The following is a 55,605-nucleotide window of genomic DNA, read 5'->3' as shown; positions in this document are numbered from 1 at the left end:
CTTCGCTTACTGGTCGGCTGCGGGGACAAGCAACACCACGACGACCGCCGCTGCCGCTGCGGAGAACTTCACAGTCACCAGCTCGGTTGCAGGCGCCGCACTCTCACCGGGCAGCGCAGCCCAGACCGTCACCTTTACCGTCACCAACGACAGCGACGGCGGCCAGCGGCTTGCCAACGTTGCAGTCAGCGTCGCCAATGTGACCGGCGGCGCCTGGACGGCTGTTGCAGGCTGCTCCGCCGCCGACTTCACCGTCGGATCCCCCTTGGTTGACGGGGAACCGTTCGCTGCCACCGAGATCGCTGCCGGGGACAGCGTTACCGGCACCGTCACGCTTCAGATGAACAACCGGGTCGGAGTGGACCAGAACGGTTGCAAGAACGCTGCAGTGCCCCTGCACGTCGCAGCCAGCTGAAGAGAGTCAGGCCTGACGGTCCTGGTCCACACGGTCAGTCACATAGCCCGATGGTGACCTGACCAGTTCGCCCGTATTTGAGGCACACCCCGGAAGGTCCACATGTTCCGCAACACCAGCTCCCGCCAAGGTCCCCCCGGGCCTGGGCGGGGGCTGGCGTTGTTTGGCCGCATGTTGCGCCGCGGAGCTTTAGCTGTCATCGCCCTGGTGCTCTCCGTGCTTTTCGGGGCGGTCGCCGCTTTTGCCTATTGGCCGGCGTCGGGAACTGGAAGCACGACGGCGGCAGTCGCCACACTGGCGCCCCCCACCGGCGTTTCCGTCCCGGCGATCAGTACCTCCGACGTTTCGGTCAGCTGGACAGCTCCTACAGGCGGGTTGGCGCCCACCGGTTACTACGTCACCCGCATCACGAGCGGCACGCCCGCACCGGCCTGCAGCTCGAGCCCTTCGGCGCTCATTGCGACGACGTCGTGCACAGACATTTCAGTGCCCACAGGTCCGCATGCTTATGTGGTCACCGCCGTTCACTATTCGTGGACGGCAGTGAGCACACCCAGCAACAATGTCAGCGTCATCAGCGCGAGCAACCTCACTTTCGAGTCACAGCCCGCCGGAAATGTCACTGCAGGCTCGTCGATTGCCACGCTCCGCGTTGCAGCCCGGACCCTGTCGGGACTTGTCCCCGTGCCGGATGTCCCCGTGACCATCAGCATCGGGTCAAACCCCGGCGGCGGCACGCTCTCCGGCACACAATTGGCCACCACAGATGCCACCGGCGTGGCCACTTTCAGTAACCTTTCCATCGATAAGGCGGGCACGGGGTACACCCTGGTCGCCTCCAGCCCGGCATACTCCGGCGCTGTCAGCACGAGCTTCAGTGTCACCGCTGGAACGGCCACGCAACTGGTGGTTACTTCCCCGGCCTCGGTGATCGGCGTCGCCTCGGCGACAGCAAACATTGGGGCCTTCACCGTGGAACGCCGCGACACTTACGGCAACCCGGCAACGGGGACGGCCGCCAATGTCACGTTGGCCAGTGGCACGCCCGGAACCGGCCTTTTTGCAACATCAGCCAACGGCACCACGGGCGTGACTTCGGTAAGCATCCCTCCCGGACTGGCTTCGACGACGTTCTACTACGGCAACACCAAGTCCGGGTCCACGCCATTCACGGCTTCAGGCATCGGTCAGCCGGTATCCGTGGCGGTCGAAATCACTGCCGCAGCAGCGAGCAAGCTGAAACTCAACATCTCGATCACGCCGGTCCCCAAGAACACGCCGTTCAACGCAGCGGTCGCGGTTGTGGACCCCTTCGATAACCAAACCCAGAGCACGGCCACAGTCACACTCACGTCTACCGGCCAGGGATGCCCGATCACAATCCCGGCCCCCAACCCTAAGGCCACCACTGCCGGCACAGCCTCCTTCACCGGCTTGATTGTCAACGGTAAGAGATCGGGCTGCCAACTGACGGCCACCAGCAGCGGGCTTACCACTGTGGCAAGCGCTCTCTTCGACGTGGACTAAACGCCCCGCTCGCCAGACCAGGGCGCCCGAAAAACCCTTGGTGGAGCAGATCTGGATTGCTACCAACGTTTCCTCCAGAGAACGTTTGTGTATGAGTACTTGGACCACATGGTGCAGTACTGGACTTAGTAATTCCGCCGATGCTTCAGCTGCGGCAGCACAACGGCGAACAGACCATCCGGCGCAAATCCCAGAACGCCGGCGGCCAGGACACCCACACTTAAGGCCACCAGGGCATCATGACAGATAGACGGAACTAATATTGTCTTGCAATACAGTGATTATTGCAAGACAATATAGCGATGGGCATTGTCTGGGCGGCGAGTGCAGATAAACATGGCATCGACCACGAAGATGCCTTGTATGCCATCCTGAATCAGACCTACCAAATACAGCATTTCGATGAACCTCGGGTCGATTCGGGTACCCGGCCCGACCTGTTTATTGGGCCCACTCGGGACAGGAGCGGGCTCCTTGAAGTCATGGTGGTGATCACGCCTCCGAACCACATCCTTGTCTTCCACGTGATGGAAGCACGCAGGAAAATCCTGGACATCGCAGAAAGGCAGGCTGGCAAGTGAACGAAACAAAAAAAGCCCAGGCACCCAAGGAACTCGATACCGAGGAGCAGGCCCGCTACGCAGAGCTGGCAACCTGGGCGGAGACCGCAGACATCGGGCCTGAAGCCCGCATCAGCAAGGCCGATGGTCCGGAGGCGGGCCGTTCCCTCCTCGAAGCCGCGCTTGGCTCCACTGAAGCAGTCCGGCGCGCCGTCGGCAAACCCTCACTTAGCGCCAAAGGAACTTCGCCGTCCCGTTCCCTCAGGCTGCCAGTGGATTTGGATGCAAAGCTGGTGGAGCAAGCTCAAAAGGAACACCGGAACCCGTCAGCCATCATTCGGGATGCCCTGGCCGAATATCTCGCCAAAGCATCCTGAGCAAAAGTCAGTAATTCCGCCGGTGCCTCAGCCGCGGAAGCACCACCGCAAAGACACCAGCCGCCGCGAACCCCAGGAAGCCTGTCGCCGAGACGCCCGCGCCCAGAGTAAAAAGCGCCGTCACGCCGGAGAGCAGCACGGGCCCGCCGGTGGATCCTGCGTCGGCGATAAACCGCCACAATCCCAGGAACTGGCCGCGTCCGCGGTCGGGCGAGAAGTCGGCACCGAGCGTCATGATCAGGCCCGAGCTGATGCCGTTCCCGAAGCCAATAAGCAGCGACGCCAGCAGCAGCCCGCCAAAGGACGCAGACAAAGGGATGAGCAGCATCGCGATGCCCATGATGATGGTGGACGGGATGGCCACGAACAGCCTGCCGCGGCGGTCCATCACCTTGCCGGCGGGGTAGAACACCAGCATGTCGATCGCCCCGGACAGTCCGTAAATCACGGAAGCCTGGGCAGGATCCATGCCCAGATGGTCCGCCCACAGCGGGATGACCACCTGGCGGGACGCGCGCAGCGCGCTGAGCAGCAGGACCCCCACCCCCAGCGTCAGGAACACGCGGGCATGCGAAACCGCCACATTCCGCAGCGTCGGCTCCGGACCCTTGTGGCCGCCGTCGGGCGCTGGCGGGACCACCAGGTCCGGGATGGTGACCGCCAAAACGGCGGCCGCCGCCATGCCCACCACACCCACCCAGTACGCTCCGGCGATCCCGGCGAACTGCATCACGCCGGCACCAATGAACGGCCCCACAAAGACGCCGATCCTGCTGACCCCGCCCAGCGTCGACAGCGCCCGCGCCCGGAACTGCACGGGCACGGCCTCGGTGAGGTACTTCTGCCGCGCCAGGCTGAAGACACTCGCGGCCATCCCGACGACGGCCATAGCCACCGCGAGCAGCCACAGTCCGTTGGGAATCATGGAAGACATGGCGGCGGCCGCGAGCGCCAGGGCGCCCACTGCAGCAGCGCCGACGATGGACCAGCGTTCGCCGAACTTGAGCGTGATGAGGGACGCGGGAAGGTTGAAAAACCACGAGCCGAGTCCGATCAGCGTGACGATCAGCGCGGAGGCCGCCACTGAGGCGCCGAGGTCGCGGGCGGAGAGGACCACTACCGGAAGGACCGCGCCTTCGCCGATGCAGAACAGCAGTGCCGGCCCGAACGCGGGTATGGCGATGCTTCGGAAGTTGAACGGCTGTGGGGTTCCGGGCGAAGTCATCAGATTTATCTTATGCCGCCGGAAATTCGCCAGCTTTCAGGGGGTCACAAGCGGCCCCGCGAGGACTAACGTTTGCCTTGTGGGGCGCTTTCGCCTGCCCCTCACAGCCAAGGAGGTCTCATGGGTGAAGTGTGGATCCGCACCATCAACAACGGATTGGTCCGGGCCGACAAAGTCACGGAAATCGCGTCCACCCGGGGGTCCCTGCATGAGGACCAGGGTTTTGCGCTGAAGGTCATCGTGGATGGCAAGGCCCACGTCGTCATTGACGACGGCGATCTGCCGGGCAGGCTTCCCGAACGGCTGGAGCACGCGCAGCATCTGGAGGATGCGCTGCTGTTCGCCCTCGACGAGGCCCGCGAAGCCGACGCATCCATGGTGGTCTTCTTCGAGCCGGAGAGCGACCGCTGGGCACTCGCCGCGGCGGCGGAGCTGGCCGGCGGGCTTCCCGCCGTCGGATAGCGACGTGGGACAACGCCCGACGGCGGCCCTCCACAAGGCGCGAACGGACAGTTAAGCCCCTTCTCCACGCGCCCCGCCTTCAAGCGCGAACGGACAGTTCAGGCCCTTCGAAACAGGGCCTCAAGTGTCCGTTCGCGCTAAATGGAGCGCAGGTCAGGCAGCGTGGCTGAAGTCGGCCGCATGGGCGGTGGCACGGCGCGGCGCGAGGATGCTCAGCGTGCAGTGGGTCTGCTGCGGGTCAATCCTGGTGGGCAGGTGATGCGTCTCGGAGCAGACCTGAAGCTGACGCAGCGCTTCGGGATCCACGCGGGCGTTCCGGACGTCCAATTCCAGGTCCAGGTTGTGCTTCAAGGCGTTGGCGCGTTTCACCACCACGTAGAGGGCCTGGATGCTGTGGACGGTGACGTGGCCCTTGGCGAGGACCTGGGCCTTCGCGTGGTCGAGGTCTACACGGACGAGAATGCTGAGCTTTTCGGACAAGATGATCATGCCTTCCTTGCGTGGCTGCGACGCTGCAGCCGGGGAGGCCGCGACGCTGCGGCCAATGGCCGCGCCTCTGCAGCCTCATCCAGAGTAGGCAACGAATGTGATGTGCGCAACATTTGAGCTCAGATATGTCGCGGACACCGCAGCGCGCACCGCGGCACCTGTGTCCCGCCTCGGTCTTGCTGGCAAAAATCTCAATGGACGTGGGAACCCATGAGTCTTCGTCCCGCGTCTCACTGTTCGACTTCATCTAGTTCGACGACCCGTCGAATCGCGCCCTTGGAAGCGAAGGTCGCTGATCACGGTTTTGTTTTCCGAAACGTCGTTCTGAGCCAGGGCCACCCGGGGGGCCATTGAAAAGTGACATTTTGAGTGCGCTTGTACCAGAGAACGACATTCTTGAAGTGGACTATCCCTGTCACGGCCTCGAAGATAATGTGATTCTCGCCCTCCGTCAGGTAATGACCAAGGAACGCCTCCTGAATGCAGCGGTCATCGCCGTCGGAAAGCGCCCTGTCATATATCTGCCGACCATTAACGGTGATCCTGAGCTGTGCACCTTCTGTCTTTTCCGCCACAAAGGAAAGCACAGGAATGTGAATCGACAGGCTCGGTGGAAGCACAAAGTGTTCATCGTGCGTAGTGCCATGTGAGGGCCCGATTTTTTCCCTCGACATCTTAAGTACCTGGTAGTCGGGCGCATCCTCAATTACATAGCCAGCCATGGCGTCATGGTATCGAAGCCAGCCTGCTGACGGAATAGGTACGCATTTGTCGCCGTTCATGTCGGCGCCCGCCGCGGCACAAGCCCGGAGATGTTTGAACTTACTGACACCGCGGCTGGAATTAGTTGTCATACCGCCATAGCCTGAGGGTGTCATGCTTGGGGGCCAGCGAGACGCTCCGGATGGATTCGCTGGACGGACCGGGCAGCAGACACGAGTCGGCCTCACAGCAAGGGTCTCAGCCATGAAAACTCCTTCCTCGCGAACACTTAAAATTGCCTGCTCGCCGCAGGGCCGCTAGCGATCCTGGTGGCCAGCAGCATGGTCTGGCAAGGATCGCAGGCCGCTTTCACCGCCTCCACCCGCAACGCCGGCAGCTCCTGGAGCACCGGCAACGTGACCCTGCCGCCACAACCCGCGCGAACCGGCAGTTAATGACCTCAAATCCCGGATTTGGCGTCATCAGCTGCCAGTTCGCGCCTCAGTGGAGGGGCTTAACTGTCCGTTCGCGCTTAGTGGAGGGCCGCCCTGTTCAGGACCTTCCGGATCGATGCACGCAGGAGGCCGAATCCGGAGACGGTCGCGATCACGGCGATCTTCCGGCTAACGCCCTCTGGGTCTAAGCCACCGGTCAGGGCGTCGAGTTTCTGGATCTCGCGTTCGGTACGCCGTGCCCGCCTGCGCCGCCGCACTCTTCGGTAATTGCCTCGTTCCATGGTCCGAGACTAGGGATGGGCAGCGGTCGGGCATACGAGTACTGGCTACCGGTCTTCAGTGCCGCCACTACCGGCCGTAGGATCTGGAGCATGCATATTGCCGTTCCAGGAGGTACCGGGACCGTTGGCCAGCATGTCGTCTCTCTTGCCAGGGACCGCGGACATCTTGTGACAAGCCTGACCCGATCAGAAGGCGTGGACCTGTTCACCGGCCGCGGGCTGCACGACGCCCTGCAGGGTGTGGACACCGTTATTGATGTCTCCGGAATCCGGACGATTTCCACCAGGAAGGCCGTGGACTTTTTCACCGCCGCCACCCGGAACCTCCTCGCTGCCGAGAAAGAGGCCCAGACGAGGCACCATATTGCGCTCTCGATCGTGGGCATCGATAAGGCTGCGTCGGGGCTGTACGCCGGGAAGCTCGCGCAGGAGGATGCCGTCCGGCACGGAGGCGTGCCGTGGACCATCCTGCGGTCCACTCAGTTCCACGAGTTTGTCCCCATGGCCATCAGCGCCGCGTCAATTGGCCCGGTGGTCCTGGTTCCTCAGATGATAACTCAGCCGGTCGCGGCGCGGGAAGTGGCTGCGGCGTTGGTGGACGCAGCCGAGCAGGGACCCCGCGGACGGGTTGCTGATCTTGGCGGGCCGCGTCGGGAGCAGCTCGCAGACCTGGTCCGCGAATACCTGCGGACATCCGGGCAGCGGAAGCTGGTGGTGAAGGTACCGGCACCCGGCGCCATGGGTCAGGCCATGCGCCGCGGTGACCTGGTCCCGGCGGCAGGCTCCGCCGTCGGGCTCCAGACGTTTCACGAGTGGCTGGAAACCAGTCCTCGGATCCACTAGTGGCGCTGCCTGTGGCGCATGACTGCCGCCGCGAGCCCCATGGTGCCCATAAGGGACCCGAGGATGATTGCCAGGCCTGTGACGTATTCAAGAATGGTCATCGTTGACGCACCTTTCATATGGCTGATGCGCCGACGCTAACCGGCCATGCTCAGGATCAGCCCAAGATGGCACGGTGCGTTCACTCAAGATTGTTGCCCACCCAAAACTAGGAGGCGGGGGGAAGGGGGAAGCTACCGGTACCCGTCCACGATCGACGCCGCGATTTCCTTGTACGCCCGCCGCGTCTCCGGCTTCAGCACGTCCAGGGTGACCAGGTCGCCGTCGGCCACACCGCGGTCGTGCGGGACGGCAATGAGCTGGCGGCAGATCCCGGCGAGGTGTTCCTCGATGGCGTCCTTGTCCACCCGGGAGGAGACCTCCTCCTTGTCCGTGATGACCACCACGGCGTTCCGGGCCAGGTCCTCGTACCCGTGGCTCGCCAGCCAGTGCAGGGTGCTGCGGGCACGCTTGGCCCCGCTGACCGCATACCCGGCGGCGATAATCAGGTTGTCCGCCGACTGCAGGATCCCGCTCATCGCGTTGTGCGTCACGCCGGTGCCGCAGTCGGTCAGGGCCACGGAGTAGTAGTTGGAGATGAGCTTGCGGATCCGCAGGTACTCGGCGGCCGTGAGCGAGTCGGAGACCTCCGGGTCCTGCTCCCCCGCGATCAGGTGCAGCCGGCCGGCGTGGTGCATGTACCGGGCCAGCGCGGTGAGCGAGTCAACGCCCTCGATGTTCGCCAGCAGGTCCGTGATGGTGCGCGGGCTGGCCTGCTGGTAGATGCCCTCGCCGAGGGCGCGCTCCACGAGGTCGCCGGAGTCCGGGTTGGCGTCGATGGCGCAGGGCGGGTCGCCGCGGAATTCGGCCAGCGTAAGGCCCACGCCCACCGTGGTGGAGGTTTTGCCGATGCCGCCCTTGAGGCTCAGCACCGCGGTGTTGTAGCTGCCCTGCAGCTGGCGGGAGATGCGGCGGCCCAGCTCGTCTTCCTCGCGCTGCTTGGCGCTGGGGCCCATGTTCCAGGCCCCGCCCGTGAGCGAGTAGAGGGCGCCGCGGACGCCGCCCACCGGCCGGGGCTTCTGCTCCTTGACGAACAGGCCCGGGGAGCTGATGAAGTCGGGCATGGGGCTGTCGGCGATGATGTCCGCGGTGGTGGGGCGGATGCGCCGGAACGCCGGCGCCGGCTCGGGTGCTTCCTCAGGAAGGTACGACGGCGGCGGCGCGGCTTCGTCGCCGTCGTACGCCAATGCGGGGGTGCCATAGTCCGGCTCGGCCGGCTGCCCGTCCTGCGGCGCCGCCTGCGGCAGCGGGGTCACCGGCGGCCTGGCCGGCCGACGGGTGGGCGCCGGGACAGAGCTGATGGGAGCAGAGACGGGGGCAGAGGGGGAGGGACCGGCTTGGTCGGCGGCGGCCGCCGCCTCCGCCCAGGAACTGCGGCGCGGTACCGGGGTGCCGGCGTCGGGCGTGCTCGAAAGATCTGGCGTTACGGCTGGCATGGTTCCTGTCTGGGCATCCGACAGCGCGCCGTCGGCGCGACGGAGGTCACGGCGTCGCCGGGGCGGTTGCGGTAGCCCTGCATCTTCTGCGATGGGGCGTGCGTTCTGATCCGCCGGATCGGGCATGTCTGTCTCCCCAGGACTTTCGGCACAAGGTTCTGCGGCACTTTACGGACTGATTCAATCTGTAAGTCTAGGCGCTGGGGCGGAATTACGAGGTCAGCCGCGGGTGAGCGCGGCAATCACCACGGCGCCGGTGAGGACCAGAAGCACGGCCAGAATGGCGTAGGCCTGCCATTTGGGGCGGCCCTTATGCGGGTTGATATCGATATAGGGCATGGCTAGCTGCGGATACTCCTCGTGGCGGTCACCCGCACTGCGCGTCGCTTCCGGCGCAGCACATGGTACATCGCAGAGAAGGGAATCAGCAGTGTGCCCAACAGTGCGCACAGCGCCAGGACATAGTCAACGAGAGCCACAACGGTCTCCGAACGTTAGAGTGATCCCCCATGCGATCAGAGGTCACGCTATCGGTCCGTCACGGGATTGACAAATCGCGTCATTGGCGCGGCGCGGCGCAGCAGCCGCTTACCGGTTGAGCGCGATCACCACCACCGCTGCCGTGGCCACTGCCAGGGCGGCCAGCGCAACGTAGGAAACCGCCTGAAGTCGGCGACGGCGGAGCTCACTCCGTGTGTCGCGCGCGTACTGTGTGCCCCCATAATTCCCCATACGCCCGAGGCTATAAACACAACCTCAAGGTTTGCTCAAGTGACGCTGAATATGACAGCTTCGGCGAGAGCCCCTTCGATGGCGTGCGTTCAATGGATGCTCTTGTTCAATCATATTGAACAAAGTAGGATATTGAACATGGCCAAGAGTGTTGTTTTCTCTGAGTTTCAACAGTTGTGCCGCCAGCGCGGGTGGGTCCTTGCTGCCATTTCCGAACCCCAACGCCAGGGACCCGCGTTGTCGACCTACAGCGCCAGGCTGGTTCTAGGTGCCGCCGACGTGGAGTTGAATATTGCAGAAGTCGACGCCCCCAAATTGGCGATTGCGGATGGACTTTCAATCCTGCAGAACTTCAAGTCCGACTTTCTCCTAACGCGCGCGCTGACCACCAAAACGTCGGACCGCCTCAGGGAGCTCGGCGTCAATCATGGAGACCTGTCGGGGCGGCTTTCGATCCATGCCCCAAACGTGGTGATCGAACTCGAGAAACGCCCGGGGAGCGACCCGGCCATTACCAAAACCACCAATCAACGGCAGCACGGCTCCGCGGGTAATGGCGTGATACTGGCACCGATGGACATCTTGTCACCTAAGTCGTCCCAGCTGGTCTTCGTCCTCCTGGCCTGGCCCGAACTTCTCCACGCACCCATGCGGAAGATCGCCGAGGCGGCCGGGGTCTCGGTGGGGCTGGTTCCGCGAACGCTGCAGCATTTGGTGAGGGAAGGCGCTCTTGACAGCCAACGCCAATGGACAGCCCGGGGTCGTCGTCAGATCGCCAGGGCATGGCTGGCTTCCTTTCCGTCCAGGCTACGTCCATCGCTTTACCTGGACTTCCTGGAGGGTCCACCCTCCGCAGCTCTTCAGATCCACAATGCGGTTGCCAGCGGCGGCATGGCGGTCCCCCACCTAATCAGCCCGTCGATTTCCACATTTTACGTGCCCGAGATCCTGCCAGACCTGATCCGCGACAACCGGCTGCGGCGGGGTCCGCAGCCCAATGTCCGAATTCTGCGGCGATTCTGGGACGACAAAGTGGCCTGGGCGGAAGACTCTCCCAGGTTGGCACCCCCTTTGCTGATTTACGCGGATCTCCTTGCCTCGGACGATCCCAGAGAACAGGAGGTGGCCATTGTTTACCTACAAAAGGAACCTGAACTTCAGTGGCTCTGATCAGGTCATGTTTGAGCCCCTCATTTCCGTTATCGATTCACTCCTGACGGAAACGGAAATCACACCGGATCAATTCATGATCGTGGGAGCGGAGGCCAGGAACCTTCTCCACCGAAGTTTTGACCAGCCCGTGAGCAGCCTCACCACAACCCACGACGTTGACATTGCCCTCGCCATGCCTTCATGGGATGGTTTCGACCAGTTGATCCCGGTGTACGAACGCATAGCCAGCACGAAGACCGCCATCCGGTTCAACATTGCACACATGCCGGTTGACGTAATCCCCTTCGGAGCATTGGAGACGCCTCAAGGTGTGGTCAAGGTGCCCGACGACGGTCACCTCATCAACGTACTCGGATATACAAATGCTTTCGCCGCGGCCGACCCCTTCATCCTGCCCCACGTAGGGAGGCTCCAGGTTGTCTCACCATGGCACTACGTCATCCTGAAATTGGAGGCCCTCGCCGACAGGTCACAGAATTTCAACTACAAGGATGCACAGGACATAGGGACCGCACTGTATTGGCTTGAATCGAGCGAGGGCGAGGCAGACTGGCTATACGATGAGCATCTCGATACCTTGATCGCCAATGATCTGGCAGTGGACAACACCCTGGCGCAGATACTTGGTCAACACTTGGGTGAGCTTCTGGACGCTCACGAACACCAACTGCTGCTGGCGAAGGTCCGTGGCATCGACGCCAGAGACTTCACCGGCGAATTGCGCCGCGGGCTGTTCCGCACAGCCACCCCAGCGAAGAACTCTGCCGCGCGAAATCGCTTCGAAGGTCTACTGAGGGGTCTCGCGCAGCCGCGGGTTTAGTCCAGGTCAGCGTCTGAGCCGACCGATGCGGTTGACTGTCCAGATGGAATCCCACGGGTTTGCCGATCTCGCCCAAAAGGACGTAACGCCCGACGCCGGGACGGTCGCCGCGGTGCGTCCCGCCGGTCCTGCGGACCTGGAGGCGATCGCCGCAATCGAGCACGCCAGCGGCCGCGGTCCGCTGAGCCCTTCGGCGATGGCTGCCGCTGTGGCGGACCCGGACAGGCATTTTGTGGTGGCCACCGTTGACGGCGTCGTCATCGGTTGGGGAAAAACGCACCGCTGGGACCACGACGACGGGCCGGCACCTTTCGGGCACTACCTCGGCGGGGTGACGGTCCTGCCGGCGTGGCGCAGGCGCGGCGTGGGCGCGGCGCTGACGGAGGCTCGGTTGCAGTGGATCTGGGCCCTGGCGCCGGAGGCCTGGTACGTGGTCAATGCGGACAACCTTGTGTCCATCGAGCTGCACGGCCGCTGGAACTTCACCGAGGTGGCGCGCGGGCCACGGTTCCACACCACCACATTCACGGGCGGGCTGGGTCTCCTGATGTGTGCCGCGGCGCCCGGAACGTGGCCACCCCCAACGGGGTGATCGGTGTCGGTTCCAGCCTTGCCTCGCTCTGGGTGATCGGCACGATGATCCCCACGCTCGCCGTCGGGGTCCGCCGCCTCCGTGATGCCGGCCGCCGGTGGACGGAGCTCTTCTGGCTGCTCATCCCGATCGCTGGCCTGATCGTTATGGCCATTCGTATGTCGGAGCCGTCCAAGGCGTAGCTCCGCGGAAGCCCTCAGAAGTTCAGAACAACAACAGGCTCGTAGTGCTCCACCGTCGGAAACGGCGAGTAGAAATGATGCAGGAGCGCACGCCATTCCTGATACTCAGCCGATCCCCGGAAACCCTCGGTATGGTCCTCCAGCCGCGCCCATTCCACCAGCAGCAGGTACGTGGGTGGGCTCTCGATGCTGCGGGACAGCGTGAGGCCCTGGAATCCGGGCATGGAGCCAATGATCGACTTCGCCTCGCCAAAAGCATTCTCGAAGTCCTCCTCCAGGCCGGTCCGGACGGCGAGCAGCGCATGTTCGGTGATCACCCAACAATCATGCCTGAGGTCTCGCCGGCGGGATGATCCTCGCCTCGCTGGTCAACAGCGCGGCGTCCGCGGTCCTGGGGCTGATCCAGCTGTGTCTTAGCAGTGGGCGCGGTTATGGCCGGGCGCAGGCTCAGCCAATAACGGTCGACGGCGGGCCAAGACTCGTCGCGCGACGCGGGAGCGGGAGCGCCAACACCGTCCCCCATATCACCATGGCGACACCCCACATCGGTCCTTCCATGGCCCCGTCGCGGTGCGGGAAGGCGAGCATTGCTGCGCCGATGTAGGTGGCTGACAGGCTCGTGGTCACCCTCATCAGCGGGCGCCCTGCAGCCCAGAAGCTCATCACCAGCGCACTCAGGCACAAGGTGATACCGGCTGATCCTTGCACAGGCCAGTGTTCGACATTCCAGGTCTGGTGTTCGGCGTCCTGCCGGAGCCGGGACTTTTCGAAGGCATGCAGGACGTAGAACAGCCAGAGCGGAACGCCAGCGAGGCCTATCAGCAGGTACTGCCAGCTCAGGTTCCACACCCTCGGCAGGGCCGGCGAGTCGTTCTGGACAAGCCAGACGAGAACAGCGACAGCGCCAGCCAGAAGTGCTGCGACCCAGACGGGGCTGCCGTCCTGGCCGAAGACCGCCCCCAGCACCAGAGCCGCGACGGCGATCGCCAACAGGACGATCCCGGGCCAAGGCTGGCGGGGGTTCAGGGCAATGCTGGAAAATGAGCCAGCGACGACGAACGTCAACAGGCTGCCCCAGCTCGCCTCCAGCGACACGGCCCAGACGTACTGCTGATCCACCCAGCCCGGCAGAACCATGAGGTCGGCAAGGCCGAACAGTCCGATGGTGGCCACGGCCACCATCACCCATGCCAGGACGCGCGCAGCGCGGAGGCGCGTTGGAAAGGACGCTGCTGTGCCCGTATCCCGCCTTATTTGTGTCACACGCCCAATATCGACCCGAAAGACCGCCCGGGTCAACGGACGGAAACCACAAACCTAGTGCAGCGGCCGCGTCTCCTGCAGGCGCTTGATGAACCAGCGTGACTGCTCCGGGCCGTACGGCAGCACGGGGATGGCCTTGGTGGCGTCGGCGGGGGTTTCGCGGATGGACTGCTGGGCCTGGCGGACCGCGGTGGTCATGGTGTTGGCCATGGTCTTGACGAACTGGTCGCTGCAGGGCTGGCCGTGGCCGGGGATCAGGAACTCGTAGCGGTGGCGCAGGGCGGAGATGTGGCGCAGGGCGTCGGCCCATTCCTCCGGGTAGGAGTCCTCGAAGGAGGGGTGCGCGCCCTGCTCCACGAGGTCGCCCACAAAGAGGGTGGTTGGAGTGCCCACCAGGAGGTCGCCGTCGGTGTGGCCGCGGCCCAGGTAGAAGAGGGTCACGGTGATTCCGCCGAGGTCCACCAGCACCGGCTGGTCCCTGACGATGGCGTTGGGCACCACCAGTTCCACATTCTCGCCCTCGCCCGTGGACATCTCCGGCTCCAGGGTTCCCACGAACCGGCGCTGCAGGTCCCCGTGGTCGTCGATCTCCTGGGCGCAGTTTTCGTGCGCCCAGAACTCGGTGGCGCCGTCGGATGCGAAGACAGCGTTGCCGAAGAAGTGATCGTAGTGCGCGTGCGTGTTGACCACCACCAGGGGCAAGTCTGTCTTCTCCCGCACCGCCTCCAGGATTTCGCGCCCCTGCCGCGGCCCGCAGCCGGTATCGACCACCATGGCCCGCTCGGAGCCCACAATCAGGCCGGTGTTCAGCAGTGATCCTTCGGTGACCAGCACGTAGTTGTCCGCGCCGACGTCGAGCCATTCTGACATTGTTTCTCCGTACCTCCGGAAAGCGACTGCGTTCTTCTTGGCCCCGATTCTACCCGCGGGCCCTTGGAGTTTCCGGGATGCGGGACACGGTCCGGGCCGCATGTGGAGATCCACATTCCTGGCCGGGATTTCCCCTTAAATCCATCGAACTGCGTAACATCTCGCTATGCAGACAAAACAACACGCGTGCTTCTGTGATCACTGCGGCAGGATCACGAACCACGTGACCCACTATGTAAAGGCCGACGGCGGTGGCCAGCTGATCGCGACGGTGCGGTGCGCTGAGCATGCGGAGGAAGCCGTCTGACGGCAAGGTGCACACTCCAGTTCACCGGCACTGAGTTTGTCCGCGTCGCCTCCCTACTGCGCCCGGCGCCTGAAATGCCCTTCGACAAACCGCCCTCTTCTGGTGTGCGGATTTACCCAGACTTCACCGGGCAGCCCTGCCGGGCCGCCTGCAGCAAGGTCGATGGTGGTTGGGCTGCTGTCGTGCAGGTCCGTGGCGCGAGCCCGGTGCTCTCCCTCGAAGGCATTCGCCATGAAGTCCAGCGCGTCGGGGCTGACACCGCATGCAAGGGCGTCTTCGCGCCAGTGCGAGACGGCCTCATCCACGATCCGGATTCGCTGGACCGCTTCATGCCGGGTCAGCCTGAAGTCGGCGGCATGTTTGATGAGCAGCCTGATGTCCCGGTCCCCGGCATCATCCTCCGGTGTGAGCGGAGTGTAGGAGCCGCCGGCCCTTGAAGGGTTCACGTCGAACGATGGTGCGAGGCGCCAGCCATTTCCGATATGGAGCAGGCCGTGGTTGCGCATGTGATCGTCTATGTTGTTGACCATCACGGTGAATGCTGCCCGCGAAAAGAGCTCAGCAGCATCGGCGGAAGGGCTCGCAGAGATCGAAGCGACCCTCTTGGCGAGCGTGGCGTAGTCGGGGTGCTCGTGCTGGGCCAGCGCGAAGGCACTGCGAAAGCTCATGTAGGGGATGCGCTGTCCGGCCTGCCGGTCGAACCTCCTGGTGAGAAACACAGAGCGGCCCTCGGTGAGGGGGGCTGCCGAGGACTCCTGGACCTGGATCCCTGCGCGGCGTTGCAGCCTGATTGCGGTGAGCTCCCAGGCAGAAACATCAGTGACATCGGACGTGCGGGGGAACTTGGCCAGGTGCATCTCGCCGCCTTGGTCGCGGACCCATGCTTTTGGCCGGGCGCCTCCGGGCGAGGAACCGACCCCGATCAGTTCGCTGACGTCGTCGTCGATCTCGCCGTTCTCGGCAAACCGCTGAGCTGCATGGACCAGCTTGGGGAGCTCGTGGATGCCGGCCCGTCGGTGCTCGTCAGCGAGGAAGGTTCCATCCTTGCGGAAGCGCAGTGCGCCTTGGCGGGTTTCGTCGTCAACGGCGAGCAGGAGCTCAATCTCCGACGGCGAAGCGAACCGAATGCCACCGTCGCGTGCTTTCTTCCGCAGCCGCGCGTCGATGAGACTGCGGCCCCAGCTATCAGGGGCGGCGTCGTCAAAGGCAAGGAAAGTGGTTCTGTGCGCGGCGGGCGTGTGCGGCCCGCGCTGCAGCGGCAGATCCGGCGAGATGGCGAAGGCATCGGCGCTGGAAAGCCAGCCGTCGAGGTAGGTGAAGGTCATCGACGGCTTCTGAAAACCAGGGCGCACGTCCACGGAGAAGTCACCCACATGGATATCATCCACCCACACTTCGTGGCTCACTGGCTCCTCCTGGCCCGTTGGCGGCCAAGGAGGTGCGCGCGCATGCGCCCCAGATCGGTACTCAGAGGATCGGCCACCTCAGTGAGCCGCTCGGTCAGGTTGAGCACATCCATCAGGGCAAGGACACTTCCCAGCCTGACGCCCGTATCGCCCCGTTCAATGCGGCGCAATGTGGGCATGGAGAGATTCGCCCGTTCCGCGGCCAGCTCCTGGCTGAGGCCAAGCAGGATTCTCCATTGCTTCAGGTGCTCGCCCAGCAGCTCCGCAGTTTCACTAACCAAGAGACGCTCCTTTCCACCTCCAATAGTACTCGAATGTGGTGTTAACTAGGGTAAAGGAACGTACAAGTTCAGTTATCTACAGCTCGGCCTGCACGGATCCCGCAGGCCGGGGTCTTTGGTCTACAGGTCCGTGATTCTCAGGGCCATCAGGCAGGTTGCCTGCCCGTCCAGGGTGTCCAGGGGCAGCCGCAGCAGCTCCGAGAGAAGCCGGAGGCGCTTGCTCAGGGTGTTGCGGTGGATATAGAGGTCTCGGGATGTGTCGGACGGCTGCGCGTTATGTTCCAGGTAGGTTCTCAGGGTCTGCAGGAGCGCGCTGTTGTGGTCGCGGTCGTATGCGACCACTGGAGCCAGCAGCTTGTGGGCGGCCGCACGGGCGCCGCCGCCGGCGGTGGCGGCGATCAGGGACTGGATATCGAGCGGTGCCGGGATTACCGGCCCCGAAACGTGTAGGACCTTGTGCCGGGCGTCCGCGACGCCCAGCCGCAATTCGTCCACGCTCTCCGCCGGCCCCCTGATGACGATCGGCACACTCGCGGCCATCTGGCGGCAGGATTCCAGCAGCTGCTCCGTGATCGACTCCGGGGGCTCCCCCGTGACGGTACTGGACTGGGCAAAGGCGAAGAGGTTGCCTTGCGAGGAGTGGATCTGGACTCGGCGGAACAGTTCCTGGACCGCCAGGCGAATCTTCCATGGGTGGGTTGAATCGTCAGGATCCGGGCGGGCCACCACCAGGTACGTCGCCGCCTGGGGATCGAGCCCCGCCGCCCGGAAGGTTCGGGTGAGTTCGTCGGTGGCGACTCCCTCCCAATCGCCGAACTGTTGCAGCAGTGCCGCCATTCTTCCCGCTTTTTGCCCCGGGGCCTTGAGCACGTTGTTGAGTTGGACGGCGAGGATGGATGAGGCTGGACCGAGCAGCGTCGCCAGGGGCTCGCGGGAGAGCCCTCCGCGGGCCACCAGGTGAAAAATCTCCGTCCCACCCATCGGCAGTTCGAAGGACGAAGCCTCGGTTCCGGCAGCGGCCCGGCTCAGGTCCTCATGTGTCCAGCCCGATCCCTTCGGCCAAAAGGCCATCACGTCACCGATGGCATCGAAGACCGCGACCTGGCCTTTGGCGGCGCCGGCAATCTCGGCCAGCAACCCGCGCAGGGCGCCCCCGGTTCCGGCGATTCTTGCGCAGCGGTCGGCCAGTGCCCACGACTGTTTGGTCAGTGCGAAGCGTTCGGCTTCCAGGACGCTGGTGACGAAGCGCTGGACCTGGAGTGCAGGCACAACGTGCGGGACCTCCAGGAGTGGGACGTTGTGCTTCGTGGCCGCCCTGATCAGGCCCGGCGGGATCAGCCGGTGGGCGGCGCCGGTGCCGAACGCGATGGCGGCCACCGGAACGTCCGCGAGCCGCTCGGCGTAGGCATCCCAGATCTGGTCGTCCGAAAAGTTGAATCCGATGCCATTGGTGATCACGAGGCAGCCGGCGCCGAGAAAGGGCGTTGGGTCCAGGAACTCTGCCTGGGCGCAGAAGCTGATGGACCGTGCCAGTCGTTGCCGCGAAGAGGGCGTGTACAAACGCAACTGCAAAGTATCCTCGGCCAGCAAATCGGCGACTTTCATGCTCTCCCTCTTGACGGTCAGGTCAGAACCAAAATCCCCCATGTGCAACTACGACAATTAGACACCATTTGAGTGGGCAAATGCCCACTGGGATGCGAACCGGAGCCTCAGTAGGGTTTCACACATGCAACAAGAGAATGTGAACGGCATCACAGCCGGAATTGAAATCAACTCGGACATGGGCGAGGCCTTGGGGCTGCACACCTTCGGGAACGATCTGGAGCTGATGCAGATCATCGACGTCGCAAACGTTGCGTGCGGATTCCACTCCGGAGACCCGGACACCATGGACGCCACAGTGCAAGCCGCCAAGGAACACGGGGTGAAGGTCGGCGCCCATCCGGGGCTGCCGGACATCGTTGGCTTTGGCCGTAGGGAAATGAAACTGACTCCGGCGGAAGTCGAGTCACTTATTCTCTACCAGGTGGGCGCCCTGACCGGCTTCCTGCACAAAGCGGGAATGGAACTGAACCACATCAAACCGCACGGATCCCTCTACGGGATGCTGGCCCGTGACCCCGAGCTCATGCGGGGTGCAGCCCGTGTCGCCAGGCTCTACCAGGTGCCCGTCTACGGGCTGGCTGGAACCGCCCATCAGAGTGTTTGCCAGGAGATGGACGTCCCCTTCGTTGGTGAACTGTACGTGGACCTGAACTACGGCCCCGCGGGGGAACTCCTGATCCAGCGCCGCCCCGAACCCACCGACCCCGCCGCGGCCGCGGAACGCGTTCGCAGGGTGCTCCGCGACGGCGTTGTCGAAGCCTCCGACGGCTCCCTGCTCACCATTGATTTCGAGAGTATTTGCGTGCACTCCGATGCCCCGAATTCGCCGGCTGTAGCCACGGCCGTCCGGCAGGCCGCCGCCGGATCCTAACCGGGTCCCGCGGCACATACGAACCACTCTGAAAGGTCCCCCGTGCCCCACAACATCGTTTCCCCGCTCCCCGGCCTGTTCTACCGGAAGCCCGGCCCAGGCAAGGACGCCTACGTTACCGAAGGCGACCGCGTCGAATCCGGCCAGACCATCGGCGTCATCGAGATCATGAAGCAGTTCAGTGAAATCCGCTCCGACGTGGGCGGGACCCTGACCAGCTTCGAGGTCGAAGATTTCGGTGCCGTCAATCCCGGCGACGTCATCGCCGTCATCGAGGTGGGACCATGAAAAAACTCCTGATTGCCAATCGCGGCGAAATCGCCGTCCGCATCATCCGCACGGCACGCGAACTGGGCATCGGCACCGTCGTCGTCGCAAGCGAACCCGACGCCCATTCCTTCGCTGCAGAACTCGCCGACGAATGCGCCGTCGTCGGCCCGGCGCCGGCGAGCCGCAGCTACCTCGACCACGAAGCAGTGCTCAAGGCGGCCCTGGACCACGGCTGCGACGCCGTCCACCCCGGCTATGGTTTCCTCTCCGAGAATGCGGACTTCGCCCGGGCGGTGCGCGACGCCGGGCTGATCTGGGTGGGTCCGGACCCGGAATCGATCGAACTCATGGGTGACAAGGCCCGTGCCCGGCAGGCGGCCATGGATGCCGGCGTCCCGACACTTCGCGGTAGCGACGGCGCAGTCCCCGAGGGCGCAGACATTGTGGCGATCGCCCGGGACATCGGCTATCCGCTGGTGGTCAAGGCCGCCGCCGGCGGTGGCGGGCGCGGCATCCGCCTCGTTGTCTCCGAAGAGGATCTGCTCGCCACGGTCGAGGTGGCCCAGGCCGAGGCGGCCGCCGCGTTCGGCAGCTCCGCGGTTTACCTGGAACGCTTTGTTGAACGTGCCCGGCACGTTGAGGTCCAGGTTCTGGGCGACGGCCGCAACGTCATCCATCTGGGCGACCGGGACTGCTCCATGCAACGCAGGCAGCAGAAAATCATGGAGGAGGCGCCGGCCCCGGACCTCCCCGAGGAAGTGCGCCGGCAGATGCTGGAGTCCTCCGTGCACCTTGCCCAGAAGTGCGCATACTCCGGGCTTGGCACCGTCGAATTCCTCTACGACCCGCGCAACCACGAGGTTGCGTTTATCGAGATGAACACCCGTCTACAGGTGGAGCATCCCGTGACCGAAATGATCACGGGCCTGGACCTGGTCCGGGAACAGCTGCTGGTGGCCGACGGCGCGGAACTGAGGCTGCAGCAGGAAGACATCGTCTTCCTGGGTCATGCCTTCGAGTACCGCATCAACGCCGAGGACCCGGCCAACGGCTTCATGCCGAGCCCCGGGGTGATCAAGCGCCTCGACTGGCCCGGCGGCCCGGGCATCCGCGTTGACTCCGGCTTTGTCAGCGGCTCCACCGTGGCGCCCTTCTACGACTCGCTGCTGGCCAAGCTGATCGTCTGGGACGAGACCCGCGACCAGGCCATCGTCCGTTCGGGGCGGGCCCTCGATGAGATCAGGGTCGAGGGCGTCACCACAACGATTCCGTTGCTCAAGGTCCTGAGCCAGCGGCCCGAGCTGCGCGCCGTCGAACACCATTCCAAGTTCATCGAAACCGCGCCCGAACTGCTTGGACTTCCAGCATGAGTGCGCACAGCGCCGAGAGCGAGCGGCTGAAGGGAACGGCCCGCTACACCTGGGGCGGCGATGAATTTCTGTTCATCGAGATCGACGAATCGATGAGCCTGGCCGCGAACTTCAAGGCCAACTCCATGGCCGGCTCGCTCTCGGCCCGGGCGCTGCCCGGAATCTCCGACGTCTGCCCGGCCAACGCCTCCCTGCTCATCCGGTTCGATCCGGACGTTCTTGACCCGGCGGAACTCGAAGCCGTGGCCCGGGCCATCGAAACGGAGGTCGACGCCGCAGAACACCAGACGTTGGACACCCGCATCGTGGAGATTCCCGTCTGGTACGACGATCCTTTCACCCGCGAGACGGGGGCACGGTTCCGCAGCGGACACCAGAAGCCCGATGGCACCGATCTCGACTTTGCCGCCGAGAGCAATGGGCTGGCATCCGCGGCGGAATTCATCAGCCGCCATCACGGCAGCCCCTGGCTGGTGTCCATGGTCGGCTTCGTGGCGGGCCTGCCCTTCATGTTCCAAATGGTTCCCCGGGAGGAGCAGCTGGAAGTCCCCAAGTACCTGAGCCCACGGACGGACACACCACCCCTGACGGTGGGACACGGCGGCTGTTTCGCGTGCATCTACTCGGTCCGGGGAGCGGGCGGCTACCAGATGTTCGGAGTCGCCGCCGCGCCCATCTTCGACCCCGCGCAGCGGCTTGAGGACTTCAAGGACTTCATGATCTTCTTCAAACCCGGCGACATAGTCACGTTCCGGCCCGTTGACCAGGACGAATATGAGCGGATCCAACGGCAGGTCGAGGATGGCACCTTCGTCTACCGGCAGGCCCCCGTGACCTTTGACCTGGCCGAAGCGCTCGAAGATCCGCACCGGTACAACCAAGAGATTCTGGAGCACCTCAATGTCGTTTGAAATTTTGGAACCCGGACTCTCCACCACGGTCCAGGACAGTGGCCGGCTTGGTTACTACAACGTCGGCATTCCCCAGGGCGGTTCGATGGACCAGTGGTCGGCCGAGCTGGCCAATGCCGTGGTGGGCAACACTGCCGCGGAGGCGGTCCTCGAATGCACCTACCTCGGGCCCCGCTTCCGGGCCACGGAGGCCGCCGTCATCGCCGTCAGCGGTGCACCTGTGGATGTCAAGGTCAACGGCGAGAACAGGGAACAATGGACCAGGCTCGAGCTGGCCGCGGGAGACGAGGTTTCGTTCGGCTTCCTACAGAGTGGGACCCGGTTCTACATCGCCGTGCGCGGGGGCATCGATGTCCCGCTCGTGCTGGGAAGCCGCTCGACGTACTCCCTGGGGTCGCTGGGCGGGTTCAAGGGCCGCAAGCTTGAGGCCGGCGACATCGTTCCCGTGGGTCAGGCACCGGCCACCGCCACCGCGGGGCTGGACGGCATCGACACAGCGATGCAGCCGGTCTTCACCCGCGACCAGGACATCCGTGTGGTCTGTGGCCTCTACGACCACCGGCTCACCGAGGTCGGGCTCGACACGCTGCTCTCCTCCACGTGGACCCTCACACCGGTGGCCGATAGGACGGGCCTGCGCTATGCGGGACCCGCCATCGAATGGAAACCGCGCCAACAACCCTTCGGCGCGGGGTCCGACCCCTCCAACATCGTCGATGCAGGGTACGCAGTGGGCTCCATCCAGATTCCCGGCGGCAAGGAACCCATTGCCCTGCACCGGGACGCAGTCTCCGGTGGCGGCTACGCCATGGTTGCAACAGTCATCAGCGCTGACATGGATCTGCTGGCGCGTAATGCGCCCGGAACAAAAACCCGATTCCTGGCGGTAACCATGGACGAAGCACTCAGCGCGCGAGCCGAGCTCAAGGCCGTCCGCAGCCGGCTCTGGGGTAAATAGGGCAATTTGCCGGCGGCGCCCGCCGCTGGTTCTGTTTGTTAGTTTTTTTGAAATCACCTAAGGGGTGTTCCTTTGTCGTACTCAAATTACGTCCTACCCGCTACTAAACGGGCCGGGAAATGGTCGCTGACCATGGCCTGGTGGGCGCTGTTCTCCGCCATGTTCTGGATCTATATTGCCGTCGCCTCTGCCGGCGCCGTCGGCGTCGTCAACACCGTGATCGGCATGGTGCTGACCGTCGCAACCTACGGCGTCATCAACCTGGTGCTCTCCCGGTACGCCGCAAGAACCGGGCTCACCGTGAGCCTGTTCTCCCGCACACTCTTCGGGCTGGTCGGTTCCGCACTTGCCTCGCTGATCTTCGCGGCCACGGCCATCTATTACGCCGTTTTTGAAGGGTCGATCATTGCGGTGGCCTTCCACGAGTTCTTCGGCGGGAGCATGGTGGTGTGGTATGCCGTCGTCGTCCTCTACGCCGTTCCCCTGGCCATGGGCGGTGTGCAGAACTGGCTGGACAAGCTCAACGGTTTCCTGCTCCCGTTCTACATTGCGGGCCTCGTGGCCGTGGTGGTTGCCGCCACGCTTATCAGAGGAGTGCCGACGGACTGGATCGGCCAGGCGGCCGCCGCGTCAACACTGCCCGGCTGGCTGACCTCGTATCTGATCTATATGGGCGTGTACATCATGATGATGTACACCTTCGACTACGCGCGCCTCGGCCGGGCCGAGGACAAGAAATTCCTCGGGACGGTGACCTTTGGCTGGGTCTTTTACGCCTTCACCTTCGGCCTGAACGGACTGATCGGCATTTACATCATGAGTGCGTGGGGACTGGAAGCCTCCGAAACGGGGGTGGTTCAGGCATTCATCTCCTCACTGGGTTTCGTCGGCGTGCTGGTCATCCTCATCTCCCAGACACGTATAAATACAGCCAACTACTTCCTGGCGTCTGAAAACCTGTCCGCGTTTGCCAGCAGAGTGTTCCGGCTCAATCTGCCCCGTTACATCTGGGTCATTGTCTGCGGCGCCTTGGCGTTCCTGCTCATGCTCACCGATGTCCTCAGCTACCTGCTCAAGGCGCTGGCCTGGCAGGGCGTCTTCGTCACCGCCTGGGTTGCCATCGCGCTGGTCTACATCGCACTGAACTGGAAGAAGCCTCAACTCGTCCCGGACATCCGGCCGGCAAAGTTGAAGGCAGTCAGCCCTGGGGCCATTGCCTGGGTGCTGGCATCGGCCATCGGCATTGCCCTCACGGAACAGACGGCCGTCCCCGTCATCTCCCAGCTGACACCCCTGATCACCATGGTCCTCGCGGCCGCCCTGTACTACGGCGCCTACAAGCTCTCCCCGCCGCAGTTCATTGACGCCTCGGAGACCCTCGATGCCAAAGAAGAGGAATTGGATCCAGCCATCACTGATTAGGCACCCGCGTTAGCCACCGGCGCGATCTCAGATATCAGCCAGCACCGACGCCGGGTTCTCGATCGCGTCGGCCACGAACCGCAGGAATCCGGCTGCTGTGCCGCCGTCGCACACGCGGTGATCGAACGTGAGCGTCAGTTCGGTGACCTTGCGGACCGCGAGTTCCCCGTCCACCACCCACGCCTTGTCGATGATGCGGCCCACCCCGAGGATGGCCACCTCGGGGTGGTTGATGATGGCCGCGGAACCGTCCACCCCGAAGACGCCGTAGTTGTTCAGGGTGAAAGTGCCGCTGCCCAGTTGCTCCGGCGTCGCCTTGCCCTCGCGTACGACGGCGGTGAGCCGGCGGATCTCCACGTCCAGTTCGCGGGCACTGAGTTTGTTCGCGTTGCGGATCGAGGGGACCATCAGTCCGCGGTCCGTCTGGGCCGCGAATTAGTTAGAACGACTTTCAGCTCGCTGCCGCGAAGTGCGGGACAACGTTCGCCATCGAAGCCTTCGCTGCGGAAGGCTGAGCAATAGCAACGCAGAAAACGGTCGGAAGGCTACCCCAAATCCGAAAGACGCAACCTTGCCGTCGCTGGTCGCGGCGTTTCAGTGTCCCTTCGAAGGAAGATTGCCCTAGGCCGCGAGCTACAAGGCCACCAGGGGAGGCTACTTCCAGCGGACTGACTGGCAGGGCCCGACGCGGGATGCCCGATGCCTTCCTGAGGCCCAAGCGTCCGACCGGGTTTTCCCGTCCGAGGGCACAATCTGCCACGATTGATGACCTGATTATCGATGCCGATTTAGCTTCCGCAGCGGACGGCGTTTCCGCTGCGAAACCCTCCCGCACCCTGCCAAACCCGCTGGCTCGCTGGCGCTTCAAGGAAGCTACGGCGCCATACGTCGATGACTCGGGTAACTACTCGCTAGGGCAGGGGCCGGGCGCTACGGTCACGTCGGTCGCGTCGGGACCGTGGGGCGGCGGGATCAGCCTGGACGGCGTCACCGATTACCTGACGATTGCTGCGGCGAACACTCGCGACCTGAACGCGGCCCGGTTCGGCAACCAGGTCTCAGTGGTGGCTTGGATCAAGCGGGGCAACACTGAGGGCGGTTTCATCGGTGGTATGTGGCAGGAGGACGACGGTGACCCCCGCCGCCAATACGGTCTGTTCATGTCCCTGCCCACCTACGGCGGCGAACATCAGGTCTGCGGGCATATCTCCAAGTACGGCGGAGCATCCCCCGGCATCCCCTACAGCCGCGACTATTCGTCCTCCGCCCGCAAGGTCGGCACCGGAAAATACCGAATGGTGGCGTTCACTTACGACGGCGCGCAGATGATCTCCTACCTGGACGCCGCGGCTGACGAGCGGCCCAGCTACACCGAAACGGGTGCACCTTACGGCGACGGCCGGACCTACGCCAAGAATCCGTACCTGCTCCCTGACGGCCTGAACCGATCCTCGACCATTGCGGACTTCACCGTGGGCGCGGTCAAGCTGACCTCTGGAATGGGTAACCATAACCATTTCAATGGGGAGATCGGCGGGCTCGCCGTCTACGACGTGGCGCTGACGCAGAAGGAACTCTTGCGGCTGCACCTGTCCGCACTTACCCCCGGCGCGCCGGTCATTGACCTGGACTTCAACAACTATGGCGACGCTTCGGGCGGGTCCGTCGGCTGGCACTCGGTGAACGGTAACGCGGCGATTGACACCACTCCTGACACGGGGGCGGCGAACTTCAAGGTCACCGATCTGTCGGGGAACAAGTTCACCTACCGCAACAGCAGCAACCCCCTCGCCGCGCAGCCCGGTTTCGGGTACTTCCCCTATGTCAAGGGGATCGGCGCGAAGCAGCTCCAGACGATCAAGTTCACGCTGAACAACTCGCTCGAAGTCGACAAGGTACGGCTTGCCGTCCGCATCGACGGCATCTGGTAGGCCACTAGCGCCGAGTATGGCGTGACCGGCGACGGACGCACCGGCTCTAACTGGGGCACCGCCGAAACCAAGAGCATCTCCTACGCACCCACGGCGGCGCTCTGGCGCAACCTTACGGTCACCCCTGGAACCACCCTGGCTCTCGGGGCGGTTCGCACCACGGACATTCCTGACGGCGAACTGACCGGCTTCGGCTTCTACAACACAGCCTCAACCGGGTTCGTCCGCATCAGGGACGCCCATGTGATCTGCTTCTAGGCCAGTAGGACTTCGTCGGTTGCGCGGCGCGGGGAACGTGCCACCCGGTGCCCCTCGCGCCCGTAACCGACAGCCATCAGCATGATTACCAGCTCGTGCTCGGGGATACCCATCTTCCGGCGCAGCGCGTCCATCACACTGTTCGGCTGGCACATGTTCAACATGCACCCGTCAACACCGAGCCCATGCAAAGCAAGCATCAGGCTCATGGAGAACAGCCCGCCCTCGATCCATGGCTGGTTACGCTCACCGACACCAGCGAACAGCCGAGAGTCCACGGTGACCAGTGCCATAACCGGCACGCCGCCGAGGCCAGAGTTGCCATTCTGGAAGTCACGCACAGCAGACTTGTCCGCAGCCTCAGTGTAGAAGCGAACCTGCCACGCCTGGCGGTTGCAAACCGACGGGGTATTGATAGCGAGCCTGACAGCCTCAGCAAGAACTTCGGGTGCAACAGGGCGGTCGGCGTAGTCACGGACACTGCGGCGCGAAGTGAAGAACTGCTCAGGGCTCTCAATGCCACGCGACACCTCAGGCCGCACCGGGCTCAGGGCATCATCGATCACACCGGACTCGTTCCAGTCCAGCAAGGCCGTGCGTGCGGAATGCGCGTGCTCAAGGAATCCGCCAGCAACACCCTGCGATTCGGCGGCAGGGATCAGCAGGTCAAGACGCTCCATGACAGAGTTGCCGAACGGGCGGCGCGGGTCGCGCAAAGACATGCCCTTCTCGACGCCGTGGTAATCCTTCGTCATATGCGCTTCAAGGTGCCGTCCAGTCAGATCAGCAGTGACCCCGCCGTCATCCGGCGCCGAATACTGCACGTACCGCTGACTATCCAGCAGGGCTTCTCGACGCTGCTCTGCACGGTTACGCATGTTCCTTAGCTGCCGAAACAGCGGCGCCGGCACAATGCGTTTCATCGCCTGCTTAGTACGAACGATTTTGCTGGCCCTAAGTTCCCCCGGTGTATTCCTCATGCGCTGAGTATAAGGGCCAAATAAGACTCGGTTTAGTTCACTATCTGTCGCAGCCGTAACACTGCCTGTTACGCTTGCTTCATGACGACAGAAGGAGCTCCAGTGAAGACCCGTTCATATGCCGTGGTGGAAACCTACGAGTCCGTTGGCATGTTCCACGTTGAAGCGAACCAGTAAGAGTGAAGCGCTGGCCAAGGTGAGTGATCACCTGACGACCATGGGAGGGCGCCCAGACGTCCACCCTCTCGGCGGCACCGAAGGAGACATGACCGGTCGGAAGGCCTACACCAAAGCTGGCTACTCCAAGATGCAGGGTGAGATTCAGTGAAGGAACTCAAGCTCATCATCTACCCGCCGGTTCCACCCAACCCGCGGCCAGCTGGACCTCTCACGCGGATGTCCCCAGAGTTCGACGCTTGCATGGCGTGGGACGGTATGCGCGACGTGGAGCGGAGGCTGATGCGGCAGAAGCGACTGACTCAGCACGAACTGGCGGCGGAGTGCTGGCAATTCATGGCCATGCACCGATCAGGCCAGGGCCTTGCCGAGAGGTACGCCGCGCTCGAACGGTTCGCCACCCTGCCGGACTACGACCGGTAGCCTCGGAGGCATGACACCGCAGATCAAGGGACATGTTCCGGAGCCGGAGGGCCAGCGCATATTGGATGCACTGGCCCTCCGCTCTGAGGCGCAGCAGCAGGTAGAGCTGGCCGTGGCTGACGCACTGAAAGCCGGCGGCAGCGTCCGGGAAGTATCGGCGTTCTCGGGCCTGTCCGGGACGACCGTGCAGAAGTACGGGCGGGCGCACGGCTGGCCCACCAGTGAGCAGCGTGCGGGCTGGGAAGCGGCGCAGGCAAGCCAGGACGAATGGGCGGCACGCCTCGCCGCAGCAACCGCCGTCCTGGCGAGCATGGAGCAAGCCGTGGCAGACAGTGCCACGCCCCCAACGCCGGAGCCGTAGCGGCACAAAACACCCCTGACCGACCGGTTATGTTCCCCAGCTTGCCGCTACATGTCCGCCAGAAACGACCCCGGATTTTCCATCGCGTCGGCCACGAACCGCAGGAACCCTGCCGCGGCGCCGCCATCGCACACCCGATGATCGAACGTGAGCGTCAGCTCGGTGACCTTGCGGACCGCGAGTTCCCCGTCCACCACCCACGGCTTGTCAATGATGCGCCCGACGCCCAGGATCGCCACCTCGGGGTGGTTGATGATGGCTGCGGAACCGTCCACCCCGAAAACGCCGTAGTTGTTCAGCGTGAAAGTACCGCTGCCCAGTTGCTCCGGCGTCGCCCTGCCCTCGCGTACGACGGCGGTGAGCCGGCGGATCTCCACGTCCAGTTCGCGGGCACTGAGTTTGTCCGCGTTGCGGATCGAGGGGACCATCAGCCCCCGGTCCGTCTGGGCCGCGAAGCCCAGGTTGATGCCGGCGAAGCCAACGATCTCCTGGGAGCCGTCGACAGCAGTTTCGATGCGGGTGTTGAGGTCCGGGAACCGTTTTAACCCAGCAGTGACAAAACGCGCGATGAACGCGAGCAGCCCCGGAGTGTTGTGTGGATCAGACTTCTTGAGGCCTGCCCGGAGTTCCACCAGCGCCGTCGCGTCGACGTCCACCCAGACGGTGGCCTCGGGGATCTCCCCACGGCTGCGGGACATGTTGGCGGCCACGGCCTTGCGGACACCCTTGACGGGCGTCCGGGCGGAAATGCCCAGACCTGTGCGTGTGTCGACAGCCCCCTGGGTTTCGACAGGCTCAACCACCGGGCGTTCTGTGGTTGAGCCTGTCGAAACCTCCACCGGGCTCGCCTCAACCGCCGGATGGATTATGGCTTCAACATCCCGGCGCATAATGAGCCCGCTGTCACCGGAGCCGCGAATGTCGCCAAGATCCACGCCGTGTTCCCGTGCCATGCGCCGGACGAGCGGTGAAATGACGGCGCCGAGCTTGCCCGGGACGCGCGTGCGGAGGAGCGAGATGTCCACCTCCGGGATTTCGACAGGCTCAATCACCGAAGCAACAGCCCGCGGAGCCCTCGTCCGCCGGGCAGCGCCACTGCCGCCGGGAGTCCCGTACCCGATCAGCACGTTTCCGGACCCGGCCTTCTCTTCTTCACGGTACGTATCCGCTGCGCCGGTTTCGGCAGGCGTGGTTTCGGCGGGCTCAACCACCGAGGCAGGCTCAACCACCGAGCCCACCGGAAGCACGGAGATCAGCGGCTTGCCCACGTCCAGCGTCTGGCCCGGCTCGCCGTGGAGCACCGTCACGGTGCCGGCGTACGGGGACGGGACTTCCACCATGGACTTGGCCGTCTCAACTTCGGCGATGGGCTGGTCCACGCGGATCTCGTCCCCCACGGACACGAGCCAGTTGACCAGCTCGGCTTCGGTCAGGCCTTCGCCGAGGTCGGGCAGCAGGAATACTTTCGGTTCACTCATGGTCAGTTCTCCCACTGGAGGTCGTCTACGGCGTCGAGGATACGGTCCACGCCGGGCAGGTAGTAGTGCTCGAGCTTCGGTGCGGGGTACGGGACGTCAAATCCCGTCACGCGACGGATGGGGGCAGCGAGGTAGTGGAAGCAGCGTTCCTGGACCCGCGCCACGATCTCGGAGGACACGGACGCAAACCCGTGCGCTTCCGCAATCACCACGGCACGGCCGGTCTTCCGGACGGACGCGCACACCGTCTCGTCGTCGAAGGGGACGATGGAGCGGACATCGATGACTTCCAGCGAGCGCCCCTCCTCCGCAGCGGCAGCGGCTGCCGCCAGCGCGGTGGGGACGGACGGTCCGTAGGCGATCAGCGTCGCGTCGGTCCCGGGACGGGCGACGGCGGCACGGCCTTCCGAGGACTTGCCCGCCTCGACGTTAAGTGAGTGCTGCGCCCGGAGATCCCCAAGGTCCACCATGTCTTTCGACCAGTAGAGCTTCTTCGGTTCCATAAACATGACGGGGTCGTCCGAGTCGATGGCTTCGCGGAGCATCCGGTACGAGTCGGCAACGGTTGCGGGCGTGAACACCTTCAGGCCCGCCGTGTGGGCGTAGTAGGACTCGGAGGAGTCGCAGTGATGCTCCACTCCCCCGATGCCGCCGGCGTAGGGAACCCGGATCACCATGGGCAGCTTCACGGCGCCCCTGGTGCGGTTGTGCATCTTGGCCACGTGGCTGACGATCTGCTGGAACGCCGGATACGCAAACGCATCGAACTGCATCTCCACCACCGGCCGCATCCCATTCATGGCCATCCCCACGGCCATGCCCACAATGCCGGACTCGGCCAGCGGCGTGTCGAAGCAGCGCTGCTCCCCGAAGGTTTTGGTGAGGCCGTCCGTGATGCGGAAAACCCCGCCAAGGAGGCCCACATCCTCGCCGAAGACCAGGACGGACGGATCGGCGTGCATCGCATCCGCCAGAGCAGTGTTGAGGGCCTTGGCCATGGTGACGGCCTGCGGCACGGAAGCTTCAGCCACAGAAGCGGCGGACGCTGCCGCCCGGGCAGTTGCTGCGCTGACGTTGCCGTTCGCCTCGGACGATGTGGTGATGGTCGGACTCATTTCGGCGACTCCTCAGACGACGCTTCGCGGGCAAGTTCATCGGCCAGCATGGCCGACTGCTCTTTCAGCTGTGGTGTTGGCACGGAGAACACGTGCCGGAAGAGTTCCTGGGGGTCCACCGGGACGTCCTCGCCCAGGCCGTCCCGCAGCTGGGTGGCAACGTCCTCAGCGTGAGCAGCGATCCGCGCGGCACCGTCGTCGTCCAGCAGTCCACGCCCGGTGAGGTACGTCTTCATCCGGCTGATGGGATCCTTGGCCTGCCACTCGGCCACCTCGCTGTCCTGCCGGTAGCGGGTGGCATCGTCGGCGTTGGTGTGTGCCTGCATCCGGTACGTGTGTGCCTCCACGAGGAGTGGCCCGGAACCTTCCCGGGCGAGCTTCACGGCCCGGTCCAGCACGGCGAGGAGGGCAACCACGTCGTTGCCGTCCACCCGTTCGCCGGCCATGCCGTAGCCCACGGCCTTGTGGGCGAGCGACGGCGCCACGGACTGGTGCGCCAGCGGCACCGAGATGGCGTACTTGTTGTTCTGGACAAAGAAGACCACCGGCAGGTGGAAGACGGCGGCGAAGTTCAGGGCCTCATGGAAGTCACCCTCGCTGGTGGCGCCGTCCCCGCACATCGCCAGGACAACGGTGTCCTCGCCGCGGAGCTTTGCCGCGTGCGCAACCCCCACGCCATGGAGCAGCTGCGTCGTGAGCGGCGTGCACTGGATGCCCACCTTGTGCCTGGCCGGATCGTAGCCGCTGTGCCAGTCACCCCGGAAGATGGTCATGGTCTCCACCGGATCAACCCCCCGGGCCATGACCGCCACGGCGTCCCGGTAGGTGGGGAACAGCCAGTCGCCGTCGGAAAGGCAGAGAGCGGCCGCCACCTGGCAGGCTTCCTGGCCATGGCTGGACGGGTACACCGCCATGCGGCCCTGGCGGACCAGCGCCGAATTCTGATCGTTGACGCGGCGCCCGACGACGAGCTGCTCGTAAGCGGCCAGCAGTTCCTCATCGGCGGGCACCGGATACTCGTGGCCGGGCTCTGTGCCCTGCTCGCCTTCTGCCAGGAGCCGTCCCTCCGGGTCCACCATCTGGATCTGGTGCCGGGCGGGCAGCATGTAATCCTCCACCGTGATGCCGAACTTGCGCACCGCTTCGGATACGGCATCTTCAGCCGGCAAACGCTGGGCCTGGTCCGACGCAGGGTGGTCCGCGGAGATCGTCATTGGTCCGTCCTTCTGTAGCCACTAGTCGGTTCCAGTATGGCCCCGGGGCAAGTTTCGTATCCAGTACCTGAGCGAATCATGGAGAATACCGATGCTTACGGTCATTTTGAGAGACGAATCGCAACCAGCGGTGGCGCTGCAGCAAGGAGCCGTGGACGTATTGGCACGCATATCGGTCCGGGCGGTGTCGGCATCGCCCAGGGATAAAAAATCGCCCCAGCCTTATTGGCGGAGGCGACAATTTCACTCGACTTGTTCGTCAGAGTTCACGGTCCACCCTCGGGCTGGTGGCAGCGACTTTTGCGGGCTTTCACCTGAATAACAAGCTCTGCGTCCACGGAGCGAGCGTATCGCTGGAGCGTGAACAGCGTCGGGTTGCCTCCGAGTCGCTCAAACTCGGAGACCGTCGACTGGGACGTTCCCATAATTTTGGCTAGTTGGCTCTGTTTTATTTCAGGTGCTTCCGGCGCTCCACCAGCTGAAGGATGGTTTCCGTCAGCGTACGGGCATCCTCCTTCGCATGAACTACCAACGAGTCTTCAGCGTCAATGCCGAGCTCGTCAAAGAGTTGGCTCATTACCGTCTCCCTTCGCGGTTACCTAACTATCGGTTGCAACCGATATGGTGTCAGTTCATTTCACGTTGACCGGTGCGGCGGACGGCGGCTCGGCAGTGAGCGACGCGCTGGGAGTCGGCGTCGGCGTGGACTTGGGGGAAGGTGCCCGCGGTTGCCGCCAGCACGCCGGCGAGAATGATCGTGCCGACGACTCCGGCGAGGAGCAGGCCACCGCCGTCGAACCTCCGGCGGCAAGCCGGTGACCGGCTCGGGGGCAGCGCGGCCGCAGCCGCTCCCGCCCGGTATTTGGGGTTACCAACAATGGGGTCGAAGCGTATTATTTATGTATGACAAAAATACGGGAAACCATCGACGGCCTGCCGGTCACGGAAGAGATGATTCAGGCCTGGGCAAATGAAGCTGAAGCAGGCTATGAAGTCGAGAAGCTGCATGCTCCTCGGCGAGGCCGCCCGTCGTTGGGGCAAAGTCCCGGCGTGCAGCTGTCCGTGCGTCTGGAACCGGAATTGGCGGAGCTATTGTCGCAGAGCGCTGCCGAAAGGCATATCAGTAAATCCGTTCTGATTCGCGACGCGGTTCGGCACTACTTGCACGCTTCGTGAAACGAACTGTCCGCATTTCGGTCAGAAAACATGGAGTAAGTGAGGAAGACGCTCTACACGCAGTTGCTAACGGCATCCATGAAAGCTACCTCGACGATGGAAGCCCTGCACGCCGGCTCATCTTGGGCTTCGACATTCAAGGGACGCTGCTGGAGCTAGTCGTCTTACGGTTCGACAGCGGAAACGAAATGGTCATTCATGCCATGCCCGCCCGCAAGCAATACCTGAAGCTCCTGTCCGAACAGTGAGCGCTACGCCCCCATGTGCCGCGCCCGGCGCAAAAAGCTAATGCAGCGGCCGAGTCTCCTGCATGCTCCCCGAATTCAGCAGTCAGCCCGTCGGTGATGTGGAAATCCCCTCCCAGGCGGCCCACGTCCTCGCCGAAGACGAGCACGGACGGATCGGCCCGTCCGGGTCCACCTGTAGCCACTAGTCGGTTCCAGTATGGCCCTCGAGGAAGTTTCGTATCCAGTAGTTCGCCGAATCGTGGAAGGTTCCGCCGGATGGACCTACTCTGGAAGACGAATTGAAATGTGATCTGGACAACGAGCGGGAGCGGTGGACGAATTGGCACGACTTGAAGGAGAGCCCGGTGAGGTGCCGCTGGACGACGTCGATCGCCGGATCATCGCCGAACTCACCCGGGACGGGAGGATGTCCGTGACGCAGGTGGCCGAGAACGTCCACATCTCCCGGGCCCACGCGTACACCCGCATTGCCAGGCTGACCGGCGAAGGCGTCCTGACCAAATTCACGGCCCTGGTGGACCCCATCAAGGCCGGGCTGAAGTCCTCCGCCTACGTGACGCTGAAGGTGAGCCAGCATTCATGGCGTGAGCTGCGCGAACAGTTACGTGCGATTCCGGAGGTTCATCACATCGCGCTCGTGGGCGGCGATTTTGACGTGATCCTGCTGGTGCGCGCCATCGACAACACCGACCTGCGGCGGGTGATTTTCGACCAGCTGCAGGCGATGCCGGGCGTCCAGGACACGCAGACTTTTCTGGTGTTTGAGGATGTTGATACGCGCTAGTAGATGGTGTCCGAGGCATCGCCGCGTCCGCGGGAGGCGGCTTACTGAATCAGCGTGGCCCAGGACTCCAGGAACTTCTCAGCAAGATGCGCGTGGCCGGCGGTGTTCGGGTGCGCACCGTCAAAGTCGAATCCCGGGCTGTTGGCACCCGTGAACCAGCCGGCCCCGTAGGCGTCGATGAACGGAGCACCAGCGGCTGCGGCCCCGGCGCGGACGGCGCTGTTCGCACCTTGCAGTTCCTCCGCTAACGGCTGGGGGGCCGAGGGCCCAAGAACCACTACCTGGACGCCGGGCCACAACCTGCGGGCCGCCTCGATGGTCTGCGCCGTGGCGGATTGGATTTCATCAGGGCTGGTGGCCAGGGCGTCGTTCTGGCCGCCTTGCAGTATGAGGACGTTGGGGACGAAGCGCGGATCCGCAGCGGCTTCCCGCAACCGGACCTCGTACTCACGGGCCGCGCTGTCCTGCGGACCACCGCCCCACGCGAAGCCGGTTCCGCCCTCACCGTCGATGTTGGTGGGGTATCCGAGTGCGTTGGCAACAACGTACGCCCACCCCTGGTCTGGCAGTTCCGCGCCCACACCGGCAGTGTACGAATCGCCAAGAATCAGGAGGACGGGCTGGGCGGGAAGCTGAATTTTCAGCCGTTGAGCCGTTGCGGTGGCTGTAGGTGCCTGGGTTGCCGTAGCAGTCGGCGTGGCCACCGGAGAGCTTGCCGTCACAGGGCTGACGGCTTCGCCTGGGCCGCGCGGATTCGTCAGGGCGATTCCTGCTACCCCGAAGGCAACGACGGCCAGCAGAAAGAGTGCTCCGTACTTGATCCATTCCTGCTTGGTCAGGTTAAGTCCACCACCGTTTCCCGTCACCCGGCACATCATACCGGCGTCGTCGCGGAGAAACTCAGTTTGTTCAGGTAAGAGGTGATCCGTCTCGGCACAGGCCCGGGCAATGGTCGACGACGGCCTGGTCACCAAAGTGCCCAATCCCGACGGTGGTGCTGGCCTCCTCGGTCGTGCTCAGGCTCCAGACCGTCGTCTCGGCGCGAAGGAGCCTAGGTCCGTCCGGCGAGCTCCAGTTCCCGGACGGGCTCCGGAGCGGGACGGACGACGGCGGGGTCCAACCTTCTGGATGCCCAGCGGCGGATGGGTGTTTCCACAAATCGGAAGGACAGGTAAGCCATCAGCACTGTCAGGATTGCCGTCAGCGGTACGCGGACGGCCAGTGATGGGACGAGAGGAATGAGCAGGATAAAGATCGGCAAGTGCCAAAGGTACATCCCGTAGGACAGGTCCCGGCCAGGGCGGGAAAGCCAGCGGTGGCCCAGGATCTTTGAGACGAGGCCTTCTGGCAGCAGGACAAGCCACCCGATGGCCAGCCCGGCCAGTATTGCCAAGGCAGTTGGACCGGCGGTCCAGAAGATATCAAACCAGGCACTGGGTTCGGTGGGCTCTTTGAGCATGAACACGGCCAGCACCAGGGCGAGCCCCGCTAGCGGACCGAACCGGCGCACACCGGCCTGCAGCGAGCCGTGGAGCCGCGAGCCTGGGCTGATGCACGACAACACCAGGGCCACGGCGCACCCCAGCAGCAACTCGTCGGCCCGTGTATCCGGTCCGTTGTAAATCCGGGCCAGCGATGCCCCGCCGGAGACCAGGAAGAAGCGTGAAACCAGGAACCCCGCCGCCAGGACGGCCGTTATCCAGGCGACCGTGCGGACCTTCCAGAACCTCAGCATCAGCAGAAGGAGCACTGGCCAGACCAGGTAGAACTGCTCCTCGACGGCGAGCGTCCAGGTTGGGCTCAGCGCACCGCCGCCGGTTGAGGAACCGAAGGCTCCGAAGTTGGACAGGTTCATCAGGTAGCCAGCCGCCGGAATGGCATCGGCTTCCTGACCGCCCCACCCCGACGACGGAAAGATCAGGCCGACCATAACCACGACAGCACAAAGAACCAGCAGCGCCGGCCAGAGCCGGGCGAGCCGTTTGGCGTAGAAAACGCCAAGCCGCAGCTTGCCCGTGGAGCGGTACTCCTTCATGATCAGGAGAGTGATCACAAAGCCGCTGAGCGTGAAGAATACGTCCACGCCAATGGATCCACCGGGGGCGAACCCGGTGACGGTGTGGAAGAGAAAGACGCCGATCACCGCGACGGTGCGCAGGCCATCGAGTGCGTGCTGCCGCCCGGACATCAATCCGGAACCGGGGGCCGGCGGGCGTTCCACCATGGTCGGGAGTCGCGTACTTGGCCGAAAAATCACTCATCGAGCATAGATAAGGTTCCATATGCTCAGCTGACTGAAGGCTGGGCGCCAGCTGGATGCGAGAGCACGAACCGCGCCCGTCTGGGCCCGAACCTAGCTCATTGGATCAGCGTGACCCAAGACTCCAGGAACTTCTCAGCAATGTGATTGTGGCCGGCGGTGTTCACGTGGGAGCCGTCAAAATCGAACTCTGGGCTGTTGGCACTTGTGAACCAGCCAGCATCGCTGGCGTCGATGAACGGAGCCTTAGCGGCTGCGGCCCCAGCGCGGACTGCGCTGTTCGCACTACGCAGTTCCTCCGCGAGCGGTTGTGGGGCGGATGGGCCAAGTACTACTACCTGGACGCCCGGCCAGAACCTGCGGGCCGACTCAATGGTCCGCGCCGTGGCGGTTTGGATTTCATCAGGATTGTTGATGAGAGAGTCGTTCTGTCCGCCTTGAAGGATGAGGACGTTGGGGACGAAGACGGGGTTCTCAGCGATTCTCTGCAGCCGAACTTCGTACTCAAGAGCCTGGTTGTCCTGTGCGCCGCCGCCCCACGCGAAGCCGGTTCCGCCCACACCGTCGATGTTCGTGGGATATCCGAGCGAGCCGGCAACAAGGTAGGCCCATCCCTGGTCTGGCCGGTCCGCGCCGTCACCGGCAGTGTACGAATCACCCAGAATAAGGACGACGGGGTCGGCGGGAAGCTGGATTCCCAACCGTTGGGCCGTTGCAGTAGCTGTGGGCGTGGGTGCAGGGGGCGCACTGGCAGTCGCCGTGGCCGCCGCCGGGGTTACCGTCACCGTGTTGCTGGCTTCGCCTGCGCCGCGCGGATTCGTCAGAGCGATACCTGCTACGCCGAAGGCAACTACGGCCAACAGAAAAAGTGCACCGTACTTGATCCACTCCTGCTTGGTCACGTTGAGTCCCGCACCATTTCTCGTCACCCAGCACATAATACCGGCCCGGGATTGCCCAAGCCCTTCCGCGCCCGGGTAGAGGCTGAGTCTTTCCAGTCGACATTTGCACCGAGCTGCACAACCCTAGTTGGAGTACTGCGACCAGTTCCCGGTTGCAAGCAACGACCCGATAGTGACCGAACAGGTCACCGCGGTCTTCACGGCTCACTTCAGCGACAACGCGGGCCGATGCTGCGGACAGGCAGGCCGCTTCCGAGGACTTCAGCCACTTCTCGCAGCCTTCGGCCTCCAAGCCGCCTGGTCGAGGCGCTGGCATTGCTCGGCAACGCAAAGCCGACGAACACGTGCATGCTACCCAACGAAAATCTGGCCATCGGCAGCGTCAGGGAGGTCATCGAGCTTCCGGAGTGGCGCGTTACCTTCGCGTTGAAGGAGCGGTAGAAGTCCAGCCCGCGTCAATGGCAACCGCATTCAACTTCATCCAGATGGTTTGCATCATTCCGACCCCGCCTCGGCGGACCAGGACCGCGACGAGCCGGGTCCCTGTCCACCTTTCAACCAGGACATCTTCAGCCCACCGGGTCACGAACACATCGTCAGCAACCCAGACAACACCATCCTTCACGCCAAAAAGTCCTACTTGAAGCCTCGTCTTGTTGTCCATTACGATCCGCCCGAGGTGAGACTTCCGGATGTGCTTCTCACTCGCATTCCGCCCATGTGCCGAACATAATCCACACCATATGCCCAGGCCACGAGTACTGATTACCTGCATTTCAGTGGGCAAGGTCAATCACCTACTCAGGTAGCACTAGAACGTACCTGAAACAGGCCGCTCAACTCCCCCAACGACCGGCCGGCGGTTACTCTACGGTGACGCTCTTGGCGAGGTTGCGGGGCTGGTCCACGTCGTAGCCCTTGGCCGAGGCGAGGGCCAGGGCGAAGATCTGCAGCGGGACCGTGCTGAGCAGCGGGGCCAGCAGCACGGGGGTTTCCGGGATGTAGAAGACGTGCTCGGCGTAGGCCTTCACGGCCTCGTCGCCCTCTTCGGCGATCACAATGGTCTTGGCGCCGCGCGCCCGGACTTCCTGGATGTTCGAGACCACCTTGGCGTGCAGCGAGTCGCGGCCGCGCGGGGACGGGACCACCACAAACACGGGCTGGCCCTCCTCGATCAGCGCGATCGGGCCGTGCTTGAGCTCACCGGCAGCGAAGCCCTCGGCGTGGATGTAGGCGAGCTCCTTGAGCTTCAGCGCACCTTCCATGGCCACCGGGAAGCCGACGTGGCGGCCCAGGAACAGCACAGACTTCGCCTCCGCCATGGACACGCCGAGTTCCTTGATCTGCGCCTCGTTGTCCAGGATCCGCTGGATCTTCGCCGGGATCTTGTTCAGGTCCGCCAGGATGTCCTTGATCTCACCCTGGAACTTGTTCCCCCGCAGCTGCGCCAGGTACAGGCCCAGCAGATACGCCGCCGTGATCTGCGCCAGGAACGCCTTCGTGGAAGCCACGGCGATTTCCGGGCCGGCGTGCGTGTACAGCACGGCATCGGATTCACGCGGGATCGTGGAGCCGTTGGTGTTGCAGATCGACACCGTCTTGGCGCCCTGTTCCTTGGCGTAACGGACAGCCATCAGGGTATCCATGGTCTCCCCGGACTGGGAGATCGAAACGATCAGGGTGTTCTCGTCCACGATCGGGTCCCGGTACCGGAACTCGTGGGAGAGCTCCACCTCGGTGGCGATCCGGCACCAGTGCTCAATGGCGTACTTGGCCACCTGCCCGGCATACGCGGATGTCCCGCAGGCCAGCACAATGATCTTGTCAACGTTCTTGAGCAGCTGCGGGTCAATGCGGAGCTCATCCAGGGTCAGCTTGCCGTTGACGTCCGAGCGGCCCAGCAGGGTCTGCAGCACGGCGTCGGGCTGGTCATGGATTTCCTTCTCCATGAAGGACGGGAAGCCGCCCTTTTCCGCCGATTCCGGATCCCAGTCCACGTGGTATTCCTTGCCCTCGGCCGGGGCGCCATAGAAGTCCGTGATCTCCACCGTGTCGGCGGTGATGGTGACAATCTGGTCCTGGCCCAGCTCCACCGCACGGCGGGTGTAATCGATGAACCCGGACACGTCCGAGCCCAGGAAGTTCTCGCCCTCGCCCAGGCCCACCACCAAAGGTGAGTTACGGCGGGCGGCAACCACAACATCCGGCTGGTCCGCGTGGACCGCCAGCAGCGTGAAAGCACCCTCAAGGCGCTGGCAGGCGAGCTGCATGGCCTTCGTCAGGCCGCCGTCGGACGTGTCGCCGTGAAGCTTGTTGCGGAAGATATCACCCAGCAGCACGGCCGCGACCTCGGTGTCCGTCTCGGACTCGAACGCGTAGCCCTTGGCCACGAGCTCCAGCTTGAGCTCGGCGAAGTTCTCGATGATGCCGTTGTGGATCAGGGCCAGCTTGCCGCCGTCGGACAGGTGCGGGTGCGCGTTCTGGTCCGTGGGACCGCCGTGCGTGGCCCAACGGGTGTGCCCAATCCCGGTGAACGTCTCCGGCAGCGGACGCTCCTCCAGCTCGGCGAGGAGGTTGCTCAACTTGCCGGACTTCTTCCGGGACTCGATGGCACCTTGCGAGACCACCGCAACCCCCGCGGAGTCGTAACCCCGGTACTCCAGACGGCGCAATCCCTCAAGGACTACATCCAACGCACTGTGACCGGCATTCACACGGCCAGCAGAATGGCCCACATATCCAACGATTCCACACATGGACAAAACGCTACCGTTTTGTGGGCCACAGCCCGAATTTGGATACAGATCACGACGTGAACCGTGTCGACTTATCGGACTCCGCCGGCAATTTCGCCGACATCAGCAGACTTGGCGGGCACTGTAATCGACGAACCTCTGCACCTTGGCACGATCGGCAGGTACCGACGAACTGGTGGGGACAGTCCAGCGGACCATCGCCTTCCCCCCGAGGCAACGAAATCTTCACTCCACCTGTATATCACTGGGGGCCAGAAATTCCGCCGGACCTCATCGTAGTATTACATGTCGGCTAACACTGATCCCGGGGATTCCATCGCGTCGGCAACGAACCCGACGGAATCCGGCCGCTGTGCCACCATCGCAGACAATGTGATCGAAGGTGAGCGTCAGTTCGGTAACCTTGCGGACCGCAAGTTCCCCACCCGCCGCCAACCTGTTAATGATCCGGCCTCCACCAACAATCGCCAATTCGGGGCGGTTGATGATCGCGGCCGCCCCAAGCACTGTCGGCGTGGCTTTACCTTCACGAGCGAGATCCGTCATTCGGCGGATCTCCCTATCCGCTCACGGGCACTTAGCTTATTGGCCCGCCGATGGAAGGAAACATCAGCCCGTCGCCTGCTGGGCCGTGAATCCAAGTTTGATACCGTCGAACGCGACCATCGTCTGCGAGCCGTCGGCGGCAGTTTCAATCCCCGGCGGAAGCAGTTTGATCTCCAGGCCCAGGGACCGGCGAACGCGGCGACCGACCCCGTGGTTCGGCCCCTGCCGATGCCGGACTCGTTGTCCCCCAACAGCGGGGCCGGAACCGCCTGTGTGTCCTGCAGCAGAGTCCACATTCCACCCAGAAGATCCGGCGTCGTCCGCGACGGCAGCATCCGGGCCTGGATGAACAAAGACGCGGAACCGGACCAGGCCACCCGCTCCGCGAGCGTCGCGGCCGGCATCGTCGGCGCCTTCACCAACAACTCCCGACCCTGGAAGCAAACACATCAAAACTCGACACACCCGCAGCCCGCTGATACTTCCGCACCCGGTCCGACTCCAGCACCCGATCCACCCTTCCGAGGGAAACGTCACGATCCTGCCGATCTCACGCTTCGAGTGCTTACCCGTCGAAACGGGTGGCGCATCTCCGCCCAATCATCCAAATTGATCACCATCCATAATGGTCGCTGGCCCATATTCTTGTTGGCTTAACAGGATTCGTGGCACCCCACGGGCATGGGATCCCTACAGTTGCAGCCGATGAGCAGCACTTGCTCAAATTTTGTCCATTCCTTGATCAAACCTTGAGGCAAACCAGCATGCAGCCTTCATAGGCTCAATCTACGAGTAAACGGCAGCACTTCGAACAAGGAGAACAAAGTCTCAATTTTTGCGATTTCCGCCGAAGCTGTCACTTGATCGTTTTAGGGCAAAAAAATAATACGACGCACTGAACCATGAAATTCACGTGAATGCCACGCGCCGAAAGGGGGCCAAATTCAGGCTCCAGGGGAGGGCCCGGATTTGGGATTCTACGGAGACCGAATCCACCTCCCGCACTGTCTTCCTATCTGAAGGGATCGCGGTGATTGGCAGTCGAAGTCCGGCCGGAAAGTATTTCCGGCTTTAGCCCAAAGCAGACCGCACTGAGAAACGCGTCGCCTCCACGAGGGTTCATGGAAGTTCAAAACAAATTGCTTCAAGAGGCGGCAATGCATGAGTTTGAGAGGCTGGATATTGATAATTGAAACAGGACTGCTCCGCGTCAATAGCTCACTTGCTTGGCGGAACAGTCATGACTAACAAGCGTGGGAAGAACGAACATCCATCGCCCGAAGCCAACGCGGGAGTCAGACGCCGCCGCCTTCTCACTCTTGGAACTCTGGTAACTGCGTTCACCGGAATTTCCTCACTTTCGGCGGGCCAGGCGAAGGTCGCCAACGCTGCCCCAAGTGTGATCTCGGCGGAGCAAGTCCCTAACTTGTCTGCCACCATCCTTGACGTGGGAGGAGTTGCCTTCGCGCCGCTTGGGCCGGGTAACAACGGTATTCACCATGGCCGCTATCTCGACGCAAAACGCGCAAAAGGCGGCGTCATCGGCACGGGCGGCAAGGGCGTCGTTGCGTTCCGTGTTGACCACATGCTAGACCAGCACCGCTCGACGACATGGCCGATCCTACGAGACCGTGGGATGTCCTGCGGGCTGGGTGTTGTGACCGGTGCCATCGGAAATCGCCTGGACGTCGAGCCAACACTCACAACTTGGGATGAGTTGCGCAAGATGCACTACGAGGGTTGCGAGATCTGGTCCCACTCCGCCACTCACAAAGACCCCACGCCGTACGGAACCACAGGCGGGCTGTCGGCCTACGGCGAGATCGTCCAGCCGCGCATCGACCTTGAAGCGCAAAACCTACGGGTAATGGGATTCCAAATGCCTGGCGTCACCGGAGTACTCGACCCCAACTACTCGGGCAACTTCACGACTATCGAGCAGATGGGCTCACCTAACGGACAGATGTTCCTCGCCAACTACGGTCTGATTGAAATTGACCGGGGTGCAGAGGGAGCCCGCCGCCGCCTTCCTACAGATGGTTGTTTCATGCTGGGGCACGCCACCTTAGACACAATGACGTTGGCACAGGCCAAAGCCAACGTCGATTTTGCAGTTGACTACGCAGGCGGTGTGGAGTTAATGTTCCACCCGAAGTACATCGGGATGCCCGGCTACATGACCGTGGCCACCTTCACTGCCGTTGTGGACTATGTCGCAGCAAAGAGGGACGCCGGCGTTCTTGAGGTTCTGACGCCATCAGGCCTTGCGTTTGCTGATCCTTCCAGCACCAACCGCATGAACCTGCTTCTTCAGTCTGACTTCGACGGCATCACTCCAGCTGGCAGTGTCCACGGAAAATGGACAGCCAACAATGCAACTGGCGTCACCGTCGAAACGACGGGAGGCCACAGTGGAACCAACTTCCTTCAATTCGCGGCAACGTCCGGCGCAAACTATTTGTACCAGCCCTACACCTACACAAGCGAAGCTGGCATCAAAGGTGCAGCTTTCGGAGTGGAAGCATGGGTGAAGCAACCAGACGCTGTAGGCTCTGGAACCGTCCGCTTTTATCTCATGGACAACTCGGGCAGCACTCCAGCGTTCGTCATAGACAAACGAATCACGCTCAAGCCTGGACAAGGCTGGACAAAGATTAGAGTCCCTTTCTGCATTCCCAAAACATGCAACAACCTGATGCTGCGCGTCTCCCGCTTTCCGGACGCCAATACTGGCAACGTGGCTTTCGACGAGGTCAAGTTATTGGCGATCTAGCCTCGATTTTTCATGGGGGTTGGGTTGGCTGCCGGATCCCGGTTTGATCCTCATCCGGACTGATTTTTTGGTTTTGGGCGCGCTCGCGGGGCCGGTTGTCACTGGTTGGCGTGGGGTTCCACGTCTCCGATTGGTCGTGCTGGTCGTTGTTGGGGTGGCCGGGCGCAGTTCTCAGGCCGGGAGTCGGACCCGATGTCGGAGGCCGGTATTTAGCCCGGCGATGGCGGCCAAGAGTGTGGTGATCGTGCCGGTTTCCGGGGCTTTGTCAGGGATCAGCAGCCGGGTCCGCCCGGCCCTGGTGATGAGTTTCCCGGCGGTGGCGAAGAGCCGGTAGCGCCACCGTTTCATGTCCCATCCCGGCTCTTCACGGTTCCCGGGGAATGGTCTGCTGAGATGAATGCTCATGCTGCCATTCGGGCCGCACTTCTCAAGAGGATACGCGATTTGTAGTTGTCCGGATTTCGATAGCCTCGCGCGGCACACGGTCCGGTAAAGCCTGTTGGTTTCCGGCATTGCGGCGCGTGCGAGGAGGTCAGCAAGCGCGTTCTTGGCCGCACCCGCGTCCTCGAGGGAGCTGGTGTTCAGCAGGGTGCGTAGCTGTTCTTTGACCTGCCAGGCGGCTTGGAGGCTTCCAGTGGGATCATCGGCGGAGAACACGCCGGCCAGCCGGTGCCGGCCGCGTTCTGAGAGGCGCTCGTCCGCTTTCAGCAGCAGCATTCGGTTCGCCCACGCCGGGTCCGTGGCCCTGCCCCGCCGGCCCCGAACCTGCTGAGACAGTCCCTGCCGGACCGTGGTGAGCATGTCGTTGGCCAACATGGTCATGTGGAACAGATCCACCGAGACCGCCGTGCGCGGCAGCCACATACGCAGCGCTTTCCGGAACGCCGCTGACGGGTCGATCGCGACGACCTGCACGCCGAGCCGCCACTCCAGGGGCCGGGCGAAGAGCCAGTCGCCGACGCCCTTGTGGTCCCGTCCGTCCACGATGCCCAGGACCTGGCCGGTGTCCAGATCAACGATCGTGGTCATCCACGGCTCGTACCGGGTCCACGCCTTCGTGGCAGGGTCCTGGAAGAACCGCACGGACCGGTACCGGTGTTCATCGATACCCAGCATCCTCGGCGCCAGGAGGTCAACGTCCGGAAGGCGGAGAGCGGCATCCCCGATGACCTGCTGGACCAGCCACCACGAGATCCCGAACGCCAGGGCTGTCTCGGACACAGCACGACCGGAATCGATGACCGCGTCCACCAGCGTCTCCCGGAGCCTGCGTGTAGATCGTGCCCGCCGCGGGACCTGGGGTGTCGCTTCGCAAAACGATTTCCGCTCACACAAATACTCGTCACAGAACCAGCGCCGCTTGTCCCAGAGGAGCACTACCGCGCCGGCGACCGGAATGTCACGCAGCTTCTGGCAGCGGCGCTCCTTGACCCGCGAAGCGATCACTCCGCAGCTCGGGCAGCCCGGCGGGAACGTGGACTCCACGGTGACGTGGCGGATCCCGCCCGGGAGCAGGACGATGCCGGCGACTCGGTAATCGGGCAGGTTGAAGATCAAGCTGGCAGCGTCATGGCCAGCCCCAGTAGGCTCTAACAAGGCTCGTGGTTCCTGTTCAGGTTGAATGCGTAGTAACACTCATCCCAGCAGGACCACGAGTCCTCTGCTAACTACAACACGAACCTATTTCCCCGGGAACCTTGAAGAGTGTTAACGCCAACCGAAAACAGGACCACTTCTGCCATTTGAAAACAGGGCCACCGACCATTATGGAAGGTGATCAATTTGGATGATTGGGCGGAGATACGCCACCTGTTTTCGACAGGCAAGCACTCGAAGCGTGAGATCGGCAGAATCGTGGGGGTTTCCCGCGGAACGGTGGAGCGTGCGCTGGAGTCGGACCGGGCACCGAAGTATCAGCGGGCGGCCGGAGTATCGAGTTTTGATGCGTTTGCTCCCAGGGTGCGTGAGCTGCTGGTGAAAACGCCGACGATGCCGGCCGCGACGCTGGCGGAGCGGGTGGGCTGGTCCGGTTCCGCGTCACTGTTCCGGGCGAAGGTCGCCGCGATCCGGCCCGAATACGCGCCGCCTGACCCGGCCGACCGCCTGGTCCACGAGCCGGGGTTCCAGGTCCAGTGCGATCTCTGGTTCCCGCACGAGCCGCTGCCCGTCGGTGAGGGCCAGAACGACACGCCCCCGGTGCTGGTGATGACTTCAGCGTTCTCGGGATTCATCCAGGCACGGATGCTGCCTTCGCGGACGACGCCGGACCTTCTGGGCGGAATGTGGACTCTGCTGCAGGACGCGCAGGCGGTTCCGTCGCGGCTGTTGTGGGACAACGAGTCCGGCATTGGCAGGCGCAAACCGACGGAGCCGGTGGCCGCGTTCGCCGGGTCTTTGGGATTGGAGATCAAGCTGCTTCCGCCGCGGGATCCGGAGTCCAAGGGCATGGTCGAGCGGATGAACAGGTTCTTCCGGCAACGCTTCATGCCGGGCCGGGACTTTCGCTCCCCGGCGGACTTCAACGGCCAGCTGGAGGACTGGCTGCCCAAGGCCAATCACCGGTATTCACGGTCCCGCCACGGCCGCCCGGACGAGCTGATCGTCCTGGACCGGGAGAGGATGCGGGAGCTGCCGCCGGTGTCCCCGGAGGCGGTGTTCCGCAACGCGGTGCGGCTCCCGCGGGATTACTACGTGCGGGTGTTCTCCAACGACTATTCCGTGGACCCGTCATTCATCGGGCGCATCGTGGACGTCGTCGCTGATCTGGACACCGTCTGGGTCACCCATGACGGTGTCATCATCGCCACCCACGTCCGGGCGTGGGCCCGGCATCTGGTCCTGACTGATCCTGTCCACGTGGCCCGCGCGGCGGTGATGCGCCGGGACTTCCGGACCCAAAGAGTCCACCGCCCCGAACCCGAGGAAGTCGTGGAGGTGCGGGATCTGGCCGCCTACGACGAGATCTTCGGCATCGACCTCGGCCAGCAGCCGGCGCCCCTTCTGGAGGTGGCCTCATGAGCGGGACACCGTCACAGATCGAGTACTACGCCCGGGCCCTGCGCGCACCGCGGATCAGTGATGGGTTCCGCCGGCTCGGGGACCAGGCCAGGGACGCCGGCTGGTCCCATGAGGAGTACTTGGCCGCTGTCCTCTCCCGGGAAGTCTCCGAACGCGAAGCCTCGGGAGCGGCGACGCGGATCAAGGCCGCGAGGTTCCCGGCCCACAAGGATCTCGAAGAGTTCAACTTCGACCATCAGCCCTCCGCGGACCGGAACCTCATCGCGCATCTGGGCACCGGGGTGTTCCTCTCTGAGGCCAAAAACGTGGTCCTGCTCGGACCTCCCGGCACGGGCAAAACCCATCTCGCGGTCGGCATTGGCATCAAGGCAGCCAAGGCCGGGCACCGGGTTCTCTTCGACTCCGCCACCGGCTGGGTCGCCCGGCTCCAGGAGGCGCACTCCCGCGGGAAACTCGCCCAGGAACTGGTCAAACTCCGCCGTTATAGCCTGCTGCTGGTCGACGAAGTCGGCTATATCCCGTTCGATCAGGACGCGGCGAACCTGTTCTTCCAGCTCGTCTCCAGCCGCTACGAACATGCGTCCATGATCCTGACGTCGAACCTCCCGTTTGCCCGCTGGGGTGACGTCTTCGGAGACCTGACCATCGCCTCGGCCATGATCGACCGGATCGTCCACCACGCCGAGGTCATCAGCCTCAAAGGCAACAGCTACCGGCTCAAAAAACACCAACCCGACGCCAGTACGGCACAATAGAACCACAACCTCGTGGCCCCGTTTTCAATTGGCACTAATGGCCCCATTTTCGGTTGGCGTTAACAGAAGAGCCGCCTTGATGGCGTCCCACGCCGTGTGCCAGGAAACTCCGAACTGGTAGGCCAGCGCGGAGACCGAGGTGTCTCGAAACGCTCCAAGCGCATCGGGCAGACAGCACGTCCGGTTCTTCACGCCATCGACAAGTACACGCGCACGGCGCTGGCGGCCACCCCGGCAGTGGCAATTCAGATATTTGGCCGAGGAGCGGAAAGCTATCTGCAATCACGTGCGGTCCCACGGATCGCTGGCCGGTTGACGCCGAAACGCAACTGCGAAAACTGATCGAAAAACCAAACTAGCTTTCGCGTAGAAGCTGGACTGATAACGGGGCAAGGCCCGACTGAATTCGACAGGTTCATTCCCAATTATTCTGCTTCTACACGAGCAAGAATGCGAACTCGTAATCAGGCGATGGCAATGTTCACGATCTTCCTGAGAGTCGCGGATTCAAGCACGGCTTCAGCAACACGAAGGGTATCGAGCCCTTCCTGCATCGTAACGACGTCATTACGGATTCCAAGGACTGCATCGCGGAACGCTTCGTGTTCTGTGCGTAATGGCTCAGGCTTGGCTATGGCCAGACGCGTGACATTGCCCTCGGACACCCCACGGAACGCAGCCATGGACTCCCATTCGGTAGCCACCGTGCCGTTCTCGAAGAAAGTCAAGTCCGCGGTGATTGTATCTGCGACAAATGCACCCTTTTCACCTGTGGCGATTGTTAGCCTTTCTTTCATCGGCGAAAGCCAGTTGACAAGATGATTAGTGATAATCCCACTGCTCAACTGACCGGTAGCCGCCACCATGTCTTCGTGTGGACGTCCACTTCGCGTCGTAGTGCGGGCAAAGATACTTTCAAACCTACTTTGGGCCAGCCAGGCGGTGAGGTCGATGTCGTGAGTGCCAAGATCCTTGACAACGCCAACGTCGGCGATCCGGGCAGGGAACGGCCCCTGACGTCGTGTTGCAATCTGGTAAACATCGCCGAGCTCACCGGCTTCAATCCTTTTGCGCAGTGACTGCAGGGCGGGATTGAACCGCTCGATGTGGCCGACAGCTCCGACGAGTCCCTTGGCCGCAAAAGCGTCAACCATCCGCTGCCCTGCCTCGGCGCTAGAGGCGATCGGCTTCTCAACCAGCGTGTGAACGCCAGCATCGGCGAGGGCGAGCCCGACTTCTTCATGCAGTCCGGTGGGTACGGCAACGACTGCCATGTCGATGCCGGCGGCGATGAGTTCCTCAACTGAGGACAGCACATTCAGATGTCCGGCAACTCCGTGAGGATCCCCGTAGGAATCCGCGACCGCTACCAGATCAACTCCATCTATCTCTCGGATCACGCGGGCATGGTGACGGCCCATCATTCCCAGCCCGATCAGGCCAACGCGAAGATTTCCCATCAGGCGCCTGCCCGGGCGAGCTTGTTGACCGCTATGACGATGCGTTCAAGGTCGGCCTGCCCTAATGACGGGTGGACCGGTAGCGACAGAACTTCCATGGCTGCGGTTTCGGTGTTAGGTAGGTCCACGGTGCCATCGAAGGACGGAAGACGATGATTAGGGACTGGATAGTAGACACCGGAACCGATGTTGTATTCGTCCCGCAGGGCCTTGGCCAGCCCATCGCGATCCTCAGAAATGCGGATCGTGTACTGGTGATATACGTGGGATGCCCCTTCCGCGACCTTGGGCGTGCCGACGCCTTCCAGATTTTCCGTAAGGAATGCGGCATTGTGCTGGCGTTGTTCCGTCCAGCCGAGAACCTTCTTGAGCTGCACGCGTCCAATGGAGGCATGCACGTCTGTCATCCTGGCATTGAAACCTACGAGTTCATTTTCATACTGTTTTTGCATGCCCTGGTTTCGCAGTAGCCGCAGGTTTCGCTCCACAGTTACGTCCGGGGTGGAGACCATGCCGCCCTCACCGGACGTCATGTTCTTTGTCGGGTAAAGGCTGAACATCGCGAACTTCCCGAACGTTCCCACCTTCTGTCCATTGAAGCTGGCGCCGTGGGCTTGGGCGGCGTCTTCGTAGAGGTCGATGCCGCGCTCTTCAGCTAGCTTAGTGAAGCCTGCGACGTCGAACGGATGGCCGTAAAGGTGGACGGGCATGATGCCCTTGGTCCTGTCCGTTATCAGGGAGGCCACGTGTTCAACGTCCAGGGAGTAGTGGTCCAGTTCGATGTCGGCAAACACGGGGGTGGCCCCGGTTAGCGCAACGGAATTTCCGGTTGCAGCAAAGGTAAAGGAGGGGACGATGACTTCATCGCCCGCGCCGACGCCTGAGGCAAGAAGGCCCAGATGCAATCCAGAAGTGCCGGAATTCACAGCGACGGAGGCGCGGCCGTCCAGGAGAACGTCAGAGAACTCCTTCTCGAATTCGGCCACCTGGGTGCCTTGAGCGAGCATTCCCGTGGCCAGAACAGCGTCCACTGCGGCCCGTTCAGCGTCGCCGATGATCGGTTTTGCGGCTGGGATAAAGTCGTAGCTCATTCGTTCTCCTCGAATTCTTTCAACGAAATTCCATCTTCTATGTACTTGGCTCCGGTGGCCGGACACACCCAGAAGGTGTCCTTCAGCAACAGCGGTTCCCCGGCCTTGCCTACCCATCCGAGGCGGCGTGCGGGAACTCCCGCGACAAGTGCGAAAGCGGGCACGTCCTTAGTGACGACAGCGCCGGCCGCGACCGTTGCCCAGCGCCCTACCCTTAAAGGGGCGACGCACACAGCGCGCGCACCGATCGAAGCTCCATCCTCGATGGTTACACCGACAGGCGCCCAGTCGCAGGCGCTCTTGAGCGAGCCGTCAGGACTAACCGAACGCGGGTACGTGTCATTGGTGAGTACCACGCCCGGGCCAATAAATACACCTTTGCCCAGCTCGGCCGGCTCGTAGACCAGCGCGTAGTTTTGGATCTTGGTATTCTCACCGATCCGTACGCCGGTGCCGATGTAGGCGCCACGGCCTACAATGCAGTTATTGCCAAGGTTGGCCTGTTCGCGAACCTGGGCAAGGTGCCAGACCTTTGTGCCTTCGCCGAGTATGGCCTGATCCGAAACGTCAGCACTCGCAGCTATGGTCGTAGTCATACTTTGGTTCCTCTCGAGAGTGCCGCGGCCCACCAGGACGTCGGCAGAAAAACAGTGTCAGGCCTTTCCAATGACTCGATAAATGGCCCCGTCCCATCGATCAGGAGAACTCACTTTGCGGCCGTCGATGAACGCCTTAATGCCCGGTAATTCTGCAGACGACAGTTTCCGGTATTCAGTGTGGTCTGCCTGAACGACAGCAGCATCAATGGGTTCACCGAAGTGATACGCTGCAAATCCGAGCTTCTCCAATTCTGCATCCGTGTACAACGGATCATGCACCAATACCTCGGCGCCGCGCTTCTCGAGCGAAAGCACCGTATCAAAGACGCCGGAAAAAGCAGTCTCCTTTACTCCGCCCCGATAGGCAGCACCCAGGACGACGACTCGGGCGCCTGCAAGAGCACCATATGCACCTTCAAGGAGGCCTACCGTGTATTCGGGCATGCTGGCATTGGCAGCGCGCGCGGCCCGAACTACTGTCGCTTCCGGATCATTCCAGAGGTAGAGGCGCGGGTACACCGGGATGCAATGGCCACCAACGGCGATACCGGGTTGGTGGATATGGCTGTAGGGCTGAGAGTTGGAAGCTTCAATGACATGGTATATGTCAATGCCTGTCTCGGCGGCGAAACGCGCAAACTGGTTAGCCAACCCGATATTAACGTCGCGATAGGTCGTCTCGGCCAGCTTGGCCAGCTCGGATGCTTCTGCGGACCCGAGGTCCCAGACACCGTTCGGCCTGTCGAGGTCTGCACGCTCGTCGAAGTCCAACACGGATTCGTAGAACTCAATGGCCTTCGCAGCACCCGCTTCGGACAAGCCTCCGACGAGCTTCGGGTACTTGCGCAGATCTTCAAATACTCGACCGGTGAGGACGCGCTCCGGGGAAAAGACAAGGTGAAAATCCACGCCCTCAATTAGGCCGGAACCGGCCTCAAGTGCGGGCTTCCAACGGGAGCGAGTAGTCCCCACCGGGAGGGTGGTTTCATAAGACACGAGAGTCCCGGGTGTCAAATTCCTAGCTAGATCTGCCGTTGCGCTGTCCATCCACCCGAAGTCCGGCTTTGCATCAGCGTCAACGAACAAGGGCACCACGAGTACCACTGCGTCTGCCCCCGGCACAGCTTCCGCGAAATCGCAGGTGGCGCGAAGCCTGCCCGCGACAACGACTTCAGATAGGTTCTCCTGCAGATGCGATTCACCAGGAAACGGCTCGATGCCAGCATTTACAAGGTCGACCACTTGCCGATTCACGTCTACGCCGACGACATCATGGCCTTTCGACGCGAATTGGACCGCCAGCGGCAATCCGATTTTCCCCAACGCAATTACAGCGATCTTCACGATTCTTATGCCTTTTCTCTATTAGACTCTGGGGCCAATTACCAAAGAGTCAGCATGATATATTCCTGACGGTAACACCGGTTAGCCAACAACACGGGATGCAAAACCTGTATTAATGGCATCGAAAAGCTTAAATCTCAGTGCTGCCGCGGCTCCGTATTACGTTCATCTTCCCGAGTTGGCGAAAATCATTTTTTGACTCAATGCTTTGACACACCCAGAGGACACCCACAAAAAGCCACGCATATCGGAAATCATAATACCCGCCAGAAAACATAGAAGAAACTATAATCAGCAATCCAAGCCCCAATGCGCCAGTCGATTCAATGCTTTGAGGCGGTCGAATCAAAGATCTTGCTACGATCAAGAACATTGGAAGCAAAACAACGACAAAGCCAACAACGCCTGTCTCCGCCAATATTTGCAGCACAATATTATGGGCATACTCGAATCCTGAAGAAGTCGTTGAACCGAATAATGCAAAATAACCGCCGACGCCTACACCAAATATAGGACTACCTGCGAACATCGCCCACGCCACATCGTACAGTTCTGATCGGCCTGAGTCATATCCTTGGCCCAAGGTCTGTTCAATGATTCGCTGCCTAAAAATATCTGCGACAGAACTTGGAGCAAAGTTGATCATAATAACGAAAAGAACCATCAGCACGATCAAGATCATAAACAGTTGGGGAAATTTGTAGCTCCTAAGAAGCAAGATACCTACAACGGCGGCTGCAATTCCGGCCGACAACATGGCGCCGCGGCTTCCACTAAGGACGAGCGCCATTAGTGGCAGCGGCAAAGAAAAGAGAAGCCAATATTTCTTATACAACGTCACATGCACGATGAGAGCAACTAGAGAGAACCCAACAATACGACCGAAAACATTGGGGCCGCCACCGAATGCTGAATAGCGACCCTGCAACCCAGGGCCGGAAAATATACCCGCCACAGCATAACAATAGCCAACAATAATAAGCACGAGAAAGATATGTTTAATCATCGATGGGTAGGAACTGAGAATGTCTACAATAATAGAAACACTAGATGCTATCACCACGAATCCCACAAGCAGTTCCTGTGAGTTCTCTAAACCTGGACCTGTTAGTGCGCTCAAAAACATGAAACAAAGGCTGCCCCATAAAACCCAGGAATATGCGCTAAAGACGTAACGTAAATTGAGTTGCTGGCTGGTGCAGCGCCAAAGAAGCCAAAGCAGCCAGCTTACGACGGCGAGAAAAACTCGTATCTCAAGCTTCACACCAAATAGGGGAACCAAGAAATTACCGGAGAGTACACATAGGTAAGAAACGGCGGCGGTGATCCCACCAAGGATCTCTTGGCGGTGAACGACAACTGAACGGATCTGAACTCCATTGGTCACTTCGGATCCTCCAATTCCCGAATGCCGCCAACACTCATTACCTTGGCGTTAGATTTTGCGAGATACACTGCGCCAGCGCAGGAAGCCAAGAAATAGGCCCCGAAACTTGCCCATGCCGCCCCAACCGCACCCCCGGCAGGAATCAGGCATAGGTAGAGAACCACAGATGCCATCATGCCGAAGATATTGATGACGTTCACGTGCTTACTTGCGCCCCTTGCAGTGGCAATACCGACAGCCAACCGAGAAAGACCGTAGGTTCCAGATCCAAGAACTAACGGCAGAATGAGTTCACGTGACGCCAGGAACTCAGTGCCGAATAGCACTGGGACCAGCAGCCAAATCGCCACTCCAACAATTAGACTCAAACACATGGAGAGTCCAAAAACGATCAAAACTGCGCGCCTAACTTTGAGCACAGCCCCATTGCTGGCCTCAGCTGCCCACTTGGGGACATTACTATCAATATAGTGTCGAATTGGCCAGATAATTAACTCCGTGAACGTTGCTATGACTGCATAGTAGCCGAGTGCGGAATAGCCTGCAAAAATCGGAATAAGCAGACGATCAAGTCGGGCTGTGATAATTTCCGCTGTTGAAGAAGGAACTAGTGTGAAACCCAGTCTCCTAATTCTCCTCATCTGACGAGCTGTTCGTCCGAGGACATTCGTTCCTAAGCCCCGAGCAAGGGATACGCTGATAAACGGAACCGCAAGCGCTACGCCGTAGGCAGAAAACCATAATGTAGACTCATCAATTCCCAAAACAAAAAATAGGAGGAAAATACCCAATAAGACGATTTGGGAGACCCCCATACCAATTGCGTACCCCCGCCCCTCACCGCTAGCTATTGAAACTGAGCGCGTTGCTGACGTAAGTATGTTGCCAATAACGACCAGCCACAGTGCTGCCGCAAGCCATACAATATGCACCATCCCTTGGTTTGCCAAAAATCCCGAAGTAACAGCGCAAATCGCCAACGCCAGAAGGCATGGGAGACCAAGCAGACGTGCGAAATCATTCGTACCCGCAGCTAATCCACGTTGCTCGGATATCACGGCAGGGAACGATCTGTCGCGCCCCAGTATCACGAGCGTTCCCACTACATAAGTCACCTGAAGATACAGCGCCAGTTGTCCTCTACCCTCTGCACCCAGGCCCCGGGCACTCAGCACGTTAGCGAGGAGGCCCCCAAACGCGATCGTTACCTGCGCAATAAGGAGCATGAACGGTAACTTCAGTGATGAAAGGCGCCGGAAAACCTTCATCCACGCACCACGGGCACGACCCGTTCTGCACCGAACAGCACCGCGGAAGCTTTCGCACTTGGGACCACCACGGCCGGCCCATATTCACTACGCATACGAGCCCGAACAGCTACCCTCAGGACACGATCTTCATCCACGAGAAGGTTTGCCCGCGACAGTGTTAAGCAAGTCCTCAAGCGTTTTCGCGACTATAGTCCGCGAACGATTCTCGAGCATCCAGGACCTGCCTCGTTTGCCCATTGCGGCTCGTTCCTCTGCGGCGAGCTCCTTCATGAGTCTGAGCCCCGATGCTATTTCCAGCGGGGCAACCCCGAATCCAGCACCGGACTCATTCAGAATGACATGGGGTTCCCCCTCCGCGTTACTAACAACAGGTAGACCCGAACCCAGGTAGTCGTGAAGTTTGTTGGGGCTCATACCCTTCTTGAAGACATCCCAGTCCGAGACCAAATGCAGTCCGACGTCCATCAGTTTGAGATAGCGTGGCAGCTCTGACTTGGTTACCGGAGGTAGTAGTAGGACGTTGGTGAGCCGCTCACTTTCAACTCGTGCCGTAATTTTCGCTTTGTCCGTGCCGTCACCAATAAGGACAAATACGTCATCTGGAAAGTCCGCAACTACGTCCAATAGCAGATCGAGCCCATCTTTTGGACCATGCGATCCGGCAAAAACAAACTTGAGACCGGAAGTTGCCTCATGGCCTGATCCAATCACACCCTCGTAAGGCACAGCCGCGTCAAAGGCCGTCACGTCCGTACCATTAGGAATGGACGAATAGCCCTTTCCCGGTGCGTTCTCCTCAAAATAGGGTCGCCAACGTTCGCTGACGCCGACTATCCAGTCAGCGCGTCGATATATCCATTTTTCCAGTATGCGCAGCGCCCTGTACGTGATTCCGCCTCGTCTTATTGCACCCAATGCAACGAACGACTCCGGCCACAGATCTCGAATTTCAACGATCAGTCGAGCGCGTTTAAACTTCGCAACAACCCAACCAGCAACAGGAGCCAATAAATGGGGTGATGAAGCGTAAACGATGTCAACGCGACGCCCATCGAAACATTCAATAATCGCTTTGGCACTAAATTCTACCCACCCCAAGGCACGGCGTAATGGGCTCTTTCCTTTGGATCGCGTCTTAATAATTCGGAAACGCGCATCGTCCGTCTCAATGGCACCGCCCGAAAAGTAGTTGCTGTCGCCTACGACGAAAATCGACTCCCAATGCGAAAGCAAGGAAAACATCTCAACATGACGGGTTCCCCCCGGGCTTCCTTCAGGGACGGCGAATTGATTCAAGACAAGGACCCTAGATGCCGAATCGGGTCCCACTGAATCTGTCGTAGAGTCTCGACGCATGAATAGTCTCATTTCTAAATGCCAAGGAATCGTAT

Annotated in this window: 61 protein-coding genes and 1 pseudogene (1 of these 62 only partly in view); 29 read left to right on the top strand and 33 right to left on the bottom strand. The window is 62.2% G+C overall.

Annotated features, from left to right (window positions below):
* From MUN23_RS14225 to MUN23_RS14210, 4 genes are all read left to right on the top strand, one after another.
* On the top strand, positions 1 to 415 hold the 3' portion of the coding sequence (locus MUN23_RS14225; RefSeq protein WP_248759202.1) for a hypothetical protein. 77 nt of this gene lie to the left of the window's left edge; only the last 415 of its 492 coding nucleotides appear in the window; the start codon falls outside the window, past its left edge; it ends in the stop codon at positions 413 to 415.
* A gap of 171 nt (positions 416 to 586) precedes the next feature.
* Positions 587 to 1,942 (top strand): hypothetical protein, encoded by a 1,356-nt coding sequence (locus MUN23_RS14220; protein ID WP_248759201.1) that lies wholly within the window; start codon positions 587 to 589, stop codon positions 1,940 to 1,942.
* Between the two features lie 302 nt (positions 1,943 to 2,244).
* Entirely contained in the window at positions 2,245 to 2,523 is a 279-nt protein-coding gene (locus tag MUN23_RS14215; protein ID WP_248759200.1) for a hypothetical protein, read from the top strand.
* Positions 2,520 to 2,879 (top strand): ribbon-helix-helix protein, CopG family, encoded by a 360-nt coding sequence (locus MUN23_RS14210; RefSeq protein WP_248759197.1) that lies wholly within the window; start codon positions 2,520 to 2,522, stop codon positions 2,877 to 2,879. Before MUN23_RS14215 ends, MUN23_RS14210 begins: the two co-directional genes overlap by 4 nt.
* A gap of 7 nt (positions 2,880 to 2,886) precedes the next feature.
* Here MUN23_RS14210 and MUN23_RS14205 read toward each other — a convergent pair whose 3' ends face one another.
* Positions 2,887 to 4,104: an MFS transporter gene (locus MUN23_RS14205; RefSeq protein ID WP_248759196.1), complete on the bottom strand. Its 1,218-nt coding sequence runs from the start codon at positions 4,102 to 4,104 to the stop codon at positions 2,887 to 2,889.
* Positions 4,105 to 4,224: 120 nt separating this feature from the next.
* Here MUN23_RS14205 and MUN23_RS14200 point away from each other — a divergent pair, with 120 nt between their 5' ends.
* Positions 4,225 to 4,566 carry a hypothetical protein gene (locus MUN23_RS14200; RefSeq protein ID WP_248759195.1) on the top strand — a complete coding sequence of 114 codons (342 nt, stop codon included), beginning with the start codon at positions 4,225 to 4,227 and terminating at the stop codon, positions 4,564 to 4,566.
* A 153-nt stretch (positions 4,567 to 4,719) separates the two neighbouring features.
* On the opposite strand, the gene MUN23_RS14195 is transcribed toward MUN23_RS14200, so the two are convergent.
* The 3 genes from MUN23_RS14195 to MUN23_RS14185 all read right to left on the bottom strand — a co-directional run bounded on the left by MUN23_RS14195 (position 4,720) and on the right by MUN23_RS14185 (position 6,493).
* Entirely contained in the window at positions 4,720 to 5,055 is a 336-nt protein-coding gene (locus tag MUN23_RS14195; protein WP_371875914.1) for a hypothetical protein, read from the bottom strand.
* 296 nt (positions 5,056 to 5,351) lie between these two features.
* Entirely contained in the window at positions 5,352 to 5,909 is a 558-nt protein-coding gene (locus MUN23_RS14190) for a hypothetical protein (RefSeq protein ID WP_248759194.1), read from the bottom strand.
* A gap of 380 nt (positions 5,910 to 6,289) precedes the next feature.
* Complete coding sequence (locus tag MUN23_RS14185; RefSeq protein ID WP_157769003.1) at positions 6,290 to 6,493, bottom strand: hypothetical protein; 204 nt, start codon at positions 6,491 to 6,493, stop codon at positions 6,290 to 6,292.
* Positions 6,494 to 6,583: 90 nt separating this feature from the next.
* Here MUN23_RS14185 and MUN23_RS14180 point away from each other — a divergent pair, with 90 nt between their 5' ends.
* A complete protein-coding gene (locus MUN23_RS14180; RefSeq protein WP_248759193.1) occupies positions 6,584 to 7,336 on the top strand; it encodes an SDR family oxidoreductase in 753 nt (250 codons plus the stop codon).
* Between the two features lie 233 nt (positions 7,337 to 7,569).
* Here MUN23_RS14180 and MUN23_RS14175 read toward each other — a convergent pair whose 3' ends face one another.
* The 3 genes from MUN23_RS14175 to MUN23_RS14165 form a co-directional block, all read right to left on the bottom strand.
* Positions 7,570 to 8,871 (bottom strand): MinD/ParA family protein, encoded by a 1,302-nt coding sequence (locus MUN23_RS14175; protein WP_248759191.1) that lies wholly within the window; start codon positions 8,869 to 8,871, stop codon positions 7,570 to 7,572.
* Positions 8,872 to 9,212: 341 nt separating this feature from the next.
* The gene (locus MUN23_RS14170; protein WP_248759189.1) at positions 9,213 to 9,350 is read right to left on the bottom strand and encodes a hypothetical protein; all 138 of its coding nucleotides are present in this window, start codon (positions 9,348 to 9,350) and stop codon (positions 9,213 to 9,215) included.
* Between the two features lie 109 nt (positions 9,351 to 9,459).
* A complete protein-coding gene (locus MUN23_RS14165) occupies positions 9,460 to 9,603 on the bottom strand; it encodes a hypothetical protein (protein ID WP_248759187.1) in 144 nt (47 codons plus the stop codon).
* 138 nt (positions 9,604 to 9,741) lie between these two features.
* On the opposite strand from MUN23_RS14165, the gene MUN23_RS14160 reads away from it, so the two are divergent.
* Genes MUN23_RS14160 through MUN23_RS14145 form a run of 4 tightly spaced genes read left to right on the top strand, consistent with a single transcriptional unit; the run spans position 9,742 to position 12,370 of the window.
* On the top strand, positions 9,742 to 10,773 hold the full coding sequence (locus MUN23_RS14160) for a type IV toxin-antitoxin system AbiEi family antitoxin (protein ID WP_248759185.1): 1,032 nt from the start codon (positions 9,742 to 9,744) through the stop codon (positions 10,771 to 10,773).
* 7 nt (positions 10,774 to 10,780) lie between these two features.
* On the top strand, positions 10,781 to 11,596 hold the full coding sequence (locus tag MUN23_RS14155) for a hypothetical protein (protein ID WP_248759181.1): 816 nt from the start codon (positions 10,781 to 10,783) through the stop codon (positions 11,594 to 11,596).
* 43 nt (positions 11,597 to 11,639) lie between these two features.
* Positions 11,640 to 12,188, top strand: coding sequence for a GNAT family N-acetyltransferase (locus MUN23_RS14150; protein WP_248759180.1), 549 nt, complete (start codon positions 11,640 to 11,642; stop codon positions 12,186 to 12,188).
* Positions 12,167 to 12,370 (top strand): DUF805 domain-containing protein, encoded by a 204-nt coding sequence (locus tag MUN23_RS14145; RefSeq protein WP_248759178.1) that lies wholly within the window; start codon positions 12,167 to 12,169, stop codon positions 12,368 to 12,370. The genes MUN23_RS14150 and MUN23_RS14145 overlap by 22 nt, the downstream gene beginning before the upstream one ends.
* Before the next feature lie 14 nt (positions 12,371 to 12,384).
* On the opposite strand, the gene MUN23_RS14140 is transcribed toward MUN23_RS14145, so the two are convergent.
* The 3 genes from MUN23_RS14140 to MUN23_RS14130 all read right to left on the bottom strand — a co-directional run bounded on the left by MUN23_RS14140 (position 12,385) and on the right by MUN23_RS14130 (position 14,503).
* Entirely contained in the window at positions 12,385 to 12,687 is a 303-nt protein-coding gene (locus tag MUN23_RS14140; protein WP_248759176.1) for an antibiotic biosynthesis monooxygenase, read from the bottom strand.
* Between the two features lie 130 nt (positions 12,688 to 12,817).
* Positions 12,818 to 13,633: a hypothetical protein gene (locus MUN23_RS14135; protein WP_248759174.1), complete on the bottom strand. Its 816-nt coding sequence runs from the start codon at positions 13,631 to 13,633 to the stop codon at positions 12,818 to 12,820.
* A gap of 54 nt (positions 13,634 to 13,687) precedes the next feature.
* Complete coding sequence (locus MUN23_RS14130) at positions 13,688 to 14,503, bottom strand: MBL fold metallo-hydrolase (RefSeq protein WP_248759173.1); 816 nt, start codon at positions 14,501 to 14,503, stop codon at positions 13,688 to 13,690.
* 166 nt (positions 14,504 to 14,669) lie between these two features.
* On the opposite strand from MUN23_RS14130, the gene MUN23_RS14125 reads away from it, so the two are divergent.
* The gene (locus tag MUN23_RS14125; protein ID WP_157769000.1) at positions 14,670 to 14,810 is read left to right on the top strand and encodes a hypothetical protein; all 141 of its coding nucleotides are present in this window, start codon (positions 14,670 to 14,672) and stop codon (positions 14,808 to 14,810) included.
* A gap of 53 nt (positions 14,811 to 14,863) precedes the next feature.
* Here MUN23_RS14125 and MUN23_RS14120 read toward each other — a convergent pair whose 3' ends face one another.
* The 3 genes from MUN23_RS14120 to MUN23_RS14110 form a co-directional block, all read right to left on the bottom strand.
* Positions 14,864 to 16,216 carry a type II toxin-antitoxin system HipA family toxin gene (locus MUN23_RS14120; RefSeq protein WP_248759172.1) on the bottom strand — a complete coding sequence of 451 codons (1,353 nt, stop codon included), beginning with the start codon at positions 16,214 to 16,216 and terminating at the stop codon, positions 14,864 to 14,866.
* Positions 16,213 to 16,497, bottom strand: a complete 285-nt coding sequence (locus MUN23_RS14115; RefSeq protein WP_248759171.1) for a helix-turn-helix domain-containing protein — start codon at positions 16,495 to 16,497, stop codon at positions 16,213 to 16,215. Before MUN23_RS14115 ends, MUN23_RS14120 begins: the two co-directional genes overlap by 4 nt.
* A gap of 120 nt (positions 16,498 to 16,617) precedes the next feature.
* Complete coding sequence (locus MUN23_RS14110) at positions 16,618 to 18,102, bottom strand: helix-turn-helix domain-containing protein (RefSeq protein WP_248759170.1); 1,485 nt, start codon at positions 18,100 to 18,102, stop codon at positions 16,618 to 16,620.
* 124 nt (positions 18,103 to 18,226) lie between these two features.
* On the opposite strand from MUN23_RS14110, the gene pxpA reads away from it, so the two are divergent.
* From pxpA to MUN23_RS14080, 6 genes are all read left to right on the top strand, one after another.
* Positions 18,227 to 18,976: a 5-oxoprolinase subunit PxpA gene (pxpA, locus tag MUN23_RS14105; RefSeq protein WP_248759169.1), complete on the top strand. Its 750-nt coding sequence runs from the start codon at positions 18,227 to 18,229 to the stop codon at positions 18,974 to 18,976.
* A gap of 42 nt (positions 18,977 to 19,018) precedes the next feature.
* Positions 19,019 to 19,264, top strand: a complete 246-nt coding sequence (locus MUN23_RS14100) for an acetyl-CoA carboxylase (RefSeq protein WP_248759168.1) — start codon at positions 19,019 to 19,021, stop codon at positions 19,262 to 19,264.
* Complete coding sequence (locus tag MUN23_RS14095; protein WP_248759166.1) at positions 19,261 to 20,616, top strand: acetyl/propionyl/methylcrotonyl-CoA carboxylase subunit alpha; 1,356 nt, start codon at positions 19,261 to 19,263, stop codon at positions 20,614 to 20,616. Before MUN23_RS14100 ends, MUN23_RS14095 begins: the two co-directional genes overlap by 4 nt.
* Positions 20,613 to 21,527 carry an allophanate hydrolase subunit 1 gene (locus MUN23_RS14090; protein ID WP_248759164.1) on the top strand — a complete coding sequence of 305 codons (915 nt, stop codon included), beginning with the start codon at positions 20,613 to 20,615 and terminating at the stop codon, positions 21,525 to 21,527. The genes MUN23_RS14095 and MUN23_RS14090 overlap by 4 nt, the downstream gene beginning before the upstream one ends.
* Entirely contained in the window at positions 21,517 to 22,485 is a 969-nt protein-coding gene (locus MUN23_RS14085; protein ID WP_248759160.1) for a biotin-dependent carboxyltransferase family protein, read from the top strand. The genes MUN23_RS14090 and MUN23_RS14085 overlap by 11 nt, the downstream gene beginning before the upstream one ends.
* A 72-nt stretch (positions 22,486 to 22,557) precedes the next feature.
* Positions 22,558 to 23,907 carry a cytosine permease gene (locus tag MUN23_RS14080; RefSeq protein ID WP_248759159.1) on the top strand — a complete coding sequence of 450 codons (1,350 nt, stop codon included), beginning with the start codon at positions 22,558 to 22,560 and terminating at the stop codon, positions 23,905 to 23,907.
* 27 nt (positions 23,908 to 23,934) lie between these two features.
* On the opposite strand, the pseudogene MUN23_RS14075 reads toward MUN23_RS14080, so the two are convergent.
* Positions 23,935 to 24,342: pseudogene (locus tag MUN23_RS14075) on the bottom strand (2-oxo acid dehydrogenase subunit E2); the annotation flags it as partial.
* A 257-nt stretch (positions 24,343 to 24,599) separates the two neighbouring features.
* Here MUN23_RS14075 and MUN23_RS14070 point away from each other — a divergent pair.
* Both MUN23_RS14070 and MUN23_RS14065 read left to right on the top strand, forming a co-directional pair.
* Entirely contained in the window at positions 24,600 to 25,838 is a 1,239-nt protein-coding gene (locus MUN23_RS14070; protein WP_248759157.1) for a LamG domain-containing protein, read from the top strand.
* A gap of 21 nt (positions 25,839 to 25,859) precedes the next feature.
* Positions 25,860 to 26,096 carry a hypothetical protein gene (locus MUN23_RS14065; RefSeq protein WP_248759155.1) on the top strand — a complete coding sequence of 79 codons (237 nt, stop codon included), beginning with the start codon at positions 25,860 to 25,862 and terminating at the stop codon, positions 26,094 to 26,096.
* Here the strand turns inward: MUN23_RS14065 and MUN23_RS14060 are convergent.
* On the bottom strand, positions 26,093 to 27,076 hold the full coding sequence (locus MUN23_RS14060) for a nitroreductase family protein (protein WP_248759149.1): 984 nt from the start codon (positions 27,074 to 27,076) through the stop codon (positions 26,093 to 26,095). The two genes, MUN23_RS14065 and MUN23_RS14060, sit on opposite strands and share 4 nt — an antisense overlap.
* Before the next feature lie 324 nt (positions 27,077 to 27,400).
* On the opposite strand from MUN23_RS14060, the gene MUN23_RS14055 reads away from it, so the two are divergent.
* Both MUN23_RS14055 and MUN23_RS14050 read left to right on the top strand, forming a co-directional pair.
* Positions 27,401 to 27,676, top strand: coding sequence for a hypothetical protein (locus MUN23_RS14055; RefSeq protein WP_248759148.1), 276 nt, complete (start codon positions 27,401 to 27,403; stop codon positions 27,674 to 27,676).
* Between the two features lie 10 nt (positions 27,677 to 27,686).
* The gene (locus tag MUN23_RS14050; RefSeq protein WP_248759147.1) at positions 27,687 to 28,037 is read left to right on the top strand and encodes a hypothetical protein; all 351 of its coding nucleotides are present in this window, start codon (positions 27,687 to 27,689) and stop codon (positions 28,035 to 28,037) included.
* Between the two features lie 47 nt (positions 28,038 to 28,084).
* Here the strand turns inward: MUN23_RS14050 and MUN23_RS14045 are convergent, their stop codons facing one another.
* From MUN23_RS14045 to MUN23_RS23485, 5 genes are all read right to left on the bottom strand, one after another.
* Entirely contained in the window at positions 28,085 to 29,515 is a 1,431-nt protein-coding gene (locus MUN23_RS14045) for a dihydrolipoamide acetyltransferase family protein (RefSeq protein ID WP_248759146.1), read from the bottom strand.
* A gap of 2 nt (positions 29,516 to 29,517) precedes the next feature.
* Positions 29,518 to 30,630, bottom strand: a complete 1,113-nt coding sequence (locus MUN23_RS14040) for an alpha-ketoacid dehydrogenase subunit beta (RefSeq protein ID WP_248759145.1) — start codon at positions 30,628 to 30,630, stop codon at positions 29,518 to 29,520.
* Entirely contained in the window at positions 30,627 to 31,844 is a 1,218-nt protein-coding gene (locus MUN23_RS14035) for a thiamine pyrophosphate-dependent dehydrogenase E1 component subunit alpha (protein ID WP_248759144.1), read from the bottom strand. Before MUN23_RS14035 ends, MUN23_RS14040 begins: the two co-directional genes overlap by 4 nt.
* A 266-nt stretch (positions 31,845 to 32,110) precedes the next feature.
* Positions 32,111 to 32,269: a helix-turn-helix domain-containing protein gene (locus MUN23_RS23665; RefSeq protein WP_371875913.1), complete on the bottom strand. Its 159-nt coding sequence runs from the start codon at positions 32,267 to 32,269 to the stop codon at positions 32,111 to 32,113.
* 23 nt (positions 32,270 to 32,292) lie between these two features.
* The gene (locus MUN23_RS23485) at positions 32,293 to 32,421 is read right to left on the bottom strand and encodes a hypothetical protein (protein ID WP_256468622.1); all 129 of its coding nucleotides are present in this window, start codon (positions 32,419 to 32,421) and stop codon (positions 32,293 to 32,295) included.
* A gap of 44 nt (positions 32,422 to 32,465) precedes the next feature.
* Between MUN23_RS23485 and MUN23_RS14030 the strand changes: the two genes are divergently transcribed.
* The 5 genes from MUN23_RS14030 (at position 32,466) to MUN23_RS14015 (ending at position 34,052) form a co-directional block, all read left to right on the top strand.
* Positions 32,466 to 32,663, top strand: a complete 198-nt coding sequence (locus tag MUN23_RS14030) for a hypothetical protein (RefSeq protein ID WP_248759142.1) — start codon at positions 32,466 to 32,468, stop codon at positions 32,661 to 32,663.
* An 84-nt stretch (positions 32,664 to 32,747) separates the two neighbouring features.
* Positions 32,748 to 33,020, top strand: coding sequence for a ribbon-helix-helix domain-containing protein (locus tag MUN23_RS14025; protein WP_248759140.1), 273 nt, complete (start codon positions 32,748 to 32,750; stop codon positions 33,018 to 33,020).
* A complete protein-coding gene (locus tag MUN23_RS14020; RefSeq protein ID WP_248759137.1) occupies positions 33,017 to 33,268 on the top strand; it encodes a toxin in 252 nt (83 codons plus the stop codon). Before MUN23_RS14025 ends, MUN23_RS14020 begins: the two co-directional genes overlap by 4 nt.
* A 62-nt stretch (positions 33,269 to 33,330) precedes the next feature.
* On the top strand, positions 33,331 to 33,453 hold the full coding sequence (locus MUN23_RS23480) for a hypothetical protein (protein ID WP_256468621.1): 123 nt from the start codon (positions 33,331 to 33,333) through the stop codon (positions 33,451 to 33,453).
* Between the two features lie 134 nt (positions 33,454 to 33,587).
* Positions 33,588 to 34,052 (top strand): Lrp/AsnC family transcriptional regulator, encoded by a 465-nt coding sequence (locus tag MUN23_RS14015; RefSeq protein WP_248759136.1) that lies wholly within the window; start codon positions 33,588 to 33,590, stop codon positions 34,050 to 34,052.
* A 41-nt stretch (positions 34,053 to 34,093) separates the two neighbouring features.
* Here MUN23_RS14015 and MUN23_RS14010 read toward each other — a convergent pair whose 3' ends face one another.
* The 5 genes from MUN23_RS14010 to MUN23_RS23660 all read right to left on the bottom strand — a co-directional run bounded on the left by MUN23_RS14010 (position 34,094) and on the right by MUN23_RS23660 (position 40,516).
* A complete protein-coding gene (locus tag MUN23_RS14010; protein WP_371876040.1) occupies positions 34,094 to 34,927 on the bottom strand; it encodes an SGNH/GDSL hydrolase family protein in 834 nt (277 codons plus the stop codon).
* A 176-nt stretch (positions 34,928 to 35,103) separates the two neighbouring features.
* Positions 35,104 to 36,276, bottom strand: a complete 1,173-nt coding sequence (locus MUN23_RS14005) for an acyltransferase (protein ID WP_248759133.1) — start codon at positions 36,274 to 36,276, stop codon at positions 35,104 to 35,106.
* A gap of 134 nt (positions 36,277 to 36,410) precedes the next feature.
* A complete protein-coding gene (locus MUN23_RS14000) occupies positions 36,411 to 37,250 on the bottom strand; it encodes an SGNH/GDSL hydrolase family protein (protein ID WP_371875912.1) in 840 nt (279 codons plus the stop codon).
* 827 nt (positions 37,251 to 38,077) lie between these two features.
* A complete protein-coding gene (gene glmS / locus MUN23_RS13995; protein ID WP_248759130.1) occupies positions 38,078 to 39,970 on the bottom strand; it encodes a glutamine--fructose-6-phosphate transaminase (isomerizing) in 1,893 nt (630 codons plus the stop codon).
* A 270-nt stretch (positions 39,971 to 40,240) separates the two neighbouring features.
* Positions 40,241 to 40,516, bottom strand: a complete 276-nt coding sequence (locus MUN23_RS23660; RefSeq protein ID WP_371875911.1) for a 2-oxo acid dehydrogenase subunit E2 — start codon at positions 40,514 to 40,516, stop codon at positions 40,241 to 40,243.
* A gap of 1,240 nt (positions 40,517 to 41,756) precedes the next feature.
* On the opposite strand from MUN23_RS23660, the gene MUN23_RS13985 reads away from it, so the two are divergent.
* Positions 41,757 to 43,289, top strand: a complete 1,533-nt coding sequence (locus tag MUN23_RS13985; RefSeq protein WP_248759124.1) for a hypothetical protein — start codon at positions 41,757 to 41,759, stop codon at positions 43,287 to 43,289.
* A 171-nt stretch (positions 43,290 to 43,460) separates the two neighbouring features.
* On the opposite strand, the gene MUN23_RS13980 is transcribed toward MUN23_RS13985, so the two are convergent.
* Positions 43,461 to 44,846: an ISL3 family transposase gene (locus MUN23_RS13980; protein ID WP_371875910.1), complete on the bottom strand. Its 1,386-nt coding sequence runs from the start codon at positions 44,844 to 44,846 to the stop codon at positions 43,461 to 43,463.
* Between the two features lie 216 nt (positions 44,847 to 45,062).
* On the opposite strand from MUN23_RS13980, the gene istA reads away from it, so the two are divergent.
* Entirely contained in the window at positions 45,063 to 46,307 is a 1,245-nt protein-coding gene (gene istA / locus MUN23_RS13975) for an IS21 family transposase (protein WP_248759123.1), read from the top strand.
* Positions 46,304 to 47,062: an IS21-like element helper ATPase IstB gene (gene istB / locus MUN23_RS13970; RefSeq protein WP_248759122.1), complete on the top strand. Its 759-nt coding sequence runs from the start codon at positions 46,304 to 46,306 to the stop codon at positions 47,060 to 47,062. The genes istA and istB overlap by 4 nt, the downstream gene beginning before the upstream one ends.
* 464 nt (positions 47,063 to 47,526) lie before the next feature.
* On the opposite strand, the gene MUN23_RS13965 is transcribed toward istB, so the two are convergent.
* The 7 genes from MUN23_RS13965 to MUN23_RS13935 form a co-directional block, all read right to left on the bottom strand.
* Positions 47,527 to 48,522, bottom strand: a complete 996-nt coding sequence (locus MUN23_RS13965; RefSeq protein WP_248759121.1) for a Gfo/Idh/MocA family protein — start codon at positions 48,520 to 48,522, stop codon at positions 47,527 to 47,529.
* Entirely contained in the window at positions 48,522 to 49,613 is a 1,092-nt protein-coding gene (locus MUN23_RS13960) for a DegT/DnrJ/EryC1/StrS aminotransferase family protein (RefSeq protein WP_248759120.1), read from the bottom strand. Before MUN23_RS13960 ends, MUN23_RS13965 begins: the two co-directional genes overlap by 1 nt.
* Positions 49,610 to 50,209 (bottom strand): acyltransferase, encoded by a 600-nt coding sequence (locus MUN23_RS13955; protein ID WP_248759118.1) that lies wholly within the window; start codon positions 50,207 to 50,209, stop codon positions 49,610 to 49,612. Before MUN23_RS13955 ends, MUN23_RS13960 begins: the two co-directional genes overlap by 4 nt.
* Positions 50,210 to 50,266: 57 nt before the next feature.
* Positions 50,267 to 51,556: a nucleotide sugar dehydrogenase gene (locus MUN23_RS13950; protein ID WP_248759116.1), complete on the bottom strand. Its 1,290-nt coding sequence runs from the start codon at positions 51,554 to 51,556 to the stop codon at positions 50,267 to 50,269.
* 130 nt (positions 51,557 to 51,686) lie between these two features.
* A complete protein-coding gene (locus tag MUN23_RS13945; protein WP_248759114.1) occupies positions 51,687 to 52,943 on the bottom strand; it encodes an O-antigen ligase in 1,257 nt (418 codons plus the stop codon).
* Positions 52,940 to 54,211, bottom strand: coding sequence for a lipopolysaccharide biosynthesis protein (locus tag MUN23_RS13940; RefSeq protein WP_248759112.1), 1,272 nt, complete (start codon positions 54,209 to 54,211; stop codon positions 52,940 to 52,942). The genes MUN23_RS13945 and MUN23_RS13940 overlap by 4 nt, the downstream gene beginning before the upstream one ends.
* A gap of 129 nt (positions 54,212 to 54,340) precedes the next feature.
* On the bottom strand, positions 54,341 to 55,510 hold the full coding sequence (locus MUN23_RS13935; RefSeq protein ID WP_248759110.1) for a glycosyltransferase family 4 protein: 1,170 nt from the start codon (positions 55,508 to 55,510) through the stop codon (positions 54,341 to 54,343).
* Between the last annotated feature and the right edge of the window lie 95 nt (positions 55,511 to 55,605).

It is taken from the genome of Pseudarthrobacter sp. SSS035 (genome assembly GCF_023273875.1).
GTDB lineage: Bacteria > Actinomycetota > Actinomycetes > Actinomycetales > Micrococcaceae > Arthrobacter.
Note: the sequence above shows the minus strand (reverse complement) of the source record. Positions and strands in the feature narration are given on the sequence as shown.

Coding starts and splice junctions, on each gene's coding strand:
- MUN23_RS14220 (WP_248759201.1), top strand. CDS start 587: ATGTTGCGCCGCGGAGCTTTAGCTGTCATCGCCCTGGTGCTCTCCGTG.
- MUN23_RS14215 (WP_248759200.1), top strand. CDS start 2,245: ATGGGCATTGTCTGGGCGGCGAGTGCAGATAAACATGGCATCGACCAC.
- MUN23_RS14205 (WP_248759196.1), bottom strand. CDS start 4,104: ATGACTTCGCCCGGAACCCCACAGCCGTTCAACTTCCGAAGCATCGCC.
- MUN23_RS14200 (WP_248759195.1), top strand. CDS start 4,225: ATGGGTGAAGTGTGGATCCGCACCATCAACAACGGATTGGTCCGGGCC.
- MUN23_RS14195 (WP_371875914.1), bottom strand. CDS start 5,055: ATGATCATCTTGTCCGAAAAGCTCAGCATTCTCGTCCGTGTAGACCTC.
- MUN23_RS14190 (WP_248759194.1), bottom strand. CDS start 5,909: ATGACAACTAATTCCAGCCGCGGTGTCAGTAAGTTCAAACATCTCCGG.
- MUN23_RS14185 (WP_157769003.1), bottom strand. CDS start 6,493: ATGGAACGAGGCAATTACCGAAGAGTGCGGCGGCGCAGGCGGGCACGG.
- MUN23_RS14180 (WP_248759193.1), top strand. CDS start 6,584: ATGCATATTGCCGTTCCAGGAGGTACCGGGACCGTTGGCCAGCATGTC.
- MUN23_RS14175 (WP_248759191.1), bottom strand. CDS start 8,871: ATGCCAGCCGTAACGCCAGATCTTTCGAGCACGCCCGACGCCGGCACC.
- MUN23_RS14165 (WP_248759187.1), bottom strand. CDS start 9,603: ATGGGGAATTATGGGGGCACACAGTACGCGCGCGACACACGGAGTGAG.
- MUN23_RS14160 (WP_248759185.1), top strand. CDS start 9,742: ATGGCCAAGAGTGTTGTTTTCTCTGAGTTTCAACAGTTGTGCCGCCAG.
- MUN23_RS14155 (WP_248759181.1), top strand. CDS start 10,781: ATGTTTGAGCCCCTCATTTCCGTTATCGATTCACTCCTGACGGAAACG.
- MUN23_RS14150 (WP_248759180.1), top strand. CDS start 11,640: ATGGAATCCCACGGGTTTGCCGATCTCGCCCAAAAGGACGTAACGCCC.
- MUN23_RS14130 (WP_248759173.1), bottom strand. CDS start 14,503: ATGTCAGAATGGCTCGACGTCGGCGCGGACAACTACGTGCTGGTCACC.
- MUN23_RS14125 (WP_157769000.1), top strand. CDS start 14,670: ATGCAGACAAAACAACACGCGTGCTTCTGTGATCACTGCGGCAGGATC.
- MUN23_RS14110 (WP_248759170.1), bottom strand. CDS start 18,102: ATGAAAGTCGCCGATTTGCTGGCCGAGGATACTTTGCAGTTGCGTTTG.
- pxpA (WP_248759169.1), top strand. CDS start 18,227: ATGCAACAAGAGAATGTGAACGGCATCACAGCCGGAATTGAAATCAAC.
- MUN23_RS14095 (WP_248759166.1), top strand. CDS start 19,261: ATGAAAAAACTCCTGATTGCCAATCGCGGCGAAATCGCCGTCCGCATC.
- MUN23_RS14090 (WP_248759164.1), top strand. CDS start 20,613: ATGAGTGCGCACAGCGCCGAGAGCGAGCGGCTGAAGGGAACGGCCCGC.
- MUN23_RS14085 (WP_248759160.1), top strand. CDS start 21,517: ATGTCGTTTGAAATTTTGGAACCCGGACTCTCCACCACGGTCCAGGAC.
- MUN23_RS14070 (WP_248759157.1), top strand. CDS start 24,600: ATGCCCGATGCCTTCCTGAGGCCCAAGCGTCCGACCGGGTTTTCCCGT.
- MUN23_RS14060 (WP_248759149.1), bottom strand. CDS start 27,076: ATGAGGAATACACCGGGGGAACTTAGGGCCAGCAAAATCGTTCGTACT.
- MUN23_RS14050 (WP_248759147.1), top strand. CDS start 27,687: ATGACACCGCAGATCAAGGGACATGTTCCGGAGCCGGAGGGCCAGCGC.
- MUN23_RS14045 (WP_248759146.1), bottom strand. CDS start 29,515: ATGAGTGAACCGAAAGTATTCCTGCTGCCCGACCTCGGCGAAGGCCTG.
- MUN23_RS14040 (WP_248759145.1), bottom strand. CDS start 30,630: ATGAGTCCGACCATCACCACATCGTCCGAGGCGAACGGCAACGTCAGC.
- MUN23_RS14035 (WP_248759144.1), bottom strand. CDS start 31,844: ATGACGATCTCCGCGGACCACCCTGCGTCGGACCAGGCCCAGCGTTTG.
- MUN23_RS23665 (WP_371875913.1), bottom strand. CDS start 32,269: ATGGGAACGTCCCAGTCGACGGTCTCCGAGTTTGAGCGACTCGGAGGC.
- MUN23_RS23485 (WP_256468622.1), bottom strand. CDS start 32,421: ATGAGCCAACTCTTTGACGAGCTCGGCATTGACGCTGAAGACTCGTTG.
- MUN23_RS14030 (WP_248759142.1), top strand. CDS start 32,466: ATGGTGTCAGTTCATTTCACGTTGACCGGTGCGGCGGACGGCGGCTCG.
- MUN23_RS14025 (WP_248759140.1), top strand. CDS start 32,748: ATGACAAAAATACGGGAAACCATCGACGGCCTGCCGGTCACGGAAGAG.
- MUN23_RS23480 (WP_256468621.1), top strand. CDS start 33,331: ATGCTCCCCGAATTCAGCAGTCAGCCCGTCGGTGATGTGGAAATCCCC.
- MUN23_RS14010 (WP_371876040.1), bottom strand. CDS start 34,927: ATGTGCCGGGTGACGGGAAACGGTGGTGGACTTAACCTGACCAAGCAG.
- MUN23_RS14005 (WP_248759133.1), bottom strand. CDS start 36,276: ATGGTGGAACGCCCGCCGGCCCCCGGTTCCGGATTGATGTCCGGGCGG.
- MUN23_RS14000 (WP_371875912.1), bottom strand. CDS start 37,250: ATGTGCTGGGTGACGAGAAATGGTGCGGGACTCAACGTGACCAAGCAG.
- glmS (WP_248759130.1), bottom strand. CDS start 39,970: ATGTGTGGAATCGTTGGATATGTGGGCCATTCTGCTGGCCGTGTGAAT.
- MUN23_RS23660 (WP_371875911.1), bottom strand. CDS start 40,516: ATGACGGATCTCGCTCGTGAAGGTAAAGCCACGCCGACAGTGCTTGGG.
- MUN23_RS13985 (WP_248759124.1), top strand. CDS start 41,757: ATGACTAACAAGCGTGGGAAGAACGAACATCCATCGCCCGAAGCCAAC.
- istB (WP_248759122.1), top strand. CDS start 46,304: ATGAGCGGGACACCGTCACAGATCGAGTACTACGCCCGGGCCCTGCGC.
- MUN23_RS13965 (WP_248759121.1), bottom strand. CDS start 48,522: ATGGGAAATCTTCGCGTTGGCCTGATCGGGCTGGGAATGATGGGCCGT.
- MUN23_RS13960 (WP_248759120.1), bottom strand. CDS start 49,613: ATGAGCTACGACTTTATCCCAGCCGCAAAACCGATCATCGGCGACGCT.
- MUN23_RS13955 (WP_248759118.1), bottom strand. CDS start 50,209: ATGACTACGACCATAGCTGCGAGTGCTGACGTTTCGGATCAGGCCATA.
- MUN23_RS13940 (WP_248759112.1), bottom strand. CDS start 54,211: ATGAAGGTTTTCCGGCGCCTTTCATCACTGAAGTTACCGTTCATGCTC.